Origin of the sequence: Pseudoflavonifractor sp. MSJ-37 (assembly GCF_018917965.1) — a bacterium.
Lineage (GTDB): Bacteria > Bacillota > Clostridia > Oscillospirales > Oscillospiraceae > Pseudoflavonifractor_A.
Genome location: NZ_JAHLPP010000003.1, coordinates 1 through 56,435 on the forward strand (window position 1 = coordinate 1; position 56,435 = coordinate 56,435).

Annotated in this window: 51 protein-coding genes, 1 rRNA gene, 1 pseudogene and 1 riboswitch (1 of these 54 running past the window's edge); of the genes and pseudogenes, 40 read left to right on the forward strand and 13 right to left on the reverse strand. The window is 62.5% G+C overall.

All coding sequences use genetic code 11. From position 1 onward, the window contains the following. The first annotated feature begins 26 nt into the window (after positions 1-26). Both rrf and KQI12_RS07550 read left to right on the forward strand, forming a co-directional pair. Positions 27-142 (forward strand): 5S ribosomal RNA (gene rrf / locus KQI12_RS07545). Between the two features lie 85 nt (positions 143-227). Continuing rightward, on the forward strand, positions 228-557 hold the full coding sequence (locus tag KQI12_RS07550; protein ID WP_216572370.1) for a cupin domain-containing protein: 330 nt from the start codon (positions 228-230) through the stop codon (positions 555-557). Positions 558-628: 71 nt separating this feature from the next. Here the strand turns inward: KQI12_RS07550 and KQI12_RS07555 are convergent, their stop codons facing one another. Next, complete coding sequence (locus KQI12_RS07555; RefSeq protein ID WP_216572565.1) at positions 629-1,189, reverse strand: rhomboid family intramembrane serine protease; 561 nt, start codon at positions 1,187-1,189, stop codon at positions 629-631. 180 nt (positions 1,190-1,369) lie between these two features. Between KQI12_RS07555 and KQI12_RS07560 the strand changes: the two genes are divergently transcribed. The 7 genes from KQI12_RS07560 to KQI12_RS07590 all read left to right on the forward strand — a co-directional run bounded on the left by KQI12_RS07560 (position 1,370) and on the right by KQI12_RS07590 (position 9,788). After that, positions 1,370-2,572: an ATP-binding protein gene (locus KQI12_RS07560; RefSeq protein WP_216572371.1), complete on the forward strand. Its 1,203-nt coding sequence runs from the start codon at positions 1,370-1,372 to the stop codon at positions 2,570-2,572. A gap of 458 nt (positions 2,573-3,030) precedes the next feature. Next, positions 3,031-4,155 carry an ABC transporter substrate-binding protein gene (locus KQI12_RS07565; RefSeq protein WP_216572372.1) on the forward strand — a complete coding sequence of 375 codons (1,125 nt, stop codon included), beginning with the start codon at positions 3,031-3,033 and terminating at the stop codon, positions 4,153-4,155. Between the two features lie 15 nt (positions 4,156-4,170). Next, positions 4,171-5,355: a mandelate racemase/muconate lactonizing enzyme family protein gene (locus tag KQI12_RS07570; protein WP_216572373.1), complete on the forward strand. Its 1,185-nt coding sequence runs from the start codon at positions 4,171-4,173 to the stop codon at positions 5,353-5,355. Between the two features lie 22 nt (positions 5,356-5,377). Beyond that, the gene (locus tag KQI12_RS07575) at positions 5,378-6,166 is read left to right on the forward strand and encodes an ABC transporter ATP-binding protein (protein WP_216572374.1); all 789 of its coding nucleotides are present in this window, start codon (positions 5,378-5,380) and stop codon (positions 6,164-6,166) included. Next, positions 6,163-7,062 carry an ABC transporter permease gene (locus KQI12_RS07580; RefSeq protein ID WP_216572375.1) on the forward strand — a complete coding sequence of 300 codons (900 nt, stop codon included), beginning with the start codon at positions 6,163-6,165 and terminating at the stop codon, positions 7,060-7,062. The genes KQI12_RS07575 and KQI12_RS07580 overlap by 4 nt, the downstream gene beginning before the upstream one ends. 96 nt (positions 7,063-7,158) lie before the next feature. Further along, positions 7,159-9,270 carry a molybdopterin-dependent oxidoreductase gene (locus KQI12_RS07585; protein WP_216572376.1) on the forward strand — a complete coding sequence of 704 codons (2,112 nt, stop codon included), beginning with the start codon at positions 7,159-7,161 and terminating at the stop codon, positions 9,268-9,270. Continuing rightward, a complete protein-coding gene (locus tag KQI12_RS07590) occupies positions 9,270-9,788 on the forward strand; it encodes a 4Fe-4S dicluster domain-containing protein (protein ID WP_216572377.1) in 519 nt (172 codons plus the stop codon). Before KQI12_RS07585 ends, KQI12_RS07590 begins: the two co-directional genes overlap by 1 nt. Positions 9,789-9,862: 74 nt before the next feature. Here KQI12_RS07590 and KQI12_RS07595 read toward each other — a convergent pair whose 3' ends face one another. Both KQI12_RS07595 and KQI12_RS07600 read right to left on the reverse strand, forming a co-directional pair. Continuing rightward, positions 9,863-10,657 carry a ZIP family metal transporter gene (locus KQI12_RS07595; protein WP_216572378.1) on the reverse strand — a complete coding sequence of 265 codons (795 nt, stop codon included), beginning with the start codon at positions 10,655-10,657 and terminating at the stop codon, positions 9,863-9,865. Positions 10,658-10,803: 146 nt separating this feature from the next. Continuing rightward, positions 10,804-11,181 carry a metal-dependent transcriptional regulator gene (locus KQI12_RS07600; protein ID WP_216572379.1) on the reverse strand — a complete coding sequence of 126 codons (378 nt, stop codon included), beginning with the start codon at positions 11,179-11,181 and terminating at the stop codon, positions 10,804-10,806. A 258-nt stretch (positions 11,182-11,439) separates the two neighbouring features. Here KQI12_RS07600 and KQI12_RS07605 point away from each other — a divergent pair, with 258 nt between their 5' ends. The 12 genes and pseudogenes from KQI12_RS07605 to KQI12_RS07660 all read left to right on the forward strand — a co-directional run bounded on the left by KQI12_RS07605 (position 11,440) and on the right by KQI12_RS07660 (position 24,282). Next, complete coding sequence (locus tag KQI12_RS07605; RefSeq protein ID WP_216572566.1) at positions 11,440-11,649, forward strand: FeoA family protein; 210 nt, start codon at positions 11,440-11,442, stop codon at positions 11,647-11,649. A gap of 86 nt (positions 11,650-11,735) precedes the next feature. Further along, positions 11,736-11,960: a ferrous iron transport protein A gene (locus KQI12_RS07610; protein ID WP_216572380.1), complete on the forward strand. Its 225-nt coding sequence runs from the start codon at positions 11,736-11,738 to the stop codon at positions 11,958-11,960. A 106-nt stretch (positions 11,961-12,066) separates the two neighbouring features. Further along, on the forward strand, positions 12,067-14,217 hold the full coding sequence (feoB, locus tag KQI12_RS07615; RefSeq protein ID WP_216572381.1) for a ferrous iron transport protein B: 2,151 nt from the start codon (positions 12,067-12,069) through the stop codon (positions 14,215-14,217). A gap of 41 nt (positions 14,218-14,258) precedes the next feature. Then, positions 14,259-14,426: a FeoB-associated Cys-rich membrane protein gene (locus KQI12_RS07620; protein ID WP_216572382.1), complete on the forward strand. Its 168-nt coding sequence runs from the start codon at positions 14,259-14,261 to the stop codon at positions 14,424-14,426. 441 nt (positions 14,427-14,867) lie between these two features. Continuing rightward, positions 14,868-15,068: pseudogene (locus KQI12_RS07625) on the forward strand (helix-turn-helix domain-containing protein); the annotation flags it as partial. 179 nt (positions 15,069-15,247) lie between these two features. After that, a complete protein-coding gene (locus tag KQI12_RS07630; protein ID WP_253290905.1) occupies positions 15,248-15,499 on the forward strand; it encodes a helix-turn-helix domain-containing protein in 252 nt (83 codons plus the stop codon). Between the two features lie 5 nt (positions 15,500-15,504). Further along, on the forward strand, positions 15,505-16,053 hold the full coding sequence (locus tag KQI12_RS07635; RefSeq protein ID WP_216572383.1) for an RNA polymerase sigma factor: 549 nt from the start codon (positions 15,505-15,507) through the stop codon (positions 16,051-16,053). After that, entirely contained in the window at positions 16,040-16,402 is a 363-nt protein-coding gene (locus KQI12_RS07640) for a DUF4179 domain-containing protein (protein WP_216572384.1), read from the forward strand. The genes KQI12_RS07635 and KQI12_RS07640 overlap by 14 nt, the downstream gene beginning before the upstream one ends. Further along, positions 16,389-17,015 (forward strand): histidine kinase, encoded by a 627-nt coding sequence (locus KQI12_RS07645; RefSeq protein WP_253290906.1) that lies wholly within the window; start codon positions 16,389-16,391, stop codon positions 17,013-17,015. The genes KQI12_RS07640 and KQI12_RS07645 overlap by 14 nt, the downstream gene beginning before the upstream one ends. Further along, positions 17,012-17,641, forward strand: coding sequence for a PrsW family glutamic-type intramembrane protease (locus KQI12_RS07650; protein WP_253290907.1), 630 nt, complete (start codon positions 17,012-17,014; stop codon positions 17,639-17,641). Before KQI12_RS07645 ends, KQI12_RS07650 begins: the two co-directional genes overlap by 4 nt. 159 nt (positions 17,642-17,800) lie before the next feature. Next, positions 17,801-18,154: a glycosyltransferase gene (locus KQI12_RS07655; protein WP_216572385.1), complete on the forward strand. Its 354-nt coding sequence runs from the start codon at positions 17,801-17,803 to the stop codon at positions 18,152-18,154. Further along, positions 18,151-24,282 carry an S-layer homology domain-containing protein gene (locus KQI12_RS07660; RefSeq protein ID WP_216572386.1) on the forward strand — a complete coding sequence of 2,044 codons (6,132 nt, stop codon included), beginning with the start codon at positions 18,151-18,153 and terminating at the stop codon, positions 24,280-24,282. The genes KQI12_RS07655 and KQI12_RS07660 overlap by 4 nt, the downstream gene beginning before the upstream one ends. 15 nt (positions 24,283-24,297) lie before the next feature. Here KQI12_RS07660 and KQI12_RS07665 read toward each other — a convergent pair whose 3' ends face one another. Then, entirely contained in the window at positions 24,298-24,447 is a 150-nt protein-coding gene (locus tag KQI12_RS07665) for a hypothetical protein (RefSeq protein WP_216572387.1), read from the reverse strand. Between the two features lie 74 nt (positions 24,448-24,521). Here KQI12_RS07665 and KQI12_RS07670 point away from each other — a divergent pair, with 74 nt between their 5' ends. Next, the gene (locus tag KQI12_RS07670) at positions 24,522-24,758 is read left to right on the forward strand and encodes a hypothetical protein (RefSeq protein WP_216572388.1); all 237 of its coding nucleotides are present in this window, start codon (positions 24,522-24,524) and stop codon (positions 24,756-24,758) included. A gap of 148 nt (positions 24,759-24,906) precedes the next feature. Beyond that, entirely contained in the window at positions 24,907-25,401 is a 495-nt protein-coding gene (locus tag KQI12_RS07675) for a prolyl-tRNA synthetase associated domain-containing protein (RefSeq protein ID WP_216572389.1), read from the forward strand. Positions 25,402-25,491: 90 nt separating this feature from the next. On the opposite strand, the gene KQI12_RS07680 is transcribed toward KQI12_RS07675, so the two are convergent. Further along, positions 25,492-25,926, reverse strand: a complete 435-nt coding sequence (locus KQI12_RS07680) for a metal-dependent transcriptional regulator (RefSeq protein WP_216572390.1) — start codon at positions 25,924-25,926, stop codon at positions 25,492-25,494. Between the two features lie 200 nt (positions 25,927-26,126). Here KQI12_RS07680 and KQI12_RS07685 point away from each other — a divergent pair, with 200 nt between their 5' ends. The 6 genes from KQI12_RS07685 to KQI12_RS07710 all read left to right on the forward strand — a co-directional run bounded on the left by KQI12_RS07685 (position 26,127) and on the right by KQI12_RS07710 (position 34,701). After that, the gene (locus tag KQI12_RS07685; protein ID WP_216572391.1) at positions 26,127-29,330 is read left to right on the forward strand and encodes a UvrD-helicase domain-containing protein; all 3,204 of its coding nucleotides are present in this window, start codon (positions 26,127-26,129) and stop codon (positions 29,328-29,330) included. Between the two features lie 204 nt (positions 29,331-29,534). Continuing rightward, positions 29,535-30,272, forward strand: a complete 738-nt coding sequence (locus tag KQI12_RS07690) for a GntR family transcriptional regulator (protein ID WP_216572392.1) — start codon at positions 29,535-29,537, stop codon at positions 30,270-30,272. A 27-nt stretch (positions 30,273-30,299) separates the two neighbouring features. Beyond that, on the forward strand, positions 30,300-30,779 hold the full coding sequence (locus KQI12_RS07695; protein WP_216572393.1) for a (2Fe-2S)-binding protein: 480 nt from the start codon (positions 30,300-30,302) through the stop codon (positions 30,777-30,779). Between the two features lie 23 nt (positions 30,780-30,802). Continuing rightward, positions 30,803-33,049 carry a xanthine dehydrogenase family protein molybdopterin-binding subunit gene (locus KQI12_RS07700; RefSeq protein ID WP_216572394.1) on the forward strand — a complete coding sequence of 749 codons (2,247 nt, stop codon included), beginning with the start codon at positions 30,803-30,805 and terminating at the stop codon, positions 33,047-33,049. Positions 33,050-33,154: 105 nt separating this feature from the next. Then, positions 33,155-33,775, forward strand: coding sequence for a flavodoxin family protein (locus KQI12_RS07705; RefSeq protein ID WP_216572395.1), 621 nt, complete (start codon positions 33,155-33,157; stop codon positions 33,773-33,775). 98 nt (positions 33,776-33,873) lie between these two features. Continuing rightward, positions 33,874-34,701: an alpha/beta hydrolase gene (locus KQI12_RS07710; protein ID WP_216572396.1), complete on the forward strand. Its 828-nt coding sequence runs from the start codon at positions 33,874-33,876 to the stop codon at positions 34,699-34,701. Between the two features lie 77 nt (positions 34,702-34,778). On the opposite strand, the gene KQI12_RS07715 is transcribed toward KQI12_RS07710, so the two are convergent. From KQI12_RS07715 to serC, 5 genes are all read right to left on the reverse strand, one after another. Further along, positions 34,779-35,630 carry a bifunctional 5,10-methylenetetrahydrofolate dehydrogenase/5,10-methenyltetrahydrofolate cyclohydrolase gene (locus tag KQI12_RS07715; RefSeq protein ID WP_216572397.1) on the reverse strand — a complete coding sequence of 284 codons (852 nt, stop codon included), beginning with the start codon at positions 35,628-35,630 and terminating at the stop codon, positions 34,779-34,781. A 48-nt stretch (positions 35,631-35,678) separates the two neighbouring features. Continuing rightward, positions 35,679-36,308 (reverse strand): cyclodeaminase/cyclohydrolase family protein, encoded by a 630-nt coding sequence (locus KQI12_RS07720; RefSeq protein ID WP_216572398.1) that lies wholly within the window; start codon positions 36,306-36,308, stop codon positions 35,679-35,681. A 195-nt stretch (positions 36,309-36,503) separates the two neighbouring features. Then, positions 36,504-37,784: a DUF1015 domain-containing protein gene (locus KQI12_RS07725; protein WP_216572399.1), complete on the reverse strand. Its 1,281-nt coding sequence runs from the start codon at positions 37,782-37,784 to the stop codon at positions 36,504-36,506. Positions 37,785-37,799: 15 nt separating this feature from the next. Further along, a complete protein-coding gene (locus tag KQI12_RS07730) occupies positions 37,800-38,714 on the reverse strand; it encodes an NAD(P)-dependent oxidoreductase (RefSeq protein WP_216572400.1) in 915 nt (304 codons plus the stop codon). A gap of 140 nt (positions 38,715-38,854) precedes the next feature. Beyond that, entirely contained in the window at positions 38,855-39,949 is a 1,095-nt protein-coding gene (serC, locus tag KQI12_RS07735) for a 3-phosphoserine/phosphohydroxythreonine transaminase (protein ID WP_216572401.1), read from the reverse strand. Between the two features lie 374 nt (positions 39,950-40,323). After that, positions 40,324-40,407, reverse strand: a riboswitch (glycine riboswitch). 342 nt (positions 40,408-40,749) lie between these two features. Between serC and KQI12_RS07740 the strand changes: the two genes are divergently transcribed. From KQI12_RS07740 to KQI12_RS07775, 8 genes are all read left to right on the forward strand, one after another. Continuing rightward, complete coding sequence (locus tag KQI12_RS07740) at positions 40,750-41,775, forward strand: ABC transporter substrate-binding protein (RefSeq protein WP_216572402.1); 1,026 nt, start codon at positions 40,750-40,752, stop codon at positions 41,773-41,775. A gap of 159 nt (positions 41,776-41,934) precedes the next feature. Then, entirely contained in the window at positions 41,935-42,834 is a 900-nt protein-coding gene (locus tag KQI12_RS07745) for an ABC transporter permease (protein WP_253290932.1), read from the forward strand. Then, positions 42,827-43,621: an ABC transporter ATP-binding protein gene (locus tag KQI12_RS07750; protein WP_216572404.1), complete on the forward strand. Its 795-nt coding sequence runs from the start codon at positions 42,827-42,829 to the stop codon at positions 43,619-43,621. Before KQI12_RS07745 ends, KQI12_RS07750 begins: the two co-directional genes overlap by 8 nt. 148 nt (positions 43,622-43,769) lie before the next feature. Further along, positions 43,770-44,027 (forward strand): hypothetical protein, encoded by a 258-nt coding sequence (locus KQI12_RS07755; RefSeq protein WP_216572405.1) that lies wholly within the window; start codon positions 43,770-43,772, stop codon positions 44,025-44,027. A 108-nt stretch (positions 44,028-44,135) separates the two neighbouring features. Further along, positions 44,136-44,744, forward strand: coding sequence for a single-stranded DNA-binding protein (locus tag KQI12_RS07760; RefSeq protein ID WP_216572406.1), 609 nt, complete (start codon positions 44,136-44,138; stop codon positions 44,742-44,744). A gap of 450 nt (positions 44,745-45,194) precedes the next feature. Further along, the gene (locus tag KQI12_RS07765) at positions 45,195-45,572 is read left to right on the forward strand and encodes a GntR family transcriptional regulator (RefSeq protein ID WP_216572407.1); all 378 of its coding nucleotides are present in this window, start codon (positions 45,195-45,197) and stop codon (positions 45,570-45,572) included. After that, positions 45,569-46,438: an ABC transporter ATP-binding protein gene (locus KQI12_RS07770; protein WP_216572408.1), complete on the forward strand. Its 870-nt coding sequence runs from the start codon at positions 45,569-45,571 to the stop codon at positions 46,436-46,438. Before KQI12_RS07765 ends, KQI12_RS07770 begins: the two co-directional genes overlap by 4 nt. Then, positions 46,435-47,064: an ABC-2 transporter permease gene (locus KQI12_RS07775; RefSeq protein ID WP_216572409.1), complete on the forward strand. Its 630-nt coding sequence runs from the start codon at positions 46,435-46,437 to the stop codon at positions 47,062-47,064. The genes KQI12_RS07770 and KQI12_RS07775 overlap by 4 nt, the downstream gene beginning before the upstream one ends. A 47-nt stretch (positions 47,065-47,111) precedes the next feature. On the opposite strand, the gene KQI12_RS07780 is transcribed toward KQI12_RS07775, so the two are convergent. Both KQI12_RS07780 and KQI12_RS07785 read right to left on the reverse strand, forming a co-directional pair. Continuing rightward, positions 47,112-49,028, reverse strand: a complete 1,917-nt coding sequence (locus KQI12_RS07780; protein WP_216572410.1) for a S41 family peptidase — start codon at positions 49,026-49,028, stop codon at positions 47,112-47,114. 115 nt (positions 49,029-49,143) lie between these two features. Continuing rightward, positions 49,144-50,091 carry a copper amine oxidase N-terminal domain-containing protein gene (locus KQI12_RS07785; RefSeq protein ID WP_216572411.1) on the reverse strand — a complete coding sequence of 316 codons (948 nt, stop codon included), beginning with the start codon at positions 50,089-50,091 and terminating at the stop codon, positions 49,144-49,146. Positions 50,092-50,276: 185 nt separating this feature from the next. Here KQI12_RS07785 and KQI12_RS07790 point away from each other — a divergent pair, with 185 nt between their 5' ends. The 3 genes from KQI12_RS07790 (at position 50,277) to KQI12_RS07800 (ending at position 54,909) form a co-directional block, all read left to right on the forward strand. Then, positions 50,277-51,173 carry a CPBP family intramembrane glutamic endopeptidase gene (locus KQI12_RS07790; protein ID WP_216572412.1) on the forward strand — a complete coding sequence of 299 codons (897 nt, stop codon included), beginning with the start codon at positions 50,277-50,279 and terminating at the stop codon, positions 51,171-51,173. A 348-nt stretch (positions 51,174-51,521) separates the two neighbouring features. Further along, positions 51,522-53,561 (forward strand): ATP-binding protein, encoded by a 2,040-nt coding sequence (locus KQI12_RS12705; RefSeq protein ID WP_305849798.1) that lies wholly within the window; start codon positions 51,522-51,524, stop codon positions 53,559-53,561. A 43-nt stretch (positions 53,562-53,604) separates the two neighbouring features. After that, on the forward strand, positions 53,605-54,909 hold the full coding sequence (locus KQI12_RS07800) for a hypothetical protein (RefSeq protein ID WP_216572413.1): 1,305 nt from the start codon (positions 53,605-53,607) through the stop codon (positions 54,907-54,909). A gap of 119 nt (positions 54,910-55,028) precedes the next feature. Here KQI12_RS07800 and KQI12_RS07805 read toward each other — a convergent pair whose 3' ends face one another. Next, on the reverse strand, positions 55,029-56,435 hold the 3' portion of the coding sequence (locus KQI12_RS07805) for a carbon starvation protein A (RefSeq protein ID WP_216572414.1). The gene runs 66 nt beyond the window's last position; 1,407 of the gene's 1,473 nt are visible here — the last part of the coding sequence; its start codon lies off the right edge, out of view — the gene reads right to left on this strand; its stop codon occupies positions 55,029-55,031.

Genomic DNA, 56,435 nt, shown 5'->3' on the forward strand with positions numbered 1-56,435 from the left:
AGCGAGAAAAGAGTAGAATAGAGGCAGTCGGTGTTGATTGCGGTGAGGGTCCACCTGTACCCATCCCGAACACAGAAGTTAAGCTCACCTGCGCCGAAAATACTTGCCTGGAGACGGGCCGGGAAGATAGGTAATGCCGACACAAAGGACGGACAGTTTCGACTGTCCGTTTTTTGCTTATTATATTGTCTTTCAACTGATATGACGAGAATAAGGAGGAACGACCCATGATCCTGGATTTTGCAAAGATGGAGACGAAGGAGATGGAGCACTTCAAGGGCGGCGAGAAGTTCTTGAAGGCGAAGATGCTCACGGACGATTTGAACAAGGTCATGCTCAGCACACTGGTTCCCGGTGCTTCTGTGGGACTGCATACCCACGAGGACAGCAGTGAGATCATCTATATCCTGGAAGGGACTGGAAAGGTCCTCTATGACGGCGAATGGAGCGAGCTCCATCCGGGTCTGTGCCATTACTGCCCCAAGGGCCACTCCCATAGCGTGGTCAATGACAGTGATAAGGATCTGACTTTCTTTGCTGTCGTCCCCAATCAGTGATCTTCGAAACTCTGGATGATAAAAGGCCCGGTCCGCGATTGAAAGAGCGGATCGGGCCTTTCTATATGCGGTCAGTGCTGCCTGTGTCCTGCAAGATGGCCGAAGGCCGTGCCGCAGGCCCCTCCTACCAGATGCATGAAGTGGGCCACGTCGTCCTGGATGAAGAGCGCGGAGTAGACCTCCTGCCCTAAATAGAGGATAGCCACCAAGATCAGCGTCAACGGGACGGAACCAGAGCGCATCCCGGAGAGGGAGGAGAGCATCACCAGCATGAACACGATGCCGCTGGCCCCCAGCAGTGCTGTGTGGGGGAAGAAGAGACATTGCAGGACGCCGGAGATCAGCGCTGTGGTCAGGATGCCCATCAGCAGGGCCCGACTGCCGTACTTCTCCTCCATAGGCGGACCGATCACCAGGAAGAGGACCATGTTCCCAGTGAAGTGAGCATATCCGCTGTGCCCCAGCACATGGCCGAAGAGCCGCAGAAAAAAGAGCGGGCTCAATGGACTCCGATAGACGGAGAACAGAGCGCGGGTGCTCAGGCCGTGGGTCAGTTCTCCTAAAAACAGAGAGAGCAGGGACAGGAAGAAGAAGGTCAGGACCACCGGGGAGTTGTAATGAATCTTTTTCAACAAGGTCTGCACGCTCCTTTCTTGGGAGACAGATGTCCCCCGACTCTCACAGTATAGGACAGATCCACGCCGGAGTCGAGCTTTATCGTTGACAGATCGTCTGGGAATGTCTAAAATGGAAAAATAATATCCGCCCAGTCGTCCCTACGGCCCAGCGGGAAAAGAATGGAGAGAACACCGATGGAATTGGACCTGCTGCGCGGCGCCCTGCGGGGGATCGCCGCCTATAAACATTTGATGGATGAGCCGGTGATGGCATTGACCATGTCCCTGCTGGATACCCTCCGGGAGGACAAGGGCGAGGAGGCAGTGGACCGATATACCCGCCTGTTCTATACCTTGGAGACCGAGGGGAGCGGCGGTCTGGGTGCCTGGATCCATGACGCGCTGCGCTATCAGGAGTCCCCCTATGCCCGGATGGTGGAGCGGGGCGGGAACGACCCGGTCCTCACCGCCGCCGCTAAGCAGGACATCGAGACTTTGGGCAGGCTGGCCGAGCTGGAGTGTGGGCTGGTCATCCGTAAGATCGGTACCTGTGTCCCCTCGGAGTTGACCCCTGTGCTGGAGGGCCTGCCCCGCTGGTCCTGCGCCGCTCCCTTCGATTTCGAAGAGCTCACCGAGTTCTATCGGGCTCACGGCTCCGGGCGGTTCGCCCGCTATCACGCCTTCCTGTGGGAAGAGGGCCAGCTCTGGCCTGTGGAGGACCCGGACAGCCATACCCCCGAGGAGATGCTGGGCTATGAGCGCCAGCGGGATCAGGTGATCGCCAACACCCGGGCACTACTGGAGGGGAAGCAGGTCAACAACGTGCTCCTCTATGGTGACAGCGGCACGGGCAAATCCGCCACCGTCAAGTCTCTGCTCTCTCTGCCCGGATTCGACGACCTGCGCCTGATCGAGGTGCAGAAGGAAGAAGTAGCTTCTCTGCCCGACCTGATCCGGACTCTGGGTGGCCGCCGCCGGAAGTTCATCCTTTTCATCGACGACCTGGCCTTCGATCAGGACGATCGGACCTACTCCGTCCTCAAGACCATCCTGGAGGGCGGTCTGGAGCGCCGCCCCACCAATGTGGCCATCTATGCCACCTCAAATCGCCGTCATCTGGTACGTCAGACCTTCAGCGACCGGGCCGGAGATGAAGTGGATGCCTTCGAGACCATCCAGGAAAAGACTTCTCTGGCGGAGCGCTTTGGCCTGCGGATCCCTTATCTGGCCATGAGCAAGCCGGAATATTTGGACATGGTGGACCGGATGGCCGAGCTGACCGGCATCACCATGGACAAAGAGGCCCTCCACGCCGAGGCCGTCAAGTGGGAGATGCACCATCCCGGCCGTACGCCCCGCGTGGTACATCAGTTCATCGCCAGCCTCCAGCTGTCCTGAACATCATCTGTTTGGCATTCGGAGCCGTCGGACGAGATCGTCCGACGGCTCTTTCGCTTTTTTGACCAGCTGAGACCGGCTCTGGATCCGCCCTTTTGTGCGGGAACGTACAAGAATGACAGATCTCCTGTTTTTTCTTGACAGCTGGGCTGAGAGCGGCTATAATATGAAACAACAAATAAACCTATTTGGTTTATATGTTTATCAAGATGGAGAGGAGGAGCCGGCTATGAGGAACGATCTTATCGAGATGATCCGGAGCAACTTCCGCTGTGGACGAATGTTGGATGACCGGGCTGATCGGATGGCCGGGCGCTTCCAGGCGCCTGTGGACCGCATGTGTATGTGATCCAAGCCTTCGAAGAGCCCGGAGACGTCCAAGGAAACGGCGTCCCGGGCATTTTTATACCTATCCAGACACGATATCTGCTTACGACTGAGAAATGAGGTCATCGAATATGAACAAGCTGAACAAGACTGCCGCTATCCTCTCCACCGCGCTCACCCTCTCCACGGTGCTGGCCGCCTGCGGAGACAGCGGCTCTGCGGGAGAGAGCACCGCTCCCTCTGCCAGCGCCGCCGGCGCCTCCGACGTGACCGCCGAGGAGAACACCATCCGCTTTGCCACTCAGCCCGGCCAGATCCGCACGGCCATCAACATCCTGGCCGACCAGCTGGGTTACTACGAGGAAGAGGGCGTCAATGTGGAGTTCGTCAACGCCTCCAGCACCGAGGCTCTCACCGCCATCACCACCAACAAGAAGGACGTGGACGTGCTGGGTACTGGCATCGTCCCCGACCTGACCTTCATCGCCAACGGCTCCGACCTGGTGGTCTTCGAGGGCACCGCCGCCGAGGGCGGTGCGATCATCTCCCGTCAGGATGATGTGGAAAAGTATAAGGACCTGAAAAACTATGCCGGCACCACCGCAGCCATGGTCCGCGGCTCCTCCTCCTGGGTGATCACCCGGGCCAAGCTGGTGGAGAGCGGCGTGGACGTGGACAGCATCAAACTTCTGGAGGTGGACAGCCAGGCCAATGTGGCTCAGGCGGTGGCCAAGGGCGAGGCGGACTTGGGCTTCCTCCCCATCGAGTACGCCAACTCCACTCTGGACTTGGGCACGGCGCTGGTCTATGAGGTGGGCGAGCTGGATCCCCAGTACGTCTGCTGCCGTCAGGTGACCTCCTCCCAGAAGCTCTCCGAGAAGCACGACGCCTTCGTGAAGTACACGGTGGCCAACCTGCGGGCGTGGGAGTACTACGAGGACGAGGCCAACCGCCCGGAGATCATCAAGACCCTGGCCGACTTCTCCGGCCAGACCGAGGACTATGTGGAGAACTACCTCTTCGTGAACCGGACCTTCCTGACGCTGGACCCCAACGAGAAGGGCATCGAGACCTTCTATGAGTCCCTGTCCGATTCCGGCTACTTCGACGGCGACGCGGTGGATGTGGACGAACACATCGACACCGACATCTATGCTGAGGCCCTCCAGGAGGTCCTGGACCGCGATCCGGACGACGCCTTCTTCCAGGATAAGCTGGAGGTGTTCCGCACCTACAACAACGATGTCCAGATCTGACGGAGGCGCATGGGAATGAAGATCCAAGCAGTCGATATCATCACCCTGAAGGCTCAGCCCACAGCGGGACAGACCCCTGTGCTGGCGCGGATCCGCACCGATGAGGGCGTCTACGGCTATGGTGAGGCGGGCGTATCCATCATGCACTATTCTCTGGGCTGTGTGGAGCTCCTGAAGTCCTTTTCCCAGATGATCCTGGGGATGGACGCTCTGGCCAACGACGTGGTCTACACCAAGCTGCTGAACTCCTTCTGGGCCAGAGGGAACGGCGGCGTGATCCTGGCGGCGGTGTCCGCCATCGACACCGCCCTCTGGGACATCAAGGGCAAGTACTTCGGCGTTCCGGTCTGTCAGCTCCTGGGCGGCAAGCACCGGGACAAGCTCCGCTGCTACGCCAGCCAGCTCCAGAACGGCTGGAAGTACCCCGACTTCCACGGGGCCCCCGGCGACCTCGGTTTCCTGAAGGAGGCCTGCCGCCGGGCGGTGGAGGATGACGGCTATGACTGCGTGAAGATCGACTTTCTGGCCAAGCATCCGGATAGCAGCCGTATCTCCGACTACGAGGCCCAGACCCATCTCTCCCCCGCCACGATGCGGGAGATCGACCAGAAGCTGGACGCGGTCCGGTCGGTGATTGGCCCTGACGTGGAGCTGATCTTGGAAAACCATTGCCTCACCACCGCCCAGACCGCTATCCAGTTCGGCCGCCTGGCCCGGGACTACGATCCCATGCTCCTGGAGGAGCCCGCCAATCCGCTGGACATCCACGACTACCAGCGGATCCGGGAGGCACTGGATATCCCCATCGCCACCGGCGAGCGGAGCTACACCCGGCGGGGCTTCCTGCCTCTGCTCCAGGCGGGGGTGGTGGACACAGTCCAGCCGGATCTGGGCAACTGCGGCGGTATCACCGAAGGCCGGAAGATCGCCGATCTGGCGGAGAGCTTGGGAGCCACGGTGCAGACCCATACCTGCAACACGCCGATCAGCATCGCCGCCGCCCTCCAGCTGGAGGCGGCCATCCCCAATTTCATCATCCACGAGCATCACACCAACAACACGCTGCCGTTCAACACCGGGCTGTGTGTGTATGACGACCAGCCGGTGGACGGCTGGTATACCGTCCCGGACCGCCCCGGTCTGGGCAACGAGCTGACGGAACAGGCGCTGGCCGAGGCCAGCATCCTCACCGTCCGCTGACAGAGAGGAGAGGACCCGAACCATGAGCAAGATCGACATACAGGAAGTGTCCTTCCACTATCCCGGGCAGCAGCCCCACGCGGCGCTGGAGGAGATCAGCCTCTCCATCGAAGAGGGCGAGTTCCTCTGCCTGCTGGGGCCGTCCGGATGTGGAAAGAGCACGCTCCTGAGCCTGCTGGAGGGCCTGGACCACGCTGACGGCGGCCAGATCCTGCTGGACGGGGCCCCTCTCACCGGGCCGGGGCCGGACCGGGCGGTGGTGTTCCAGCACTACTCTCTGTTCCCCTGGCTCACGGCCCGGAAGAACGTGATCTTCGGCATCCGGCAGAGCGGACAGAAGCGGTCCAAGCCGGAGCAGAAGGAGCGGGCGGACTACTACCTGTCCCGGGTTGGACTGTCCAACGTGGGGGACCGGTATCCCTCGGAGCTCTCCGGCGGCATGCAGCAGCGGGTGGCCATCGCCCGGGCGCTGGCCATGGAGACCGATGTCCTGCTGATGGACGAGCCCTTCGGCGCCATCGATCCCAAGCTCCGGCAGGAGCTCCAGGAGCTGGTGAGCCGCCTGAGCACCGAGCATCACAAGACCGTGGTGTTCGTGACCCACGACATCGATGAGGCCATCCTGCTGGCCGACCGGATCGTGGTCATGGAGCCAAAACAGATCCGGGCCGTGGAGCGGGTGGAGCTCCCCCGCCCCCGGAAGCGGGACGATCTGGTGGAACAGCCGGAATACCTCCAGCTCCGGAAGAGGCTCATGTCCCTCTTCTATGAGCAGGTGGCCAGTGAGATCGGAGACGAGGTGGTACTATGAGATATGTGCTCAACCGGGGGAACATCCTCTTCGCGGCCGCTCTGGCCGTGGCGGCCCTCCTGCCCTCCCAGCGGAAGCTGGACGCGGTGTGGCCCTATATCGTGGTGCTGTTCCTGATCGAGGCGGCATTCCTCTTCGCCTATCTCCGAAAAGGGAAGAAGAGCACGCTGGACATCGCCACGGCGGCCTTCGGCTTCCTGCTCCTGTGGGACGTGCTGAGCCGACTGGGCATGGCCCATCCGGTGTTGGCGCCTCCGCCGGAGAACGTGTTCTATGTGTTCGTCTCCCAGTGGGAGGACATGGTGGCGGGCATCTTCAGTTCCCTGCGCCTGCTGGTGCTGGGCGTGGGCCTGGCGATGATCGCCGGCGTGTTCCTTGGCCTGGCCGTGGGCTGGATCCCCCGCCTGCGGGAGGGCATCCTGCCCATCGCCAATGTGATCAGTCCCATCCCGCCCCTGGTCTACACGCCCTATGTGGTGGCGGTGATGCCCACCTTCAAGGCCGCCTCGGTGTTCGTGATCTTCTGCGCCGTGTTCTGGCCCACGTTCCAGAACATGGTGGGCCAGGTGGCCGGCATGGACCGGAAGATCATCCAGGCGGCCCAGGTGATGAACGTATCCACCCCCACGATGCTGTTCCGGGTGATCCTGCCCTACTGCAAGCCGGGCATCCTGGCCAGCCTCACCGGCACGATCCGGGCGGCCCTCCTCTGCTTGACCGGCGCGGAGCTGCTGGGCGCCAGCTCAGGCTTGGGCTACTTCGTGAAAAAGTACTCGGATTACGCCGACTATACCAAGGTCATCGCCGGCATCATCCTCATGGGCATCGTGGTCACCGCTCTGGTGGCGGGGATCCGTCTGCTCCAGCGGAAGCTGGTCAAATGGGAGAACATCTGATAAGATGAGAAAGACGATGAGGGCGTATCCGGAGTTCGGATACGCCCTGGATCGAACGACGCGTTTGGAGAAGCGTGGAGAAAGGAAGGATGCGGCATGGGAGAGCCGGAACGGAGAAAGACGGTCTGCGAGATCTGCCTGAACAACTGCGGTGTGGATGCCTGGGTCCAGGACGGGAAAGTCGTGAAGGTGGAAGGCTCCCCGGAATGTCCCGACCGGGGCCGCCTGTGTGTGAAGGGCTATGCCAGCCGGGACTATATCTACCGGGCCGACCGCATCAAGACCCCGCTGCGCCGGGTGGGCCGGCGGGGCGAGGGCAAGTTCGAGCCTATCAGCTGGGATGAGGCCTATACCGAGATCGCCCGGAAGCTCAACGGCTATAAGAAGGAGTTCGGCGCGGACAGCGTGGCCTTCTATACGGGTTATTCCAAGTGGTACCGGACCATGTTCCATCGGTTCGTCCACTCCTTCGGGACACGGAACTACGGCACCGAGTCCAGCAGCTGCTTCCAGGCCATGCGGATGGCCAACATCCTTACAGGAGGGAGCCTGAGCCGGCCGGACATCGCCCACGCGGAGCTGTTCCTGGCCTGGGCCTACGACCCCTTTTACAGCAGTGTGTTCCACTATGACATGATCGAGAAACAGCGGGAGAAGGGCATGAAGGTCATCTGCATCGACCCGAAGGTGACTCCGTTCTCCCAGCTGGCGGATATCCATCTCCGGCCCAGGGCTGGCACGGACGGGGCTCTGGCCCTCTACTTCGGCCAGTATCTGATCGCCCACGGAGCAGTGGATCAGGCGTACATCGACGCCCATGTCCACGGCTATCCAGAGTATGCCGCCTATGTGAAGGAGTTCTCCGCCGAACGCACCGCCCAGCTCACCGGCATCCCGGTGGACCAGCTGGAGGCGGCGGGAGCCCTGCTGACGGAGGACCGCCGCTTCGCCATCAGTCTGGGCGCGGCCCCGCTGACTCATCACCGGAACGGCGTGCAGAACATCCGGGCCCTTCTGGCCCTGTCCGCCATCAGCGGCAGCTATGACCGGGAGGGCGGCAATATCCCCACCGAGTTCGCCAATCCGAAGATGAACGCCGACTGCGATGTGGGGGACGAGCGCTTCATCGACGAGGTCCGGCCGGAGGGCGGCCGGCCCAAGATCGGCACCGACCGGTTCCCGGTCTGGTCCGAGCTGATCGACGAGTTCCAGGCCATGGACCTGTCCCGCCAGATCCTGGAGGGGACCCCCTATCCCATCCAGGCCGTGTTCAGCCTGGGCATGAACGCCCGGATGTTCCCCGGGGACGGAAAGCTCTTCCAGGCCCTGTCCCAAGTGGGGTTTTTCGTGGACGTGGACATCTTCCTGACCGATACCGCCAAGTACGCCGACATCGTGCTCCCCGCCTGCACCTCCTTCGAGCGGGCCCAGTTCCAGGGGGGATTCATGGGGCATTACTTCAATACGCCCACGGTCCGTTGGCTGGACCCGGTGATCGAGCCCCTCTATGAGTCCAAGTCCGACGCGGATATCCTCTGCGAGCTGGCCAACTATCTGGAGTTGGACGATCCGATTCTGCGGAAGGGCTATGAGGCATGCAGCCGGTATCTCCTGCGGCGGGTGGGTGTCACCTTCAGCGAGCTCCAGACCACGCACGCCACCACCCGGATCCCCGGAAAGGAGCCCTATCGTCCCGGCGACAACACCGCCCACGGCTACGCTACCCCCACCGGGAAGTTCGAGCTGACCTCAGAGGTCCTGCGCCGCCACGGCTTCGATCCCCTGCCCACCTACCGGCCCTCGGCGGACGAACACGATCCGGAGGAGTACCCCCTCCAGCTCACCGCAGGGGGACGCCTGCCCTATCATTTCCACTCCCGCTTCCAGAACAGCGCCCTGAAGAAGGTGTTCCGGCCGGAGTCCATGGCGGACATCAGCCCGGAGGATGCCAAGGCCCTCCGGATCCGGCAGGGGGATGCCATCGCCCTGACCACCGCCTATGGGACCATCCGGCTCAAGGCCAACGTGACCCACACGGTGGCCCCCGGCGCGGTGTTCGTCTATCAGGACTATCCGGACGCGGACGTGAACAGCATCATCGGACCGGAGCATCTGGACCCAATCTCCGGCTTTCCCGGCTACCGGAGCGTCCGGTGCCGGGTCGAGAAGGTCAAGCCTCAGAAGGAGACGGAAAGGAGGGACGCCTGATGAGAGAGCCCATGGCGCTCCATGCCCATTTCAACTTCCTGCCGGAGCTCTGCGTAGGATGCGGCGCCTGTGTGGCCGCCTGCATGGACGAGCAGGGGGACTTCGAACGGACGCCTCTGCGCCGTCTGTACCGGACGGAGCGGTTCCGGAACGGGAAGGGAAGCGTAGTCTGGTACTCCGTGGCCTGCCTCCATTGCGAGGCCCACGGCTGTCTCTCCGCCTGCCCCAAGGGGTGCTTCTCTCTGGAGGAAGAGACGGGCACCGTCCAGCTGGACAGCACCGCCTGCGTGGGGTGCGGCGCCTGCGCCAGAGCCTGCGCGCTGGGCGGCATCGTCCTGGAGGACAAGAAGGCCCGCAAGTGCGACGGCTGTATCCAGCGCCTCCGGGAGGGGCAGCTCCCCCGCTGTGTGGGCGCCTGCCCCCGCTTCGCCATCACCATCGACGACCGTCCTGCCCTCCGCAGGGCGGAGCAGGAGAAGGTGGCCCGCGCGCTGGCCTCCGGAAAGCTGAAAGAGTAAAGCATTGATGGAATGCCCGCCGGTATCCAGCAAGGGATACCGGCGGGCATTTTTCGGTCCGGGAGAGCGCTGTATCACCCGAGGGCCACGTCCAGGATCATCATCACCAGGAAGCCGCCCATGACGCCCAGCGTGCCCAAATTGGAATGCTCCCCCAGATGGGCCTCCGGGATCAGTTCCTCTACCACGACGTAGATCATCGCTCCGGCGGCGAAGGCCAGGAGCCAGGGCATCACCGACTCGATCGCCCCGGCGGCCAGGACCGTCAGAAGGCCGAAGATCGGCTCCACGATGCCAGAGAGACTGCCGCAGAGGAAGGCCTTCCAGCGTGGCATCCCCTCCTCCCGCAGAGGGATGGAGATCGCCGCGCCCTCTGGGAAGTTCTGGATGCCGATGCCCACGGCCAGGGCCATGGCGGCGGCGTAGAGGGCGGGATCCCCATCGTGCTGGGCGGCCAGCGCGAAGGAGAGGCCCACCGCCATGCCCTCCGGGATGTTGTGGAGCGTCACGGCGAACACCAGCAGAGTGGTGCGCTTGAGCTTGGTGCGGGGTCCCTCCGGGGCCTCAGCGTCCGGATGCAGGTGGGGAAGGATCATGTCCAGGAGCAGGAGGAAAGCCCCGCCCAGCAGGAAGCCTCCCGCGGCGGGAATCCAGCCGATCCATCCGGCGGCCTCGGCCTCCTCGATGGAGGGGATCAGCAGGGACCAGACCGACGCAGCGATCATGACCCCGGCGGCGAAACCCAGGAAGAGCTTCTGCATCAGGACGGAGCTCCGCCCCCGGAACAGGAAGACCACCGCCGCGCCCAGCGTGGTCATCAGGAAGGTGAAGCCGGTGCCCCCCGCGGCCCAGGATAGCGTTTCCAGCATGGGATCCGCTCCTTTCTGTCTGATTTGTGGTTAGGCAAAACTAACTCATGTGGAGAGTATACCGCAGGGAATGACAGACTGCAAGGCCCAAAAAGAAAAAAACGCCTCCCCGCACCGGGCTTGGGTGCGGGGAGGCGCGGGATGAGTCATCCCTGCGGGAGCGTCTTTTGGATGTGCTCCTTGAGCTTCTCGAAGGTCTCGGGGCTGACGGCGTGTTCCATGCGGCAGGCGTCGGCCTGTGCGGTCTCAGGCGCCACGCCCATGCTGATGAGCCAGGCCGTGATGACCCGGTGCCGCTCATAGATGGTGGCGGCGATCTCCGCGCCGGAGGGCGTCAGCTCGATGAAGCCCTCCTTGTCCATGGTGATGTATCCGTTCTCCCGGAGCAGGCTCATGGCGCGGCTGACGCTGGGCTTGGAAAAGTTCATGTGATGGACGATATCGATCGAGCGGCAGACACCGCGCTCCTCCTTGATCATCAAGATCGTCTCCAGGTAGTTTTCCGCTGATTCCTGGATCTTCATAGTGAGAATGCCTCCTGTCACTCCCAGGGGCCGGCGGTCCGATCTGCACAATTGCCTCCCTGGTATTTTCCCTCTATTTTATCACAAAAGTCGTTTTGATACAAGGGACAGAGATTTTTTTCGGAAAGGGGATTGACAAATGGAGTTAGTCGTAGTAAACTAGCGCCGTTCATGGGGGTTAGAAGCTACTAACTCTCCGCTCTGCCCTGTACGGCAGAGGAGATAGACCGACGATAGTGAGGATGGGAGTGTATGGCGATGCCGCTGACGATGGCGCAGGCCGGCGTGGAGACGACGGTCAAGAAGATCAATGGCAAGGATGAGGTGCGCCGCCATCTGGAGAGCCTCGGATTCATCGAGGGCAGTCCGGTCACGGTGATCTCTCAGATCGGCGGGAACCTGATCGTCCATGTGAAGGACACCCGTGTGGCTTTGGATGTGTCCATGGCCAACCGGATCATGATCTGATCGGAGTCGGCTCCGTCTCTCCCGGCCGGCCGGTCGGGAGAGCATGGAGACAAATGGATATGTGTGTGTTGGAAGGAGGAACCGAAATGGCTACACTGAAAGAAGTGAAGTGCGGCGAGACCGTGAAGGTCACCAAGATCGCCGGCGAGGGCGCTCTGCGCCGCCGCATCATGGACATGGGCATCACCAAGGGCACCGAGATCTACGTGCGTAAGGTGGCTCCCCTGGGCGACCCTGTGGAGGTCACGGTCCGCGGATATGAGCTCTCCATCCGGAAGGGCGACGCGGAGAATATCCAGATCGAGCACTGAGCTCAAATTTTTTTGACCAAAGGTTAGCCAGAGGCAACGAAAGTTACCGTCTGCTTCCGACTGGGTCGATATCGCGGAGCACGTCTCCGCAGAGGAGGTAAAAAGCATGTCGATCAAGATCGCGCTTGCCGGCAACCCGAACTGCGGCAAGACCACGATGTTCAACGCGCTGACCGGTACTGTCCAGTTCGTGGGCAACTGGCCCGGCGTCACCGTGGAAAAGAAAGAAGGACGGCTGAAGGGCAATAAGGACGTCATCGTGACGGATCTGCCCGGCATCTACTCTCTGTCCCCCTATACGCTGGAAGAAGTGGTGTCCCGGAACTATCTGCTCACCGAGCATCCCGACGCCATCCTGGACCTGGTGGACGGCTCCAACATCGAGCGCAACCTGTATCTGACCACGCAGCTCACCGAGATGGGCATCCCTGTGGTCATCGCCCTGAACATGATCGACGTCGTCCGCAAGAACGGCGACAAGATCGACACCAAGAAGCTGGGCGAGATGCTGGGCTGCGGCGTGGTCGAGACTGCCGCGGTCAAGGGCGAGGGTTGCCTGGAGGCCGCCGAGGCCGCCGCCAAGCTGGTCAAGAGCGGCCAGAAGACCACCCCCAAGCACGAGTTCTCCGCCAAGGTGGAGAGCGCTCTGGACCAGATCGCAGACCTGCTCCGCGGCGTGGTCCCTGCGGAGGGCATGCGCTGGTATGCCATCAAGTTCTTCGAGCGTGACGAGAAGGTCATGGAGAACTTCAAGCTGGGCGACGATGTGAAGCGCCGCCTGGAGGATGTCATCAAAGCGGTGGAGACTGATCTGGACGACGACAGCGAGTCCATCATCACCAACGAGCGCTATGAGTACATCGCCAAGGTGGTGGGCGCCTGTGTCAAGAAGAGCCGCAAGGGCATGTCCACCTCCGACAAGATCGACCAGATCGTGACCAACCGGATCCTGGCCCTGCCCATCTTTGCGGTGATCATGTGGGCGGTCTACTACATCTCCATCGGCACCATCGGCACCGCGGCCACGGAGTGGACCAACGATGTGTTCGTGGCCGAGTGGCTCCAGGGCGGCATCGGTGACTTCCTCGCCAATGTGGGCTGTGCCGACTGGCTCAGCGGCCTGATCGTGGACGGCATCGTGGGCGGCGTGGGCGCCGTGTTGGGCTTCGTGCCTCAGATGCTGGTCCTGTTCTTCCTGCTGTGCATCCTGGAGGATGTAGGCTATATGGCCCGCGTCGCCTTCATCATGGACCGGATCTTCCGCCGCTTCGGCCTGTCCGGCAAGAGCTTCATCCCCATGCTGGTGGCCACCGGCTGCGGCGTGCCCGGCATCATGGCCTCCCGTACCATCGAGCAGGACCGTGACCGGAAGCTCACCGTCATGACCACCGGCTTCATCCCCTGCGGCGCCAAGATGCCCATCATCGGCCTGTTCGCCGGCGCTCTGTTCGGCGGTTCCGGCACCGTGGCCGTGTCTGCCTACTTCATCGGCGTGGCCGCCGTCATCGTCTCCGGCATCATGCTGAAGAAGACCAAGATCTTCGCCGGCGATCCCGCTCCCTTCGTCATGGAGCTGCCGGCCTACCACGTCCCCAAGCCCATGAACATCCTGCGGGGCACTTGGGAGCGCGGCTGGTCCTTCATCAAGCGCGCCGGCACCATCATCCTGCTCTCCTCTATCATCCTGTGGTTCCTGCAGGGCTTCGGCTTCACTGCGGACGGCTTCCAGATGGTCGAGGACAACAACAACTCCCTGCTGGCCGCCATCGGCCATGTGATCGCCCCCATCTTCGCTCCGCTCGGCTTCGGCAGCTGGAAGCCCGCTGTGGCTACGATCACCGGCCTGATCGCCAAGGAGAACGTGGTCGCTACCTTCGGCGTCCTGTACGGCTTTGCTGAGGTCGCCGATGAGGGCAATGAGATCTGGGGCAACATCGCCACGGACTTCACCGCGCTCACCGCTTACAGCTATATGATCTTCAACCTGCTGTGCGCTCCCTGCTTCGCCGCGATGGGCGCCATCAAGCGTGAGATGGGCACCGCCAAGTGGACTCTGGGCGCCATCGGTTATATGTGTGTCTTCGCCTACGCCGTGTCTCTGATGGTGTATCAGTTCGGTATGCTGGCGCAGGGCCACTTCGGGATCGGCACCGTGGTCGCGGTCGTGGTCCTGGTGGGCATGCTGTACATGCTCTTCCGGAAGGGCTATCAGGGTGAGGGCAGCCGTCTGCGTGCGGTGGATGCCGCCCGCGTCTGATCCGGACGAACAGACGAAACACATCAAAGGAGGGTATTTCGATGCAGTCTATCATCGTGAATGGGATCCTGATCCTGATCATCGCCGCGCTGGTGGTGCTGGCGGTCCGCTCCCTGCGGAAGCAGAAGAAGTCCGGCGGCTGCGGATGCGGCTGTGAGGGCTGCGGCGGCTGTGGCAGTCAGTGTCATGAGAGCCATCCCTCCAAATGAGTTTCCCATAAGAACACTTTTCTCCATTCTCCAAACTCCAAACTGTGGAACGGGCGCCGGTAACGGCGCCCGTTCTGCGTCTTCTGAGGGTCGCCGCCGACGCGGCGCTGTGCTATCATAAGACCAAACGACTGCCGGAGGTGCTGTCATACTGGACAAGCAGGGCGTGATCGCCTATTTGAAAGAGGAGGGCCTGGAATTCCGGGTCATCGAATATCAGGGTGGGATAACGATACTCCCACAAAGTCAGTAAGATCAATGGTTTGCGACAGCAGACGAGCGAATATGTAACGGGAAAAGCTGGATATGGCACGGCTCAGTAGGGCGCGGATACGAAAGATCAGCGCCCTTTTCCTATACTCATCCGAAAAATGTATCGATCAGGGTGCGAAAACCTCTGTTTTTTCCTCTCAGAGCGCCGCTCAAAAGGCGGCGCCGGATATAGCAGTTTTCCGCATCGAAACGACCAGAGATCACACGGTCATGTCCAACTACCACCTGCGGGACAGGTCGCTGTTGCTGAAAGCGAAGGGACTTTTATCTCTCATGCTGTCCCTGCCGGAGAGTTGGGACTACACCATGAAGGGGCTTGCCCGTATCTGCAAGGACGGCATCGACCGCATCAGCGGCGGCCTCAAAGAGAATGATTGCCCTCTACTACGATCCGAACATGGTGTTTTGGCCAGTTTCGGAGGATTTTTTTCAAAAAGCATCGATCTTATCCGCGACTTTTCTCTGAACACTTCGCCGGATGCCTTGTGTTTCTTCGAATATTCGTATATAATATATCGTGTTGAGTATTATCCATGCGGAGGTGCGGGATGAACGGGATCAAGGGCTATATCTCCATTCGGGAGGCGTCTTACCGTTGGGGCGTGTCAGAGCGGCGGGTCAACCAGTATTGCGCCGAGGGGCGGATCCCCGGCGCGTCCCGGTTCGGGCGTTCATGGGCGATCCCGGAAAACGCGAAAAAGCCGTCCGACCCGCGCTTTCAGGAACAGCGCGCGATCCCGGCAGGACAAGCACCTGACGGATACCCCTCCGTATTGGAAGCATCCGCAAAAGGGAAGTGAACGCTATGACCTGCGACGAGGTTTTTTACCGCCAATATTTGAGTGGTGACGACGCGGGGCTGGAGGCCCTGATGAAACAATACGGCGACCCGCTGACCCTGTATATCGATGGCTATCTGCACGACGTTCACGAGGCGGAGGAGCTGATGCTGGATGTTTTCGCCTATCTGTTCACCAAAAAGCCCCGCATCCGGGACGGAGGCTTCAAGGCATATCTCTATAAGGCGGCGCGGCACATGGCGCTGCGCCATAAGAGCAAGCGGAAGCCCTTGTTCGGCCTCGATGCGCTGACCGACGAGCCGGACAGACGGCTGCTGGCGGAGGAGGTCATCCAGACGGAGGAGCGAAACCGCGTCCTGCATTTCTGCATGGGCGAAATGAACCCGGACTATCGGGAGGTTTTATATCTCACTTATTTTGAAGGCATGAGCTACGCGCAGGCGGCGGAGGTCACGGGGAAAACGGTGAAGCAGATCACCAACATGGTGTATCGCGGAAAAGAAAGCCTGCGAAGGCTCTTGGAACGGGAGGGGATCACAAATGCGGAGTCATGAGGAACGTGTTGCGGAGACGAAGCGGCGCATCGCCAAAATGGAACGGGAGGATCGGCTACGGCACAATACGATCACCATGGCTTCCGCTGTGGCGGCGTGCCTTGCACTGCTCATCGGCGCGTCCCTCGCCATGCCCGGCATTGCCGCAAACATCCAGACAGGGGATCATTCCGACTTTGAAACGGCGGCAAGCATCTTTCACAGCGGCGCTGCTTTGGGATACATCGTCATCGGGCTGCTGGCGTTTTTACTCGGCGTTTGCGTGACCGTTCTGTGCTTCCGACTGCGGCAGATGAGCCGCGAGGACGGGCAGGACAGGGAAAACGAGGATGTGCATGGAGCTGATTGAGAACCTGCTGCAATTACTGACCACGTTCGTCGGTGTGCTGCTTTCGGGTATCGCCTACCGCAAAAGCCACCGGCAGGCGTATTTTTTGCTGCTGTGCTTCTATGGCTGCTTTGCCCTCGGCGCGCTCTACTGGACGCTGTATCTGCTGCTGTTCGATACCACGCCCAGGGTCTTTTATGTGTCGGAGTTCGGCTGGGTGGCCAGCGTGGTCTTTTTACGCATTTTGCAGGCCACGCTCACCAGTCAGGACGAGCGCAGCTTTCGCTGCCGCAGGGCGTGGCTTGCGCCTGCGTTCGGCGTGCCGCTGCTGGCGTTCTACTGCACATTCGGGGACATCCTCTCCAACCTGATCTGGTGCGGCATGATGATATGGCTCTCCTTCTGCGCCATCCGGGGGCTGGTCTACGCCGATGGGCAGACGGGCGCGGCGCGGAATATGCGGCGCTTCCACATCGGCGTGCTGTGCTTTGCGTTCGCGGAGTACCTGCTCTGGACGGTGGGCTGCTTCTGGCCGGATACCTCACCGGCAAGCCCGACCTTCTGGTGCGATATGCTGCTGACACTCGCCATTCTGGGGCTGCTGCCCGCCACGAGAAAGGCGGTGGCTGCATGACCTACATCGAGAATATTTTTATCTGCATGGTGTCCCCGCTGCTGGTGGCCGCTTTGTGCATGGGCAGGCGGCAGCTCCGCTTCTTCCTGTTCTGCATTGCCGGGATGGGGGTGTGCCTGCTCTCGGCCTATATCAACACCTTCCTCGCGGCGGTATGTCAGGCGGACGCCCTTGCCGCCACGGCGGAGATCGCGCCGGTGGTGGAGGAAATGATGAAGCTGTTGCCGCTGGTGCTCTATCTTCTGGTATTCGAGCCGGAGGGGGATAAGATCAAGCCCGCCGCCATCACGGTCGCCCTCGCCTTCGCCACCTTCGAAAATGTGTGCTATCTCGTCCAGAACGGAGCGGAACGCTTCTCCTTTATCTTCTTCCGTGGCTTCGGCACGGGAGCCATGCACGTCCTCTGCGGCCTGATCGTGGGCGGTGGCCTTGCATACACATGGCATCGGACGTGGCTGAAAATCGCAGGCACCTGCGGCCTGCTGGGCGCAGCCATCACCCTCCACGCTATCTATAATCTGCTCATCGCCCACGGCGGCGCGGCGCAGTACATCGCCTACGCCCTGCCGGTGCTGCTGGTGGCGGCGGGAAAATGGTCCGCGTTCAGATTATCGCGGAGGAAATAACCGAATATCCACTCCCTGAGAGCTGCTTTTTGGCGGCTCTCAAATTTTTTTCAAAAATTTTGCGTTTTGGGTGAGAGTTTTTTCGATTTTTTGTACCTATATAAGTGAAGGGGTTTTTAAGCCGCATTTCAAAAAATCCAGAGAGGAGGTTCAAACGAAATGTACGATACCGCAAGACGGGTCGCACTCGTCAAGCAGCGGGTGCGGGAAAACACCCGCCGAAAACGGCGGCGCGGCATCTATGGGCTGAGTGCCGCGTGTATGCTGCTGTTCGCGGTGCTGATGCAGGCGGTGGGCACGGCCGTCGGGCCGGGGCAGACCGCCGCATGGGGCGTGTTCGGCGCAATGCTGCTGCGGGAGGACGCGGGCGGCTATGTGCTGGTGGGCGTTGTATCCTTTACGGCAGCGGCAGTCATCACCGCGCTGTGCTTCCGGCTCAGAAACAGGGAAAATCAGAAAAAAGGCAGGGCAGACAAGCCTGACCCGCAAGAACAGGAGGGAAAAACGACATGAAGAAACGAATCCTTAGCATCCTGCTCATGTTCTGCATGGTGATCGGCCTTTTGCCGACGACCGCCTTTGCCAACAGTGACGCCGCAAAAGCCATTCAGCTCGGTGCAAGTGGGATCAGCGGTTATGACAGCACAAACGGCAGCTATGATTATATTCATTTTGGCACATGGAATAATAGTCCCATCAAATGGCGCGTGCTGGATACAAAAACCAATATGCCCAATGCTCAGGAGGGCGACGGATTTTTCCTGCTCTCCGATGCGCTGCTTGGGACAGGGGAATATGGCGGCGTAGAATTTGACTATACGACCCCATATACCAACGACTGGAAGGGCAGCCGTGGGCAGGACTGGTGTAACGGCTTTTACAGCAGAAACTTCAGCACTACGGAGCAAAAAGCTGTTTTTGCAACCAGCAAAAGTGATGATCCATACATTGATGGGTACTTTATTGGTTCTGAAAACATCCTGAATGGCGACAAGGTGTTTTTCCTCTCGGCAGAGGAAGTGGGGAATGCAGCCTACGGATTTACCGATGACGATGCGCGTATCGCCAATTATGGTGATAGTGCGGGCGGGTGGTGGCTTCGTTCTCCTCACCGAGACTATGACGCTGCGGGCATGGTCAATGCTTCCGGTGATGTGGGCGCTTACTGGGTAAACGATACCAACGCAGCCCGTCCTGCGTTCAACTTGAAGCCGGACCCTGTCCTCCTTGTTTCCGCCGCCGTTGGCGGCAAAGGTGCTGTTGACGGAATTTTCAAAATCCCGGAATACAGCGGAAACGAATGGAAATTGACACTTTTAGACGATACCCGCACTTTTAAGGTAACGGAAACCGCCGCAGTAGGGAAACCAGGCGGTACTGTTACGCTGAATTTTTCCGGGGCGAGAACGGGACGAAATGAATACATTTCCGTGATCATCGAGGGCGAAAGCGGCGTGACCCACTATGGAAGGATCATGAAGCCCACTGCCACAGACAGGCAGCTCAGCTTTACGATACCGTATGACCTTGCTAGCGGAAATTATAATCTCTATGTGTTCTCCGAGCAGTATAACGGCGATCACAAGACTGACTACGCCAGTAGATTTCAGAAGGTAGTGTTGACGGTAGAGGAGGCGGCCAACGAGCAGTTTGCCCTTACACCCGGCGGCACCTATTACTTTGACCTCTCCGGCGCGGGCATTCCCGGCGCGGCGAACGGCAGCCTGCCGGATGCATCGCTGCACTATGTTCCCTTTACCTACACCGGGATAGTGGATGCATACACGCTCACATCGGAGATGGCGACCACCGAGGAGTATGCACGGCAGAACGAATATGCCCACAGCCTATTTGTGGCGGATCATGTCGTAACGCATACGGTAAATTGGAATGCCTTAAACGATGCGAGCCTGATTTTCGGCAAAGGCTACGCCGCCGGCGGTGTGGAATATACTCTGCGCGCACCGTCCGTGGGAAGTGATGTTACAGCAGGCTCGGATGATTTAGAATGCGGCACGCCCCAAAGCAACGAATGGGACAGGATGCTGGACAAGAACAACGGATATATCAAAAACTGGAGCGGGATGTCTTCGTGGGGACAAGATACTCCGAGCACCGAGGCATCGAGCCGTGCGGTTCGCGGGTGCGATTCGGCTCGCGGCTGGCACAATCGCATTGCTGCGACCTCCGACTCGAGCGTCGGCTTCCGCCCTGTCCTTGAAGTCCTGGACCCGGACACGCTGGGCTCCGACGGGCTGAAAGCTGTTGTCCTTGACCTTGGCGGCGGCAAGCTTGGGAATCGCTCCGAGAATATTCAAATCATTGTGAAAAGCGGCGAGAGCTTTACCGCGCCCGGCGGCGACGGTCTGACTCACCCGGACGGGAATACCGGCAGTTACTTTATGTGGCTTGGCAGCGATGGCGAGCTCTACGATTCGGGCGACAGTGTTCCAGCGGTCGTAAACAAGCTCACGGCGCGGTTTGCGCCCATAGAGCAGTTCAGCCTCGTTCCTGGCGGCACGTATTACTTTGACCTCTCCGGTACAGGCATCCGCGGCACGGCGCACAGCAGACTGCCGGACAAAACATTGCATTATGTTCCCTTTACCTATGCCGGGACAGTGGACGCCTACAAGCTCACATCAACGATGGCAACTACTGCGGCGTATGCGCAGCAGAACAAATATGCCCACAGCCTGTTTGTGGCGGATTATGCCATAACGCATACGGTAAGCTGGGAGAATCTGAATTCCGCAGGTCTGATTTTCGGAAAAGGCTACACCTCCGGCGGCGTGGAATATACGCTGCGTGCGCCGTCCGTGGGAAGTAGTGGCGTAGGCTCGAACTATTCCCAACACGGCATACCACAAAGCAACGAATGGGACAAGATGCTGGACAAGGACAACGGATATATCAAAAACTTTAGACAGATATATTCGTTTGGACAAGATACTACGAGCAGTTCGGAGTCGGGCCGTGCAAGCCGAGGGTACAATGCGCCCCGCATCTGGCACCGCACCGTTGCTACGCGTTCCAACGAGGCCCTCGGTTTCCGCCCTGTCCTTGAAGTCCTGAACCCGGACACGCTGGGTTCTGACGGGCTGAAAGTCGTTGTCCTTGACCTTGGCGGCGGCACATTGGGCAGCGGCAGATTGAGCGTCAGCTCGGATATCCAGATCATCGTAAAAAACGGCGAGAGCTTTACCGCACCTGCCTCCAATGGTCTGACCCGTCCCGACGGAAATACAGGCAGCTACTTTATGTGGCGCGGCAGCGACGGTGCGCTCTACGCACCGGGTGACAGCGTCCCGGCAAACGTGAACAAGCTGACGGCGCAGTTTGATTCCATAGAGCAGTTCACCCTCGTTCCCGGCGGCACATATTGGTTTGACCTCTCCGGTGCGGGTATTCCCGGCACAGCGAACGGCAGCCTGCCGGATGCGTCGCTGCACTATGTTCCCTTTACCTACGCCGGGACAGTGGACGCCTACGCGCTCACGTCGGAGATGGCAACCACCGATGAGTATGCAGAGAAGCACAAATATCCCCACAGCCTGTTTGTAGCGGACTTTGCCGTAACGCATACGATAAGCTGGAAGGATTTGAATTCCGCAGGTCTGATTTTTGGAAAAAACTACACTGCCGACAGCGTGGAATATACAATGCGCGTGCCGTCAGCAGGACGTTCTTATAGAGGCTCTGGCGATTCTGTACGCGGCAACCCTCAAAGCAACGAATGGGACAAGATACTGGACAAATATGACGGATATATCAGAAACTGTAATGCGACAGATTCGTGGGGACAGGATGTTGCGCACAATTGGGCGCAGGGCCGTGCAATGCGTGGGTACAGCTCGGTTCGCAATTGGAATTTCACCAATGCTTCGGACTCCGGATCGCACCTCGGTTTCCGCCCCATCCTTGAAGTTCTGAACCCTGATACACTGAATCCTAATGGGCTGAAAGCCGTTACCCTCGACCTTGGCGGCGGGAAGCTGGGTAACAGCTCCGAGGATATTCAAATCATTGTGAAAAGCGGCAAGAGCTTTACCGCACCTGCGTCCGACGGTCTGACCCGCGCGGACGGAGATACAGGCAGCTACTTTATGTGGCGTGGCAGCAACGGTAAGCTCTACGCTCCGTACGATAACGTACCGGCGGATGTGACCAAGCTGACGGCACAGTTTGCTCCCAGCAGCCATAGCGTGACCATCAACACGGACACCCTGCCCGGCGGCAAGGTGGGCGAGGCGTACAGCCAGACCCTGATTGCCACCGGCATCGAGCCTATCACATGGAGCATTATCAGTGGCGAGCTGCCCAAGGACCTGACGCTGAAAGAAACCACCGGCGAGATCAGCGGCACGCCTACCACAGCGGGAACCTCCACCTTCACCGTCAAGGCTACCAACAGCGCGGGCAGCAATACGAAGGAGCTGTCTATTACGATAGCTAAAGCCGCGCCCACCGAGCATACCGTCACCGTGACCACAGAGGGCGGCGGAACGGCTTCCGCCGATCCCTCCACCGCTACCGCCGGTACGACGATCACCCTGACCCCAACGCCCGACGAGGGATACCACTTCAAGAAGTGGCAGGTCATGCGCGGCAATGTGACTATCAAGGACGATAAGTTCACCATGCCGGACAGCGAGGTGGAGATCAAGGCAATCTTCGAGGAGGACGCGCCTTCCGCAGAGGATCTGGTAGACCCTGTGATCCGGATCATTCCGAGCAAGCACGGCGGCTATCCTACGCAGGGCGGCATACGGACGGCGGCGGATTTCTTCAAGCCGGGGGAGGCGCCCAAGGGTGCAAAGATCACGGCCATCACACCGCCCGCGTCTCCATCCATTCTGGACAGCATCAGCGTAGATGATGACGGGCTTCTGAGCTATGCTAAAAAAAATGAGGCGGATGCCGAGCGGCTGAAAACAGACGTCTACACCGTCACCATCACCAGCGATGACTACGCGCCCATTACCGCTCCGCTGACCGTGCGCCAGTATCTCTTTGCAGGCTTTAGAGCAGCACTCGATGTACGCGACTGGGTCTACGGAGATACCCGCACTTACAAGTGGAAGGCGATAAATCCCGGCGAAAACGGCACCTGGTCGGCGATCATGCAAGAGCAGGGGATCTTTGAAATTTACGAGGAAACCGTCGATACGACCAGCGAGCCGGGAGTGTCCCACTATACGACGAAGGTCAGGGCGATCAAGGCGGGCCAGACCTTTATCGATATTCTCTATGTATCCGATACCACGGCGTCGTGGTCGCCATGGACCCATAGCACTGTTTTCGCCGGTGGCAAGGTCGTTGTGCGAGGTCTCACCGTGACGGCAGGCAGTGCGACCATCACCAAGGGCGATGCGCTGCCAACAGACCTTGTGAGTTGTACCGGCCTGCTGGATAGCGAAGGACGCACGGATGACCGAGATACAGTGCTGGACAACGCCCTTTCCTATCGGATGCTTAACGTAAACAACGAGGAAATCACGGCGGAAGCGGCACGCAATACCCCCGGAACCTACACCGTTGTTCCCGCTGCCACCCTCAAATCCGGCTGGGACGAGCGGTATTCGCTCAACAGGGTCAACGGTACGCTAACGGTGGAGGATAAGGTCATTGAGCAGTTTACCATCACCTATAATCTGGCCGGCGGCACTGCGGAGGGCAATCCCGGCACCTACACCATCGAGACAGGGGCTTTCACCCTCATGAATCCTACCAAATCCGGCTATACCTTCACCGGCTGGAGCGGCACGGGTCTGACGGGTGAGAACAACCTGACCGTCACCATCCCAACGGGCAGCACTGGCAACCGAATCTATACGGCACACTGGCGTTATAATGGCAGCGGCCATTCTTACAGTTACTACACCATCAAGGCAACTGCCGGGACTGGCGGCTCCATTTCTCCCTCCGGCAATGTCAGCGTCCGCGAGGGCCGGGATCAGACCTTCACCATCACCCCGGATAAGGGCTATGCTGTCGCCAACGTCAAGATCGACAGCAAGAGCATCGGCGCGGTGAAGTCCTACACCTTTGAGAATGTCCGCAGGACCCATACCATCGAGGTCATCTTTATGAAAGCCAACGGCGCCCCCCAGACCGGCGTGTTTGTGGATGTGGCGACCGGCAGTTATTATGAGGACGCTGTGGATTGGGCGGTGGAAAACGGTATCACCATGGGAACGGATGATACCCACTTCTCCCCAGACGGCATCTGCACCCGCGCGCAGGCCGTGACCTTCCTGTGGCGTGCCGCTGGCAGTCCCGAACCCGAAACCCGCGCCATGCCCTTCGCCGACGTCCCAGTGGGCAGCTACTACTACGATGCTGTGCTGTGGGCGGTAGAAAACGGCATCACCAAGGGCACCAGCGACACCACGTTCAGCCCGAACGCCACCTGCTCCCGCGCCCAGATCGTCGTGTTCCTGTGGCGTTCCGAGAAGTCCCCGGCAGCGGGTACCGCCAATCCCTTTGCCGATGTGAAGTCCACCGCCTACTATGCTGATGCGGTACTGTGGGCGGTCAGGGAGGATATCACCATGGGGACCACCAGCACGACATTCAGCCCCGACGCGGATTGCACCAGAGCGCAGATCGTGACCTTCCTCTGGCGCTGCAAGAAGTGACCGGCTGACATATGGTCAAGCAGCAACGCCGCTGACATGACCACATAAGCGAACATCGGACAGCGCAATGGCCAGGCTTTTCGCCTTGACGTTGCGCTGTCCTCTTTTCGCCGCAGGAAACAAATCGATGACATTTTGAACTGCGCCGCTATCCCAGCGCGGCAAGGAGACAGCATTATGAAAAGGATCACAAAAATCATTCGTCCGATCATCTCTGCATGGCCGTCCTTCTCTTTGCCATGACCACGACAGTCATGGGTTGCTATCAGAAGGAGACGGAGCCTATCGACATTCCCGGCAGAACGCCTTCCGGCACATCTGCGCCTCAGCCGTCAGCGGCTTCCGCGGGCGAAGTCATCCCCTCGGTGGACAGGCAGAGTTGGCGGAAGCAGAAGAAGTCCGGCGGCTGCGGATGCGGCTGTGAGGGCTGCGGCGGCTGTGGCAGTCAGTGTCATGAGAGCCATCCCTCCAAATGAGTTTCCCATAAGAACACGTTTCTCCATTCTCCAAACTCCAAACTGTGGAACGGGCGCCGGCGACGGCGCCCGTTCTGCATCCTCTGAGGGTTGCCGCCGACGCGGCGCTGTGCTATCATAAGACCAAACGACTGCCGGAGGTGCTGTCATGCTGGACAAGCAGGGCGTGATCGCCTATTTGAAAGAGGAGGGCCTGGAATTCCGGGTCATCGAACATACCGCCATGTATACCATGGAGGAGCTGGACGCCAGCGGGCTCTTCCCCAAGGGCCTGATCGCCAAGAACCTGTTCCTGCGCAACGCCCAGGGCAACCGCCATTTCCTGGTGGTGCTGGAGGGGAGCAAGCAGGTGGACCTGAAGGCCCTGCGGACGGCTCTGGGGACCTCCCGGCTGTCCTTCGCCTCAGCGGAGCGGCTGTGGGAGCATCTGGCCCTGAAGCCGGGCTCTGTAGGCCCCTTCGGCGTCCTCAACAACGAGGCCAAAGATGTGGAGGTCTGGTTCGACCGGGACCTGGCGGGCCGGGACGTGGGCTTCCATCCCAACGACAATACGGCCACCGTGGTCCTGCCCTGCGAGAAGGCGGCGGAGCTGGTACGGAAGCATGGCAACCCCTTCTCTTATCTGGACTTGCCTCAGATGTGAGCCGGCCGCCCATGCAGGAAAAAAGAACGACCCCCCATCTGCGGACGGTTCCACAGGTGGGGGATCGTTTTCGTCATTCGGTATCGGGATTCAGGGCCGGGGACCGGGGCAGTCCAGACGGTCCCGGCGGGCCCGGGCGGCCTGGTCCCGCGTCCGCTCCCGGAGGGCGGGGAGGATCTCCTTGAGCCGCTGGAAGCTCTCGGCGCTGATCACGTGTTCGATCTCGCAGGCGTCCTGAGCGGCGGTCTCCGGAGAGATCCCCAGGAGCTGGAGCATCTCCCGCAGGACACAGTGGCGGTCATAAACGTCCTTGGCGACATCCAGACCCAGGTCGGTGAGATGGAGGCCCTTCTCCGGATCCACCCGAAGGAAGCCTCCCTTTTGCAGAAGAGCCACCGCAGAGCTGACGCTGGCGCGGGAATAGCCGAAATGGTCGGCCACGTCCACCGAGCGGACATGGCCCTTCTCCCGGGAGAGGACCAGGATGGCCTCCAGATAATCCTCACCGGATTTGTGCAGAGTCAAGGGGCTTCGCCTCCTGTTCGGACCAGCCGGACGGCTTCGGTCCTCTAAAATAGTTAGCTCGAACTAACCTACACGATGGTATCAGAAAACCAGGCGGTTGTCAAGTGCTAACTGAAAGAAAAAGGGAGCTTCCAGTCCTTGCGCGGGAGGGGAAAAGAGGATATCATGATAGAGATAGGAACGAGGAAGGGGAGATATCCATGCTGATCGCGGACCTGCACATCCATTCCCGATATTCCAGGGCCACCAGTCCGGACTGTGTTCCGGCGGCTCTGGACTTCTGGGCCCGCCGGAAGGGCATCCAGATCGTAGGCACCGGCGACTTCACCCATCCGGCCTGGCGGGCCGAGCTGGCGGAGAGTCTGGTCCCGGCGGAGGAGGGGCTCTATACCCTGCGGGAGGACCTGATCCGGCCCGGCGCCATCATCCGGGGAGAGGCGCCCCGCTTCGTGGTCAGCGGAGAGATCAGCTCCATCTATAAGAAAAACGGGAAGGTGCGGAAGGTCCATAACCTGATCGTCCTGCCCGGTCTGGAGGCGGCAGAGGTACTGTCCCGGCGGCTGGAGGCCATCGGGAACATCCACTCCGACGGCCGGCCGATCCTGGGCCTGGACTGCCGGGACCTGCTGGAGATCACCTTGGAGGCCGCTCCGGACGCGATCTTCATCCCAGCCCATATCTGGACGCCCCACTTCTCCCTGTTCGGGGCCTTCTCCGGCTTCGATACGATCGAGGAGTGCTTCGAGGACCTGACGCCCCACATCTATGCCCTGGAGACCGGCCTCTCCTCGGACCCGCCCATGAACTGGCGGGTGTCCGCACTGGACCGGTATCATCTGGTGTCCCATTCGGACGCCCACTCCCCGGCCAAGCTGGGCCGGGAGGCAGACCTTCTGGATATCCCCCTGTCCTATCCGGCGCTGGAGAAGGCCCTGCGCACCGGACGGGGCCTGAAGGGCACGGTGGAGTTCTTCCCGGAGGAGGGCAAGTACCACTACGACGGCCACCGGAACTGTCATCAGACCCTCTCGCCCCAGGAGGCGGAGGCGCTGGGCGGTCTCTGTCCTGTCTGCGGAAAGCGGCTGACCACCGGCGTGCTCCACCGGGTGGAACAACTGGCGGACCGGCCGGAGGGCTATGTGCGGCCCCGTGCCCCCAAGTTCGAGCGGCTGGCGCCCTTGCCGGAGGTCCTCTCCGCCACACTGGGCGGCGGACCGGACTGCAAGAAGAACCAGCGGCGCTATGAGGAGCTGCTGGAAAAGCTGGGGCCGGAGTTCTACATCCTGCGGGAGGCACCGATCGAGGACATCTCCGCGGCGGCAGGTCCCTGCGTGGCTGAGGGCATCCGCCGGCTCCGGGCGGGGAAGGCCCAGTGGCATCCGGGCAGCGACGGGGCCTATGGTGAGATGACTCTCCTGACGCCCCAGGAGAAGGAGGCGTACAGCGGGCAGGTGAGCCTCTTCGGCTGTGACGCCCCCAAGGTCCGGAAGAAAACATCCACACGGGCGGTCCGTCCGGTGGAGAAGCTCCAAAAGACAGAGGAGGCGGCCGGCCTCCTGTCCCCGCCGGAGCTGGACCCGGACCAGACCGCCGCTGTCCGGAACGGGGATCGGGCTGTGGCGGTGATCGCGGGACCGGGCACTGGAAAGACCCGGACGCTGGTGGCCCGGATCCTGTGGCTCCTGGAGCAGGGGGAGCGTCCTTCGGAGATCGCGGCGGTGACCTTCACCAACAAGGCGGCGGAGGAGCTCCGGGAGCGGCTGGAGGCCAGTCTGGGAGACCGGCGGGCCATGAGCGGCATGACCATCGGCACCTTCCACTCCATCGCCCTGCGGCTCCTGAGCCGGGAGCGTCCCGTCCGGCTGGTGGGCGACTATGAGGCACTGGAGCTGGCGGGGCAGGTCCTGCGGGCGCTGGGCATGACCGGTACGCCTCAGAGGCTCCTCCAGGCGGTGTCCCGGCGGAAGAACGGCCTCCCGGTGGAAGACCCGGAGCTGGAGGCGGCCTGTGCCTTCTATGACAGCCGCCTGGCCGAGCGGGGCATGGCAGACTACGACGACCTGCTGGTGGACTGTCTGGCCCAGTGGGAGGGCAGGAGCCGGCCGGATGCCCGGAAGTTCCGCCATCTGCTGGTGGATGAGTTCCAGGACTGCGACCCCATGCAGTACCGGCTGGTGCTGGCCTGGAACCGCCTGGGCCGGAGCCTCTTCGTGATCGGAGATCCGGACCAGTCCATCTATGCCTTCCGTGGGGCGGACGCCGCCTGCTTCCGGCGGCTGGAGGCGGACTTCCCGGACCTGCGGACGGTCCGGCTCCGACAGGACTACCGGTCCACGCCGGAGATCGTGGGCTGCGCGCTGGCGTCCATCGGCCACAACGGGGGCGGGCCTCGGGAGCTCCACGCGGTGCGGCGGAGCGGGGCCAAAGTCCGGGTCCTCCATGCGGAGAGCGATAAGTCCGAAGCCATCTTCACAGCGAAGGAGATCGCCCGTATGGTGGGCGGCGTGGATATGTTAGAGGCCCAGAAGCGGGGGACGGAGCAGAGGCTCTGGAGTTTCTCGGAGATCGCGGTGTGTACCCGTACCCGGCATCAGCTCCAGGTGCTGGAGCGGTGTCTCCGGCGGGAGGGCATCCCCTGTGTGGTGGCCGGCCGGGATGACTTTTTGAACGACGATATGGTCCGGGGAGCCCTGTGCTTCTTCCGGCTCCTGCTGGACCCGGAGGACATACTGTCTCTGGAGGTTTGCCTGCGGCTGGTGTGGTCAGTGCCGGCGGACCTGATCCGGGCAGTGGCCGGGACCTGGGGGCTGGCGGAGGGCGACGCGGCCCAGCGGGTGAAGGCGGTGGAGACCGCCTATGCCCAGATCGCCGTCCTGCGGCCCTGGCTGGAGCTGGCGGGCTTCTTCTGCCAGCAGGTGGACTGGGAGCGCCCCTGGCGGCTTTTGGAGCGCTGGGCGGAGTCGGCGGGCTGTACGGCCTCCGAGCCGCTGGAGCACCTGCGGGGACTGGCGGCCTTCTATAGGACCATGCCGGATCTGCTGGAGGGCGTGGTCTTGGGCAGTGAGGGGGATATCCGGCGGAAGTCCGGGGACTATGAGTCCGGCGCTGTGACCCTGATGACCCTCCACGCGGCCAAGGGGCTGGAGTTCCCGGTGGTGTTCCTCTGCGGGATCCGGAAGGGCGTCCTGCCGCTGGAGTCGGAGCGCCATCCTGTGGACGAGGCGGAGGAGCGGCGGCTTTTCTATGTGGGCATGACCCGGGCCCGGGACGAGCTGCTCCTCCTCTGGTCCGGACAGGAGCCGTCCCCCTTCCTGGCGGAACTACCCGACCTGCTGGTGGAACGGGGAGAGGCCGGTCTCCGTCGGAAGGAGCGCCCCAGCGCCCAGCTCAGTCTCTTTTCCTGAATGAAATACAGGGGACCCGGCGTGCCGATGAGATCCGGCAGCCGGGCCCTGTTTTTTTGCACAAAAAAGAGCGTTGCTATTGCACAAAAGGGAAAAATCAGCGAAAGGCCCTCCAATGCCCTTGCGTTTGTCGTACTAATGGGATATAATGATGACACTGTCTTATAAGGACAGCAAAGTACTTATAAAGAATCGGGGGATACCGTGGCGCACACCAACCTGAGTTCTTATCTGGCGGTCAAAAACCGCCTTCTGGAGATCTTCCGGACAGAGGAATTTCCCAACCACAAGCTCCCACCGGAGGACCAGCTTGCCAAACGTCTGGGCATCAGCCTGGTGACCTTGCGGGAGGCGCTGATGATGCTGGCTCTGGAGGGGTATCTCACCAAACGGCACGGGGTCGGGAACTTCATCCATCCCAGCGCCCTGGACCCAAAGGACCGGGTGGACCAGGGCTTTTCCTTCGCCGACGCCTTCCAGCGTAACGGACGGCGGCCCGGGATGCAGATGCTCTTCCTGGGCGTGGAGGCGGCGGACGCTGTCCTGGCGGAGCGGCTGCGCATCCGGGAGGGGGACCTGCTCCAGCGGAACGAGACCCTCTATACCGCCGATGGGGAGCCCGGGGTCTTTACCGTCAGCCGACTGCCCGCGGCTCTGGTGAAGCGGCCCTTCCGTCTGGAGGAGAACAACTGGTATGTCCACGAGTGCATCTGGGACCACTGCGGCAGGAAGCTGGCCCACTCCCTGAACGACTACCGGGCCGTGGGGGCGGATGAAAAGGTGGCGGAGCTCTTCCGTCTGCATCAGGGGACCCCCCTCCTCTACTGCGAACAGCTCTTTTACGACGTGCAGGACCAGCCGGTGCTGCTCAACATCCACTATTTTCATCCGGAACACTACGGCATGCGTATCCTCCAGAACTGGGACGTGGGTACGGCGTAGCGGCAGAACGGGAAAGGAGAACATAACATGCGAGCCATTACACTCCATATCAACGGAACGGACCATCACCTGGAGATCGAGGACAACTGGACGCTGCTGTATGTGCTGCGGGAGGTGCTCGATCTGACGGGCACCAAATACGGCTGCGGCACCAACGACTGCGGCGCGTGCAAGGTGCTGGTGAACGGCGAGCCCAAGAACTCCTGCGTCCTTCTGGCCCGGAACCTGGAGGGAGCCGACATCCTGACCATCGAGGGCGTCAGCCATGACGGCCATCTCCATCCGGTGCAGCAGGCCTTTGTGGACGCGGGGGCCATTCAGTGCGGTTACTGCACGCCGGGCATGGTGATGACCTCTCTGGCCCTGCTGGATCAGGACCCGGACCCCACCGAGGAGGAGATCCTGAAGGCCCTGGAGGGCAACCTGTGCCGGTGCACCGGATATGAGAAGATCGTGGAGGCAGTCCAGCTCACCGCCCGCCGCATGCGGGAAAACGCCGAGTCCTGATCGGAGAAGGAGGAAAAAAGAGCATGAAGTACATCGGACAGCCCACCCCCATTCTGGACGCAGTGGAAAAGGTGACGGGAGAGGCGCTCTATACCGACGACCTGCGTTTTCCCGGGATGCTCCACGGAAAGGTCCTCACCAGCCCTGTGGCCCATGCCCGCATCCGCTCCATCGACACCAGCAAGGCCGAGGCTCTGCCCGGTGTGCGTGCGGTCATCACCTGGAAGGACGCCCCTGAGACCCGCTTCAACCGCATCATGCGCTGGGCCAAGGACGGTCTGCCCGCCACCGAGCGGGTGCTGGACAACGTGGTGCGCTTCGTAGGGGACGAGGTGGCCGCCGTGGCGGCTGATACCGAGGCCATCGCCCGGCGGGCGGCGAAGCTCATCGAGGTGGAGTATGAGGAACTTCCCGCCGTCTTTGATCCGGAGGAGGCCCTGAAAGAAGGGGCCCCCAAGGTCTATCCGGAGGGCAACCTGCTCAAAGCGCAGCGGGCCGAGTGCGGCGATGTGGACGCCGCTCTGGCAAATGCCGAGGTGGTGGTGGAGAATGCCCTGTCCACCGCTATGATCCACCATGGCGCCATCGAGCCCCACCAGTGCATCGCCCGCTGGGGCCGGGGGGACGAGCTGGAGATCTGGGAGCCCCAACAGGGCGTCCACCGGGTGCAGATCATGCTGGGCAAGATCTTTGACCTGCCCTATACCAAGATCAAACTTCACGGCGAGCGCATCGGCGGCACCTTCGGCGGAAAGGACGGAGTCCTGCTGGAGCCCATCGCCCTGCTCCTCTCCAAAAAGGCGGGGGGCAAGGTGGTCAAGATCCGCTATGACCGCACCGAGTCCATGATATCTACTTATACCCGGCACGCCATCAAGCTCTATGGAAAGATGGCACTCCGGCGGGACGGGACCATGACCGGCTTCGAGATCCGGTCCTTTATGAACTCCGGCCCCTACTGCGGCGGCAGCATCAACGTCCAGTCCGCCATGTGCGGCAAGATGTTCAAGGTCTATCAGGCCGAGAGCCAGCGCTTTGACGGCAAGGCGGTCTATACCAATACGCCGGTGGGCGGCGCCATGCGGGGCTTCGGCTCCCCCAAGGTCTTTACCACGCTGGAGCTTCTGGTGAACAAAGCCGCCGCCGCGGTGGACATGGACCCGGTGGACTTCCGGGCCAAAAACCTGGTGGAGCCCCACGGCTGGGACCCCGGGGCCAAAGATACGCTGGGCAACGCCCGGGTGCGGGACTGTCTGCTCCAGGGCGCGGAGCGCTTCCGCTGGAAGGAACGGTGGGCGAAGCGCAAGGAAATGGAGACCGACCGCTATGCCTACGGCTACGGCGTGGCCACCGCCCTTCACGGAAACGGCGTGGCCCCCTTTGCCCCTGATATCACGGTGGCCGAGCTGATGGTCCATGAGGACGGATCGGTGCTGCTGCGCACCGGCCTTACCGACCACGGCGCGGGGACCTATACCCTCATGAAGCAGATCGTGGCCGAGACGTTGGATATCCCCTTTGAAGAGATCGAGATGACCCACTCGGATACCCACAGCTGTCCCTACGACATGGGCTCCGGCGCCAGCCGGAACACCTGGTCGGGCGGCGCAGCGGTGGAGACGGTCTCCCGGCAGATGGCCGCCACCCTTCTGGAAGTGGCCGGAGAGGCCCTGGGCTGTCCGCCGGATCAGGTCCGTCGGGACGAAGAGGGCCGCTACTGTGCGCCGGACGGAACGGCCGCCCTCAGCCGGGGAGATCTGGCCTGCTATGCCTACGAGCACCAGAAGAGAAAGCTTTTGGAGACGGTCTCCTACTGCTCGGATCACAATGCGGGCTCCTACGGGGCTCACTTCGCCGAGGTCCGGGTGGACAAGGAGAGCGGCGAGGTAAAGGTCACCGACTACCTGGCGGTGTGCGATGTGGGCACCGCCCTCAATCCCATGCTGCTGGAGGGACAGATCCAGGGCGCCATCCTCATGGGCATGGGCATGGCTCTCTTCGAGGGGCTGAAACTGGACGAGAAGGGTCGGCCGGTAAATGCCAACCTGAAAAAATACCGTCTGCCCCGGTCCACCGACCTGCCCCCCATCGACATCCAGTTCGTGGAGGCATTTGAAGAGGGCGGACCCTACGGCGGCAAGAGTATCGGCGAGGCCTCCATCGTGCCGGTGGTGCCCGCCATCGTGGGCGCGGTGAACGACGCCCTCGACGCGGATCTGCATATCCTTCCCCTGACGCCGGAACGGGTGAGAGAAGCCATCAAAAAGTAGGGCTGGGTACAAAAATAAGATCGACAAAGTAGTGCAAAAAGAGTATACTTTATCCGTGCGATATGTGCATATCATCCAAAATAGAGAAAAGGAGCGTGTGTAGTGATGGTGAAGATCTTGGGCATTTGCGGAAGCCCCCGGAAGAAGTCTGCCTATACGGCCCTGAAAGCGGCGCTGGATGCGGCGGAGGCCACCGGCGACGTGGAGGTGGAGCTGATTGAGCTGAGGGGCAGGAAGCTCAATTTCTGCATCCACTGCAATCAGTGTACGAAACAGGGAGTCACCTATTGCCCGGTGTATAAGAACGATGATATGACTGAGCTCTATGAAAAGGTCTATCAGGCGGACGGCTACATCATCGCCACGCCGGTCTATGAGATGAACATCACCGCTCAGCTGGCCACCTTCTTCAACCGATTCCGTCCGACCTGGACGATCCTGAAGGACGACCCTGATTTCTTCGCGCGGAAGGTGGGCGGCGCGATCGCGGTGGGCGGCACCCGCAACGGCGGTCAGGAACAGGCCATCAACGGCATCTTGGGCTTCTATCACACCCAGGGCATCACCGTCTGCAACGGCGGCGTGTGTGTCTACGCGGGCGCCAGCCTGTGGAACCCCGGCGACGGCTCCGGCACCATGGACGATCCGGACGGCATCGCCCGGGCGGAAGGGATCGGCCGCAAGGTGGCCAAGCTCACAAAATTGCTCGCGCCGAAGAACGAGTGACGCAGCGGGGGATGATAGGCCGCTGTCCGGCAGGGGGCATTTCCTCCTTGATCTTGAGCTTTGACATGGCGCGAGACGCAAAATAAGGAGGACCGACCATGCGCTATCGTACCCACCCTCTCCCGGCGTGGCCGGGGGGACCGGAAGGGGAGCTGGAGCTCTTCCTCTGGGACAATGCCCCCACAATCGAGGATGGACGGCTCCGGCCTATGGTGGTGGTCTGCCCCGGCGGGAGTTATGCCAAGCTGGCCGAGCGGGAGGGGGAGGCCGTGGCCCTGCGCTTCCTGGCCATGGGATGCCACACGGCGGTCCTGCGCTACTCCGTGGCCCCGGTGCGCTATCCCGCCGCCCTGTGCCAGCTGGCCCGGGCAGTAGAGCTGATCCGGGATCATGCGGCGGAGTGGTACGTGGACCCGGAGCAGATCCTGATCCAAGGCTCCTCGGCAGGCGGGCATCTGGCGGCCTGTCTGGGGGCCTTTTGGGACCGGGGCTTCCCTGGGACAGAGCTCCGGATGGATCCGGAGCGGATCCGTCCGGACGGCCTGATCCTCAGCTACCCGGTGATCGACATGACAGGTCCGCTGGCCCATCTCAGGAGCGTCCAAGGTCTGCTGGGAGATCGGACGGAAGCGCTGGCGGAGGCCCTCTCCATCGAGGGGCAGGTGACAGCTGAGATGCCGCCGGTGTTCCTCTGGCACACCTATACCGATGAGAAGGTGCCGGTGGAGCATTCTCTCCGCTTCGTCCAGGCCCTTCGGGCGGCCGGGGTGTCCACGGAGTTCCATATGTATGCGGTGGGAGAGCACGGTCTGGGCACCGCCGGGCCCCTCACCGCCAAAGCCGATGGGAGCCGGGTCCAGCCTGAGTGCGCCGGCTGGCTGGAGCTGGCGGGGCATTGGATCTGGAGTCCGGCCCGCAGACGATGATGGATGAAGGAAAAAGGCTCCGTATGACGTCAAGAAAGCGTCATACGGAGCCTTTTCTATGGAAGGAAGCGGTGTGGTCAGCGGGAGGCGCGCTCTGCGGCGGTGACGACGTGCTCCACCAGCACACAGGTGGTCACGGAGCCCACGCCGCCGGGGACGGGGGTGATGGCGCCCACCACGGGCTCCACCTGATCGAAGGCCACATCGCCGCAGAGCTTGCCCTCTGCGTTGACGTTGATGCCCACGTCCACCACCACCTGACCGGGGGAGACATAGGAGGCATCCACCACGCCGGCCCGGCCAGCGGCGACTACCAGCACGTCCGCCTCTTTACAGCGTGCGGGCATATCCACGGTGCGGGTGTGGCAGATGGTGACGGTAGCGTTCTGCTTCAGGAGCATCATGGCCACGGGCTTGCCGATCACCAGACTGCGGCCCATGACGACGGCCCGCTTGCCCTTCAGGTCATAGCCGTAGTGGGCCAGGATCTCCATGCAGGCCTGGGCCGTGCAGGGGGGGAAGCCGTGCTCAGTACCGGCGAACACGCCGGCCAGAGAGCCGTCGGTGATGCCGTCCACGTCCTTCTCCGGGGCCAGCGCCTGACGGATGACCTCGTCGTCGATCTGCTTGGGCAGAGGACGGAACAGGAGACAGCCGTGGATGCCGGCATCCTCGTTCACCTGACGGATGGTGTCCAGGAGGGCCTCCTGGGTGGTATCGGCGGGGAGAAGGAACTGACGCACGGCCACGCCGATCTTCTCACAGCGCTTCATGGCGCCGCGCTCATAGCTCAGATCGTCCTCGCGCTCACCCACCCGGACGATGGCGAGAGTGGGGGAGACGCCCTTGGCCTTCAGGGCCTCAGTGCGCTGGACCAGCGCGTCGGTGAGAGCGGCGGCGACTTCTTTGCCGGACAGGATAGATGCCATTTCAGATCAACCTTTCTTTCGTCGAGTCACATTGGAACGGAGCCGGCCTCAGCGCAGACGGCCCACCACCTGGGCATAGATCGTATCGGCCAGGGCGCAATACTGGTCCAGCATGGCGTCGGCCTCCTGCTCCAGACGCTGGGCCTTCTCCCGGTCCGTCATGGACTTGGTGTTGATGAACACGTTCAGGCTGGCGCCCTGGAGGGCGGCCTTGCAGAACACCACGCCCACGCCAACGTCGGAGATGGCGATGGCGGAGCCCATCCGGGCATAGTCCTGATGGAGCTCGATCGCCTCGCAGACTGCCCGCATGATGTCCATGGGCACGGAGCAGGCGGCGTCCAGGGCTTTGGCCATGACCTGGGCCTTATAGGCCTTCTGCTCCTCCGTCTCCTTGGGCAGACCGTAGGCCTTGGAGAGAGGCTCGAAGACCTCCGCGTCCGCGGCCACCAGATCCACCAGACGGGCCCGCAGAGCCTCCGCCTTCTGATCCAGGGCGATGATGTCGGCCTCCACATCGGAGTATTTCTTCTTGCCTACGGTGAGACTGCCCACCATATTGCCCAGGGCGATGCCCACCGCGCCCACCAGGGCGGAAGCACCTCCACCGCCGGGCACCGGGGCCTTGGAGGCCAGGACATCCAGAAAACCAGTACAAGTCTGTGTCGTGAGATCCATGATCGTTCCCTCCGTTTTATCGAGATATCCGACTGTTGGAGTCGATAGAAACTTACCTGTCTATAATGATAACCGAAGAGTTTAGAAAATGCAAGAGCCAGCGATGGAGAAAAACGATCCCCGTCCAGATCGACCGTCGAAAGACGGGACCGGACGGGGATCGTATCGTATGCAGTCAGAGACGGTCAGACCGGATCAGCGGATCTTGCGGGCCTCCACATAGTAGCGCTTGTCCTGGGCATGGCCCATGGAGAAGGTCTTGCGGGGAAGCACGCCGTCGGCCATGACGGTCTTGAAGAGCTGCTCCTTGCCCATGGCGGGCAGGAGGAAGCCCATGTTGCCCTCCTTGCTGCCCAGCTCGCGGGTCACGTCGTCGCCGTGGATATAATCCACCTCGCCGCCGTTCTCCTTCAGATACTGGTCCAGGAAGGACTGGAGGGTGCCCACGGCCAGCTGCATCTTGGGGTCGGGGACGGTGATGAAGCCGTCGTGGCCGGGCCACACGACCTCGATGGTCTGGCCCTCGCCCTTGCCCTCATGGGCGTTGGGATAGGCGGCCTGGAAGGCGGCCATGACCTTGGCGGGGTCCACACCGAAGAGGACCCGGTGGATGGGCTCGAAGCCCAGCGCGTCATCATGGTTGTTGACGACCTCCACCAGCGCGTACCGGGCGGGCAGAGAGGCCCACTCGCTCTCGGGAGTGACCTTCTTCAGGTTCTCATAGCACTGCTTGGCGGTGGCGAGGGAGTGGTTGCCGTCGCCCACGGCGAAGAGCAGGGGAGCGGCGTCGGCCATGCCGTACTTTTTCTCCATGGCGGCGGGGCTAATCAGACCGGCCAGAGCGTCGGCCACAGCGTCCATCTGGCCCTCGGACAGCTTCCAGCCCTTCAGATGGCCGCCGCCCTGCTGGAGATCGAAGTCATAGAGGGACTCCATGGAGCCGCTCTGCGCGGTCAGAGGCTCGATGACGGTGCCGTCGGGGTCGTCGATCAGGAGCATCACGTGGGGCAGCTCGATGGGAGCGTCCTCGCGGACCTTCACGCGGGGCGGGATGCGGGAGAGGACGGTGCCCTCGGTGGCGCGGATCAGAGCGCCGGAGCCGGGGGTGAAGTCGTACTGCTCCAGGTCCACCATGCCGATCAGGCCGTGGCGGATCTTGCCGTCGGACTGGGTGCGCTCCATGTAGATCAGGGAGCCGGGCAGGGTCTGGAAGACGCCCCGGTCCAGATAGTCCTTCATGGAGGCGTTGATGGCCTTGATGTCCTTGTCCACGTCGGGGCCGTTGAGCTTGGCCTCAGGCAGGATCAGGCGCAGCGTGGAGGGGGCATCGCCCACGGTCTTCTCCACGGCCTCCCAGTACTCGGGCTGAGAGGTGAACTGATCGCAGGCCACCACGGCCCACTTGGTCATGTCCGCGTCCTTGGGGAGCAGGATGTCAGCGGGGTAGAACCCCAGCTTCTCGAATTTTTCCTTCATATCGTCTCCTGCTCCTTACGCCTGGAAGTGCTCCACGATATCCACCAGCTCGGCGCCGATGCGCTTCTGGGCCTCCTTGGTGCCGGCGCCCACATGGGGGGTGCAGGACACGGAGGGATGCTGAGCCAGAGCCCAGTTGGGATCCTTCTCGCTCATCCAGACGTCCAGGCCGGCGGCCTTGACCTTGCCGCTGTTCAGGGCGTCCAGCAGGGCGGCCTCGTCCACGTTGGAGCCGCGGGAGACGTTGATGATGACCACGCCGTCCTTCATCTTGGCGATGGACTCAGCGTCCACGATGGCCTTGTCGCCGCCGGGGGCACACAGGCAGATCACATCGGACTTGCTCAGCAGCTCGTCCATGGAGACGAAGTGCATGGTGTCGCACTCACAGCCCTCGGGCTTGTTGCGATGGACCACGGACAGCACGTCCATGCCCAGAGCCTGGGCCTTCTGGCCCACCATCTGGCCGATGCGGCCGTAGCCGACCACGCCGATGGTCTTGCCGGAGAGCTCGAAGCCCTTGGAGTAGGCCTTCTTCTCCCACTTGTTCTCACGCATGGTGTGACCGGCGATGGAGATGTTCCGGGCGCAGGAGAACAGCAGGGCGATGGCCAGCTCGGCCACGGCGTTGGAGGAGGCGCGGGGGGTGTTCTTGACCTGGATGCCGGCGGCCTCAGCGTACTTCACGGCGATGTTGTCCACGCCCACGCCGGCGCGGATGATCAGCTTCAGGCGGCTGCCCTTGGCAGCGTCGATCTGGGGCTCCTTGATCTTCGTAGCGGAGCGGATGATGACCGCGTCGAAGTCCCGCAGGGCGGTGCCCAGCTGGTCGGGCTCATAGAACTGCTCCACGACCTCGAAACCGTCCTTGCGCAGCTGCTCCATAGCGCCGGCGTCCATACCGTCAGTGACCAAGACTCTCATAGACATAGCGATTACCCCTTTTCGTGATTTGATATTGCGATATCGGGTGATATCCATGCGGCACGTCTGCCCGCCGCCTCAGCGGAGACGGCGGGCAGGCCCCGCGAAGCGTTCGTTCAAAAACTCGTCCGGAGACGGGCACACGCTCAGGCGTGCTCCTCCTCGTACTTGCGCAGGAAGTCCACCAGAGCCTCCACGCCGTCCTTGGGCATGGCGTTGTAGATGGAGGCGCGCAGGCCGCCCACGCTCTTGTGGCCCTTCAGGTTGTCGAAGCCGGCGGCCTTGGAGGCGGCGACCACGGCGGCGTCCTCATCCTTGCTGGGGGAGACGAAGGGCACGTTCATCAGGGAGCGGTCCTTCTTGACCACGGCGCCCTTGAAGTACTTGCTGTTGTCCAGGAAGTCATACAGGATGGCGGCCTTCTCCTCGTTGCGCTTGTTCATGGCCTCCAGACCGCCGTTGTCCAGCAGGTACTTGAAGACCTTGCCGCAGCAGTAGATAGCCCAGCAGTTGGGGGTGTTGTACAGGGAATCGTTGTCCGCGTGGGTCTTGTAGCTCAGGTAGGTGGGGACGAACTTGGGCAGATCATCGCGGATCAGGTCCTCACGGATGATGACCACGGCCATGCCAGCGGGGCCCACGTTCTTCTGCACGCCGGCCCAGATCAGGCCGTACTTGCTCACGTCGCAGGGACGGGACAGGAACATGGAGGACTGGTCGGCCACCAGCACCTTGCCCTTGGTGTTGGGCAGCTCATAGTAGGTGGTGCCGTTGATGGTCTCGTTCTCGCAGATGTAGACATAGTCCGCGTCGTCGGGGATGTCCAGATCGGAGCAGTCGGGGATGTAGGAGAAGTTCTTGTCGGCGGAGGAGGCGACGATCTTGACCTCGCCGTACTTCTGGGCCTCCTTGATAGCCTTCTTGGACCAGGCGCCAGTCTCCACATAGCAGGCCTTGCCGCCCTCGTTCTTCATCAGGTTCATGGCGACCATGGCGAACTGCACGGTGCCGCCGCCCTGGACGAACAGGACCTTATAGTTGTCGGGGATGCCCATCAGCTTGCGCAGGTCGGCCTCGGCCTCGTCGCGGATCTGCTGGAAGACCTTGGAACGATGGCTCATCTCCATGACGCACATGCCGCTACCGCGGTAGTTCATCATCTCGGACTGGATCTCCTCCAGAACAGGCTCAGGCATCATGGCGGGACCGGCGGAGAAGTTATAAGTACGACCGTATTTCATCTTGCATTACCTCTGGACGATAAAGTAGTAGTGATTTACGTCCCTCTCCAAGGACGGCGCGGACGCGGCAGGTACAAGTGTGGTTCCATGTCCCGGACGAGGCGGGCTCGTCCCGTCAGGCATCAACTCCTCGATGTCGTTTTTCGGTCCCGGAGACCGGGGCCGATGGCCTGCATGATCGGTCCATATCGCTCACAGCCGGCGGACGGACCTCCGGCTGGTGGCGCCTGGGGCGGTGGGGCGCGTCCCTTTTTTGGACAGCAAAAAAGAGGCGCAAAGTCCCCGTAGGACTTCGTGCCTCCGTCATCTGCCTGAGAGATTCCCTCATCGGTTGCCCCTTTGGCGTGCGGCCCCCGCCGCACTTTCCGAAGTATCGTCACAGCCCGGCCCTTTTACCTGAGAGTTTCTGCATACCCCTTCGGTGCCGCGCCGAACGCGGTCTCTCCCGGGCTGATCATCCGATGATATTCAGTTCCACGCTCTCTGAGCGGAAAACATCATATGTCATACGGCCCCGTCAAAAACAGGGCAGGACAGTACCACCTATTTTTTACAAACTACCATGATCAGACTTGGATGTCAAGTTTTTTTCACCTGTGGACAGGAGATCGATGGACCTTGCGTGTGGGATGGACATTTTGTCTGCCGGAGGGGTTGACAAAGGGCGGGAGGGACACTATAATGGACCACGATATAGGGCCCAGGGGCCGCTTTTTTGCGCCTTGTTTCTTCAATGCTTAAAAGTGTAAAAGCGGAAAGCGCTGAAGTGGGCAAAGGGTATTTTTTAGGAGGAACATGAAATGAAGCATCTCAAGAAGATCTCCGCCGTGGCGCTCACCATGGCGATGGCCGCTTCTCTGGCCGCCTGCGGCGGTTCCGGCTCCGGCTCCGCTCCTGCCGCCAGCACCGCTCCCGAGGCCAGCGCCCCGGCCGGCGGCGACGCGGACAAGACCTACACCGTGGGCGTGGTCCAGCAGATGCAGCACGTGGCGCTGGACGCCGCGACTCAGGGCTTCCAGGACGCCCTGAAGGAGAAGCTGGGCGATAAGGTGGACATCCAGGTCCAGAACGCCTCCGGTGACTCCAACAACTGCAACACCATCGTGAGCAGCTTCCTGTCCAACGGCGTGGACCTGATGATGGCCAACGGCACTACCGCCCTCCAGGCCGCCGCCGCCGCCACCGAGGAGGTCCCCATCCTGGGCACCTCCATCACCGAGTACGGTGTGGCGCTGGACCTGACCGACTTCGACGGCACCACCGGATTCAACGTCTCCGGCACCTCCGACCTGGCCCCGCTGGACCAGCAGGCCGAGATGATCCACGAGTGGTTCCCCGACGCCAAGACTGTGGGTCTGCTGTCCTGCTCCGCCGAGCCCAACTCCGCCTATCAGGTGAATACCGTCCAGGGCTATCTGGAGGACATGGGCTATACCTGCACCAGCTACACCTTCTCTGATTCCAATGACCTGGCCGCCGTGGCCGAGTCCGCCTGCGCCAACTCCGACGTGATGTACATCCCCACCGACAACACCGCCGCCCAGAATGCCGAGCTGATCGGCAACATCGCCGTGGCCGCCAAGACCCCCATCATCGCCGGCGAGGAGGGCATCTGCTCCGGCTGCGGCGTGGCCACCCTGACCATCAGCTACTATGACATCGGCTATGCCACTGGCGAGATGGCCTATGAGATCCTGGTGAACGGCGCGGATCCCGCCACGATGCCCATCCAGTACGCCCCCCAGTTCACCAAGGAGTACAACCCCACCATCTGTGAGGAGCTGGGTCTGACTCCTCCCGAGGGCTATCAGGCCATCGGCGAGTAAACGCATGGGAACGGCCTCAGCAAAGCCATGCGGCACTAGGCTGAGGAGAGATAAAACAGAAGCAGCGGAAGAGGTGGATGCCCTTTCCGCTGCTTTTGGACGTTCTAAATAAAACGAAATGGAAGGACGAGGACCGTGGATATCACAGCTTTGCTCAACATGATGCCCGGCGCCGCGGCACAGGGGCTCATCTGGGGCGTCATGGCGATCGGCGTCTACATCACCTACAAGATCCTGGACGTGGCCGACCTGACGGTGGACGGTACCATGTGTACCGGCGGCGCCGTATTCATCATGCTCACCGTGCATGGAGCGCCCATGGCAGCGGCCCTGCTGGGGGCGTTCATCGCCGGTATGCTGGCGGGACTGGCCACCGGCCTGTTCCACACCTTCTGCGGGATCCCGGCGATCCTGGCCGGCATCCTGACCCAACTGGCCCTGTACTCCGTGAACCTGCGCATCATGGGCCAGGCCAACCAGCCCATCAGCTTCCGGAACTACGCCCTGCTGGTGTCCTCCCGGAACGTGAAGGCCATGACGCTGGAGAACCCCATCCTGATCGGCGCCATCTTCTGTGCGGCGATCGTGGCGGTGCTGTACTGGTTCTTCGGCACGGAGTTGGGCAGTTCCCTCCGGGCCACCGGCGCTAACCCCAACATGGCCCGGGCCCAGGGCATCGACACCAACTTCACCAAGGTGCTGGGCCTGATGCTCTCCAACGGGCTGGTGGCCCTGTCCTCCGCCCTGCTGGCCCAGTATCAGGGATTCGCGGACGTGAACATGGGCCGCGGCGCCATCGTCATCGGCCTGGCCGCGGTCATCATCGGCGAGGTCCTGCTGAGCAAGGTCTTCCGCAACTTCGCTCTCCTGCTGGTCAGCGTGATCGTGGGCTCCATCCTCTACTATGTGGTGTACAACGTGGTCATCTGGCTGGGCCTGAACACCGACGACATGAAGCTGATCACGGCACTGATCGTGGCGGTGTTCCTGAGCATCCCCTATTGGAAGGGCAAGTATTTCGACCGACCGGGCAAGAAAGGAGCTGGCACGCATGCTTGAGATCAAAGGGGTCTGCAAGACCTTCAATGCTGGCACCGTGAACGAGAAGCGGGCCCTGAACGGCCTGTCCCTCACGCTGGCGGACGGGGATTTCGTCACCGTCATCGGCGGCAACGGCGCGGGCAAGTCCACCATGCTCAACGCGGTGGCCGGCGTGTTCCCCGTGGATGAGGGCAGCATCGTCATCGACGGTGTGGACGTGACCCGTCTGCCTGAGCATAAGCGTGCGCCCTATATCGGCCGGGTGTTCCAGGACCCCATGATGGGCACCGCCGCCACCATGCAGATCGAGGAGAACATGGCGCTGGCCGCCCGCCGGGGCCGCCCCCGTACCCTCCGTCCCGGTATCACCAAGAAGGAGCGGGAGGAGTACCGGGAGATGCTGAAGATCCTGGACTTGGGCCTGGAGGACCGGCTGACCTCCAAGGTGGGCCTCCTGTCCGGCGGCCAGCGGCAGGCTCTGACCCTGCTCATGGCCAGTCTGGTGAAGCCCAAGCTCCTCCTGCTGGACGAGCACACCGCCGCTCTGGACCCCAAGACCGCCGCCAAGGTCCTGGAGACCACAGAGAAGATCGTGGAGCGGGACCACCTGACCACCCTGATGATCACACACAACATGAAGGACGCCATCGCCCATGGTGACCGGCTGGTGATGCTGTATGACGGCCGCATCGTGCTGGACATCGCCGGGGAGGAGAAGAAGCGCCTGACCGTGGAGGATCTGCTGGAGCAGTTCACTAAGGTCAGCGGCGCGGAGTTCTCCAGCGACCGCGCCCTCCTGTCCTGAGCGGGCCCCATCTCGATATCTGGATCATGCCCCGCGCGTCAGACGGTACTCATGCCGCCTGACGCGCGGGGCATATGTGCTGTTGGGAGGTTTTGCACCGATATTTCCAGCCGGCCCGGGCCATACTGGTCCCGGGAGGTGGAACGCGATGAGCGAGGTGAACGCGGACGGGGTCCTGCTGGACCCGGCGGAAGCGCTGCTCCGGGAGGCTCAGCATCTGGGGAGCGGCCTGATGGCGGAGCGTCCCGGAGGTCTGGAGGACTTCCAGAGCCGTCAGGAGGCAGTGGTGTCCGCTGACGGCATCCCGGCTGGGACCGTGGGCGGACAGCATATGCCGCCGAACCTGGAGGCCCGCCACAAGGGACTGACCTGGCCTGCCTGCCGGGACCGGCACAGGACGCGCTGAATGAAAAAGCATGGCCCGTGCCGAGCGTCCTCGTGACATAGGCACGGGCCTGTCTGCATATCATCGTTCCAGCGAAGGACCTATCTTATACACAGGAGTGTGGCAGATATGGAAACGAACTGGAACGAGAACCAGGCCGTCCTGCGGGGGACGGTCCTGCTGGACCCGGTCCTCTCCCATGAGAACCACGGCGTGTGGTATGAGGCGTTCCCGTTGAACGTCCGGCGCCTGTCCGGGACGGAGGACCGGGTGAACGTGATCGCCTCTCAGTCCCTGCTGGCCCAGCACCCGGTACAGGCGGGGCAGGAGGTGGAGATCGAGGGGGAGGTCCGCTCCTTCAACAACAAAAGCGGCCGGGGGAGCCGGCTGGTCATCACCCTCTATGCCAAGTCCATCCGCCCGGCAGAGGGGGAGCACGGCAATGAGCTGATCCTGGCGGGGGCCCTGTGCAAGCCGCCGGTCTACCGCCGGACCCCTATGGGCCGGGAGATCTGCGATCTCCTGCTGGCGGTGAACCGGCGGTACGGGCGGGCGGACTATCTGCCCTGCATCGCCTGGGGAGCGCTGGCCCGCCGGTGCGCGGATCTGGAGGTGGGGGACGCGGTGCGGCTCGCGGGCCGGTTCCAGAGCCGGACATACACCAAGGTGGAGAACGGAGAGAGCACCCAGCGGACCGCCTATGAGATCTCGATCATGCAGATGGACCAGCTTGCGTGAATGATGTGAGGGACAGCCTTCGGGCTGTCCCAGCGTGTCGAACCAGTTCGACACGCTTCTCAGAAATGGCAAAGCCATTTCTTCGAGAGGATGCAGGCCGCCGCGCGCACTCGCTTTGCTCGCACACTAGCGGCCTGAGAAGAGTTTTTTCTGAGGCGCATGTCCTCAGAAAAAACGCCTTACATCTGATTCCGTCACCTGCGGGTGACGGAACTCTGCGAGGCTCCTGCATCGCTCAACGTGAGGGATCACTTTTTGACCGTCTGTTTGGGACAGCCTTCGGGCTGTCCCTATTTTGTCCGCTCAACGGGCATGGAAAAGGATGCCGGCGGCTGTGTGAGAGCACGCGGCACTGCCTCCTGTGGGGACGGCCGATCTTCCCCTTGACAATAGTGTCTCAAGCATATATACTGTATATATCGAGTATACACGATATAACAGAGGTGTACCATGGACATCATCATCCGCAACACGGGAGAGGTCCCCATCTATGAGCAGATCGGCCGGCAGATCAAAGGGCTGATCCTCAGCGGGGAGCTGAAGGAGGGGGAGGCCCTGCCCTCCATGCGGGTGCTGGCCAGGGATCTGCGGATCTCGGTCATCACCACCAAGCGGGCCTATGAAGAGCTGGAACGGGAGGGCTTTCTGACCACCGTGCCGGGAAAGGGGTGCTTCGTGGCCCCCCGGGACCTGGAGCTGGAGCGGGAGGACGCCCTCCGGCGGGCCGAGGAGCATCTGGCACAGGCGGTGGACATCGCCCGGACCGGCGGGATCTGTCTGGAGGAGCTCCGCCAGACGCTGGATATCTTGTATGGGGAGGACATATGAGCAGTTATGACGATGCGGTCTCGGTCAGCCATCTGACCAAGGACTATGGCGTATTCCGCCTGGAGGACGTGAGCATGACGGTGCCCAAGGGGACCGTCATGGGCCTGATCGGTGAGAACGGAGCGGGAAAATCCACCTTCCTCCGGTGCCTGCTGGGGCTGGCCCATCCCGACGCCGGGGAGATCCGGATCCTGGGCATGGATGCCGCCGGCCAGCGGAGGGAGGTGCTGGCCCGGACCGCTGTGGTGCTGGACGAGTGCCCCTTCCACGAGCGCATGACGCCGAGGATGGTGGGCGTGGTGCTGGGCGGGGCCTGCCCCGGCTGGGATGAGACGGAGTTCCGGACCCTGCTGGAGGAGTTGGAGCTCCCGGCGGACAAGACGGTGAAGGAGTTTTCCCGGGGCATGAAGATGAAGCTGTCCATGGCGGCGGCCCTGGCCCGGCACCCCCAGGTCCTCCTGCTGGATGAGGCCACCAGCGGCCTGGACCCGGTGGTACGGGACCATCTGCTGGACAAGCTCCGGGACTTCATATCCGACGGGGAGCGGGCGGTGATCCTCTCCAGCCACATCACCAGCGACCTGGAGAAGCTGGCGGACTATGTGACCTATCTCCACCGGGGGAGGGTCACGGCCCAGGGCGCCAAGGACGAGCTACTGGAGTCCTATGGGCGGCTGGCCTGTACCAGAGCGGAGCTGGCGGAGGTGGATCCCGCCCTGCTGGCGGGGACCCGGATCGGGCAGTTCCAGTGTGAGGCGCTGGTCCGGGACAAGGCGGCCTTCCGGCGGCGGTATCCCGGCCTTCCGGTGGATCCCGCCAGCCTGGAGGATATCATGGTGTTCACTGCGGGGAGGGACGAGCGATGACCGGATTGTGTAAGAAAGAGCTGTATCTCCAGAAGCGCCAGCTCACGTCCTATGCCTGGATCCTGATCGTATACAGCATCCTGACCGGCGCGGGCGTGTGGGGACCTTATATCCTCACGGGCATGGTGGTGCTGGTGGGGCTCATGTGCCCCCTGAACGCCTTCGCGCTGGACCAGACCTGCCGGTGGGAGGCCTATGTCTGCACACTGCCGGAGGGCGGACGGAACGCCGTCCGGGCCCGGTACGGCGTCGTGGTGCTGATGACGTTGGGGAGCATGGCCGTCGTGGCGGCCGATCTGATGCTCATGCGGGCCCTGGGTGTGATCCAGGAAGAGGCGGGAGCGCTCCTGATGGGCACGCTGGCCAGCGGCGGCATATGTCTCCTGCTGACGGCGGTGATCCTGCCGTTGTGCTACCGGTTCGGGATCGAGAAGGGCCGGGTGCTGATGATCGCGGTGGCGGCCGGCGCGGTGGGGACCCTGACCGCCGTGGGGTGGCTGACGGCCAGAGGCATGGGCAAGGTCTGCCTGCCCCCGCTGGCAGCGCTGCTGACGGCGGCGCTCCTGCTCCTCTTCTGGGGCTCTTGCCGCCTGTCCCAGCGGATCTTCCTGGCGAAAGAGCGTTGAAAAAAGCCCTCTCCGTCCCCGTGAAGGGAGCGGAGAGGGCTTTTCATTCATACGGGGAGCTCGTCGGCGGCCTCCAGCACCTGATAAAGCAGGTAGGCAGCCTCGCCTCGGGTGGCGGAGGCGGCGGGCTGGATGGCATCCGTCTCGTCCCAGAGGAGGCTGATCGTGTTGCCGAAGAAGCCGGTCTGGCTCTCGGTCAGGAGCCACAGGTCGCTCCGGACCCAGCCGGGCCAGGCGGACAGGGCGGCGTCGGACAGGGCGTCCGCCGGGATCTGGCGGGCTTTGTCGTAGAAGTCCATGTTCAGCATCCGGGCCATCCGGGCCAGGATGGAGCAGAGCTCCTGGTGGGTCACGGGATCGTCGGGGTGGAAAGCGCCCTTCCCGTCACCGGAGACCAGCCCCAGTTTAGCCAGTGCGTTGACGGCGGGACCGTACCAGCTGTCCATGGACACATCGGAGAAGGCGCTGTCTCCAGAGGGGACATTGCAGTTCAGGGCCACCGCCAGCAGGACAGAGAGCTCCGCCCGGCTGAGGCCCTCTTCTGGCCGATAGGACACGCCGTCCACGCCGGAGAGGATGCCGTAGGAGGCCAGCAGATCGATCGCCTGGGCGTAGGGACTGTCCGCCGTGTCATCGAAGGAGCGGTCCTCATAGGAGACGCCGCACTCCTGGGCGGCGGTGCGGGGGGAGATGGACTTCCAGCCGTCATTGCCCTTGCCGGTGCCCTCCCACAGCTTGGCAGTGGGGGGCAGGGCGGAGAGGAGCTCGGCAAAGGCCGTCTGATAGGCCGGATCGGAAGCGGTCTCCTTGGAGATGTACCACCGCCACTTCAGGTCCAGCCGGTAGTATCCGGTGTTCGCCGCGCCGGGAGTCCCGCCGCAGAGGAGATAGGCCACGTTCTCCGTCTGGCGGTCATCCACCAGCAGGTGGGGGATCACGCCGATCGTGTCGGTGGTGGAGCCGGAGGAGGTGAAGAACCGGTGAGTGGTGATCTTCAGGGCATCCCCGTCGGGGAAGCAGTCGGGCTCGGTACGCTGGTCGAAGAGCGTCTGGGCCACGCCCTTGCCGTAGGTCCGGCCGCCGATGACGATGCCGGCGTTCCGGTCCCGGATGGCGGCGGAGAAGAGCTCGGAGGAGCTGGCCGTGTGCTCGTCCACCAGCACGATCACCGGCTCGATGGTCAAGGTGTCTGTGGAGGCCCGGAAGGCGGTATACTGGTCGGCGCTGTCCCGGAGGTAGCCGATGGTGCCGCTTCCGGTGAAGGCGCTGGCGGCCTTGACCGCCGCGTCGGTGAGGCCGCCGCCGTTGCCCCGCAGGTCCATGATCCAGTGGTCCACCGAGGGCTTGTAGGCGGCGATGCCCTCCTGGATGTGGCCGTAGGTGTCATCGCCGAAGGTGGTACAGTCCAGATAGCCGATGTGGCCGTCCACCAGCGTCGTGGAGGTGGAGGGGACCACCACCTTGGTTCGGGTCAACACCGCCGAGCGGACATGGCCGTCCCGAAGCCAGCGGAGCTCCACCTGAGTGCCCTCCTCGCCCTGGATCAGAGCCACGGCGGCCTCGGGCGCCATGCCCACTACGGACTGGCCGTCCACATGGGTGAGGACGTCCCCGGCCTGGAGCCCGGCAGCCAGAGCGGGGCTGCCGTCCAGCACCCGGCTGACCACCAGGCCCTCCTCGGTGGACTGGGAGACCACACCGATGCCCACCAGCTCCTCATCCTCCATAGAGGCCAGGAACTGGGCGTACTCCTCGGCGGTGAAGTATTGGGTATAGCGGTCGCCCAGAGCCTCCAGCAGAGCGTCGAGGGTGGGCTGGTCCAGGACATCCTGATGGATGGAGTCGATGTAGTTCTCCTCCAGGAGGACCTTGGCCTGATCTAGGGTCAGTGCCTGGGCCGGGAAGGCCAGGAACGAGCAGATGAGGATGCCCGACAGGAGGCGGGCGGGACGGCGGTGATGCATCAGGAAGGTCCTCCTTCATCGAAGATGGATGTGTCTTATGTCAACGAAAACTGATCTCATTCTACAACAAATGCCGGGCGGGCACAATGGTCCCGCCCGGCATTTTTGAAAAAATTCAGGTGTGATGGGAGAAATATGTCCCGGTCAGGCTCAGGATCCGGTCCAGAGGCAGGAAGGTGACACCGTCGGAGGCATAAGCGCCCCATTCCTCCTCGCCCAGCGGGATGCGGAAGGCCATGTCACCTTCCAGGACCACTGTGACCTCTCTAGGGCGGTCCGGATGCCAAAAGACCTGATCGCCCATGGCCTCCAGCACGGGGCGCAGGGGGAGCATCAGAGCGCCGTCCCGGATCTGAGGGAGGGACTGCGGCGTCAGCTCCAACGCGGTGCCGTCCACGAGGACGGAGCCGGTATCGGCGGCGATCCAGCCCCGATCTCCACCGGGGAGGATGGCTAGCTTCTCCGGCGCGGCTTGGGCCGGGATGGACTTGGTGGAGGAGGGATACCAAGCGGCCACATAGTCCCCGGGCTGGAGCTGCTCCAGTGTCCGGCGGCCCAGAAGCTCTGTGGAGGAGGAGACGTGGTAGGTCATACGTTCCGTATAGACGGTGAGGGCATCCGGCTCCCGGTCCACGGCGGTGACCCGCTCTGCCGCGGGAGCGGCGGCGTCTGCGGGGATCTGGGCCACGATGAGGGCGGCGCCGGCCTGGGCCGGCAGGCTCAGCATGACCATGGGCGGGCCGTACACATAGACCCCGTCCCCAGGCTGGAGCTGATCCAGCGTCAGGACTTCCCCGGAGAAGGAGAGGATCAGGCTGTCCTCTGAGAGGTGATAAAGGGTGTCGCCATCCTCTTCGGATACCAGTACGGAGGAGCCCTCCACGCTGGACACGGAGCCGTAGGAGCAGGACCAGTCCTCCTGCTCCGGAAGAGAGAAGGCGGCGGTCTGGATCGCCGACGGCACAGCGGAAGCGGAAGAGGAGGGCTCCGCCGCCTGACAGGCGGCAGCCAGTACGGCACAGCTGAGGGCGGCCCCGGCGAGGACACGGATGTTCGGTTTCATGGTACGGTCTCCTTTCTGATGTCGTTCATCTGTTCAGACGAGCGGGAGCGGGAAAAGTTCCACCGGCGGTGGAAAAAAGCGGCCTGGACTGGTATGATGATAGGACACGGCCCGGACGGCCGCCGCCCGTGTTCCGCGGGCCGCCGCTCCGGGGACACGACGATCGGGGAACGGGAGGAGAAGCGATGACACAGGGGGGACGGCGGGCTTTCCGCCCGGAGGGACCGGAGGAGCGGATACGGGAGCAGGCCTTCTCACGGATCGGATGGGGGCTGTTGGCCTTCCGGCTGTCGGCGGTCCTGCTGGGCGGGCTGTTGAGGACACTGACGGCGGGCCGGGCCGTCGGGCCGGTGCTGAGGCTGGCCGCAGAGCTGGTCTGGTATGGGGTCGGCCTGGGATCGGCTTGGCGGCTCATGGCTCCGCTGGAGCGGCAGCCGTTCGAGGCGCGGCCGGTCCGCCCTGGGCGGCTGGCGGAACTCTGGTGCATGGCCTTCAGCGGGGCGGTGGTCTGCTCCAGACTGACGGGCCTGCTGGAGGAGCTTTTGGAGCGGAACACCGGTCTGGTGAGCCGGGACCCGACGGAGGCCTTGCTCGCCATGCCGTGGCCGATCCTGCTGGTCCAGACCTGCGTCCTGGCTCCCGTCGTGGAAGAGGTCCTGTTCCGCCGGATCGTCCTGGAGCGGCTCCGGCCCTGGGGGGACGCCTTCGCGGTGGGGCTGTCGGCCCTGCTCTTCGCCCTGCTCCACGGAGATCTGGCTCAGATGCTCTATGCCTGGGTGGGCGGCCTGGCACTGGGCTGGGCGGCGGTGGAGACCGGGCGGCTGAGGACCAGCATCCTGCTCCACGCCCTGTTGAACGGAGCCACGGTGGTCCAGGCCCTTCTGACCGGCCGGGCAGCGCTTTGGTACACAGTCGTGCTGATGCTGGCGGCGGCGGTGGGGATGGTGCTCTGGCTGTTCCGGAGGGAGACCGTCCTGCGTCCCTGGGAACGGTCCTTCCGGCCGACAGAGCTCTTCTGCTGCCCGGGGATGCTGGCCTTCCTGCTGTGGACGGCGCTGTCATGCGTCAGCTATCTGGAGTGACCGGTTTCGATACGAGTGAGCGGCTCCGTCCATGAGATAGAGGAGGCTGAAAAACAGGACGGAGAGGAACGACAGTACCCCCGGCGCGTATATCACATGTCGCTTCCCCGGCGGAGGGCATAGGATCCCCATCCCCTCGGCCAAGTCGGAACGGCCCATCCGTCCGGGATAGGCCCAGCATACCGCGTTTTCCCTCCAGTGGATAGGGAAGATCGGGGGACGACCAGTTTTGGCGGTACGCCGGGCTCCGCCGCTTTCCAAATTTTAAGGATCTTTTGAAGAAAAATGCTCGAGACCATGCTATGATAACAGTGACGATCTGTGAGATCTGTGACAGGAGGTGTGTCCATGAAGCGATTGGCGGCCCTTGGGGCCTTCCGGCTGTCCCTCTATCTCGAGCCACGGGTCAGCGATGACTTTTTCCGGACGTACAGCAAGCTGATCTCTCCGGACGTGACGGAGGAGGAGATCGAGTCCTATCCGACGGAGCCGGAGGAGCTGTTCTTCGACAAGCCTGTGACCGCCGCTCGCTGGCAGGGCCTTCTGGAGCGGGTCGGCGGGGATCCCATCGCGGTCACGGCGGTCCAGCTCTATCTGCTGGCCCTGATGGAGGAGCGGACGGTGGACCTGCTCCGGGAGGGATTGGGCCTGGCCGACGGGCTCACCATCGAGGCCGCCGGCCGGGTGGCCTGCCGGGAGGAGGAGAGCATCGACCTGGCGCCCCGGCTCCGGGCGGCCTATGACAAGGTGGAGCTGCTCCTCCAGGCCGAGCCGGACCGGGACTGGTGGAAAGCGCCCTTCCGGCTGGACGGGCGGCTGGCCGCGTGGCTGGCGGGGGATGACACGCCGGACCGGGCCCTCATGCCCGCCTGTACGGTGTTCCGGCCGAATGAGCCGCTGGCCTCCGCCGTCCTGACCGGCGGCCGGATCCGGCAGACGGCCGAAACGCTGGCCGAGCGGACCGGCTTCTCTGTGGTCCATATCTCCGGCGATCCGGGGAGCGGCCGGCGGCACTTCGCCTGCCATGCGGCCCGAGATCTGGGGCGGGAACTGCTGATCGTCCCATTCGATGCCATAGCGCGGGATGGCGCCCTGCTGGACGGCCCTTGGCGGCGGGTCCTGCGGGAACTGCTCCTCTCCGAGCGTCTGCTCTGCCTGAGCGATGTGGACTGCCCGGCCGAGAAGCGGACGGGGCGCCTGCCGCCGCTCCTGCGGCGGATGGAGGGAGATCTGACGCCCTTCGGCCGGCCGGTGTTCATGACGACGCCGCAGGCGGTGAAGGTGGTGCCCTTCCTGACCGCCCCGGTGGATGCCGTCCAGATCCCGCCGCCCACCATCCCCCAGAGCGCGGAGCTCTGGCGGGAGCTGACCACCGCCCTCCTGCCGGACGGCGGGGAGGGGTTCCCGGCGGAGGGACTGGCGGCCAAGATGACGCTCACCGCCGGACAGATGGAGCGCATCGTCCATCTGCTCCGGTACCGCAGGCCCAGAGGGCCCTGGCAGGAGCGGGACATCTTCCAGCTCTGCTATCAGGTGCTGGATGACGGCCGCTATGAGAACATCCGTTTCGTGGACAGCGCCTACGGCTGGGACGACCTCCGACTGGAGCCGCCCCTCAAGCGGACGCTGGAGGCGGTCTGCGCTCAGGTGGAGCACCAGGGCACCGTGCTGGACGAGTGGGGCCTGCGGCGGCGGTATCCCTATGGGCGCTGTGTGTCCGTGCTGATGTCCGGCCCTCCGGGCACCGGCAAGACGATGACCGCTCAGGTACTGGCCTCCCGGCTGGGGCTGGAGCTCTACAAAGTGGACCTCTCTCAGATCGTGGACAAGTACATCGGCGAGACGGAGAAGCGTCTGCGGCAGGTGTTCGACCAGGCGGAGAAGAGCGGCCTCATCCTCTTCTTCGACGAGGCCGACGCCCTGCTGGGCAAACGCAGTGAGGTCAAGGACGCCAAGGACAAGTACGCCAACACCGAAGTGGCCTATCTCCTCCAGCGGATGGAGGAGTACCAGGGCATCGTGCTCATGGCCACCAATCAGGCTGGGAGCATCGACGCGGCTTTCGTCCGCCGCTTCCGCTATCATCTGGTGTTCACGCTCCCGGATGAGGACATGCGCCGGTCCATCTGGACGGACGCCCTGCGGGGGATCCCTGCGGCGGCGCTCCAGATCGACTATCTGGCCCGACAGTTCCAGCTCTCCGGCGCGCAGATCAAGAACGTGGTGCTCAACGGCGCGTACCGGGCCGCGGCGGACGGTGGTGTCCTGCGGATGGACCATCTGGTCCGTGCCATCTTCCAGGAGCTCCAAAAGGAGGGCAAGGTCCTGCTTGCCGGTGATTTCGGGGAGTACGGAGCCCTGCTGAGCGATTTTTTGTCAGGAGGCTGAGCCATGGGGAAACGACTGCATTTGGATCCGTCGGCAGAGAGGGATGATCCGCCAGCAGATGGACGGCGTCCTCGCAGTGAACGGAGATCCCGCCCAGTCCCCTGAGCTCCTGCGTGCCAAGATCGCGTGGGGAGCGCAGGCGGAGCGGGCGAAGGCCTATCACGATATGGCCGCCCTGCTGAAGATGGGGAGCAAGGCCCGGGTGAAAGCCCTGAAAGAGGCGGAGGAGGAACTGCTGAAGGCCGACCGGCTCCGGAAGGAGTACAAGGTAGCCTGTATGCCGGAGGGGAAGGAAAAGGAGCGGGAGGCCGCTACGATCGTCCGCCACGGGAGATATGACCAGCTCAAGAGCATCTTCCGCACGCCCACCGAGTATTCCCGGGAGGAATCCGAGATCACCATCAAGAGTGAGAACGGACAGGAGCTCCGCCTGATCAACGAGGGCCGGGCCACTATGGGCGGGACCAAGGCCATGTACCGTTTCCGGGACCTGGATCGGAACGGGGAGCTCGGCGGCCAGAGCTGGCTGTTCAAGGAGGCCACCAATTGCATCGGCATGGCCAAGCCGGAGGGTGCCGTCGTCACAGAGGAGGCCTCCCGGCTCCAGCAGGAGCTGCGGGGCGCGCTCTCCATCCCTGCCTACTGCATCCGGGATGAGAAAGGCAAGGTCATCGGCTCCATCCAAAAGGAACTCAAAAAGGTGGAGGGCGGCACGGATCTTTTCAAGTGGCAGGCCCAGAAGGACCTGGCGGTGGACGCGCCGGAGCAGGAGACCCTGAACGACCTGATGAGCGAGCATACGCTGGACTGGGTGCTCTGCAACTTCGACACGAAGGGCGAGAACTTCATCAACCAGGCGGGAGGACATGTGGTCTCCTTCGACAAGGAGGCCTCCCTCAACAAGCTCTTCGACCCGGAGGCTCAGGCGATGTCCTATACCTATAAGCCCCACGCCAACGATACGATCTACAACACCATGTTCAAGGCCTATGTGGAGGGCAAGGTCCGTCTGGACCTCAACGCTAATTTCAAGACGATACAGTACATCGAGGAGAAGCAGGAACAGGATCCGGACTACTTCGTGAAGATGTTCAAGAACACGCTGGACACCAAGTACGGCACGAAGGGCGAGGACCGGGACAAGGCGGAACAGCTCCTGAGGGAACGGTTCCAGGACCTGCGGGAGACCTACCGCGCGTTCTACACGCAGCTCATCGACGGACGGATGAGCAAGTTCCAGGGCGACTCGGAAGATGATCTCTGGGAGCTGGAGATGCTGTCCCGGCTCCAGGACAAGCATGGGCGATACCGTTTCCCGGACGAGAACAACAACGGAGTCCGGGAATAAAACCAGGATAGAAAACGGGACCCGGTGCCAGTTCGGCACCGGGTCCCGTTTTTGCGGGGAGCGATGGGAGAGGAGCGGCTCCCCGCGGGGATAAGAAAGAGGAAAGAGAGGAAGCGGACTTACTTGGCCAGCTCGTGATCCACGTCGTCCTTATGGACGAGGAAGGTGCGCCACCAGAAGATGGCGAAGAACACCACGGCGGTGAGGATGCCCACGGGATAGGCGATGGAAGTGGACAGATGCAGGCACTCAGGCGCCTGGAAGAAGTAGGTCACGGACACCGCGGACATGAAAGCGGCGGGGAGGGCGGCCATCAGGCAGGCGATAGGCGGATAGCCGTACTTGTGCAGGAACACGGCGCCGGTCCACAGGACCATCATGGCCAGCGTCTGGTTGGACCAGGAGAAGTATCTCCAGAGGACGCTCCAGGGGAACGCCAGCGCGATCACCGCGCCCACGCCCAGCAGGGGCACGGACAGGGCGGCGCGGGGCCCGACCTTGGACTGGTCGATGTGGAACCAGTCGGCGATGGTCAGACGGGCGGAGCGGTAAGCGGTATCGCCGGAGGTGATGGGGCAGGCGATGACGCCGATCATGGCCAGCACACCGCCCACGGGGCCCAGCAGGGTGGTGGAGATCTCATACACCACGTCGCCGGCGCCGCCGGCATTCAGGGCGGCATTCAGGTTGGTCATGCCGTCCAGCAGGGAGCCGTGGTGGGTGTAGAAGGTGACGCCGGCGGCGGCCCAGATCAGAGCGATGATGCCCTCGGCCACCATGGCGCCGTAGAACACGGTGCGGCCCTCTTTCTCACTCTTGATGCAGCGGGCCATCATGGGGGACTGGGTGGCATGGAAGCCGGAGATCGCGCCGCAGGCCACGGTGATGAACATCATGGACCACTTGGGCAGACCGGCGGGATGAGCGGTAGTCAGGGCGCTCAGGGTCAGCTCCGGCATATCGCCGCCCATCTGGACGAGGATACCGCCGCCGATGCCCAGCGCCATGACGATCAGGCACAGGCCGAACAGGGGATAGATCTTGCCGATGATCTTGTCGATGGGGAGGAAGGTGGCCAGCAGGTAGTAGATCATGATCACCACCAGCCAGAACATCTTGTCCAGCGTGTCAGGGGTGAGCTTGGCCAGCAGGCCCGCGGGGCCCACGGAGAAGTTGACGCCCACCATGATCAGCAGGACCACGGAGAAGATCCGCATGATGAAGGAGATCACACGGCCCATGTGGCGGCCTACCACCTCGGAGATGGAGGCGCCGTCCTCACGCTCGCTCATCATGCCGGAGAGGAAGTCGTGGACGCCGCCGCCCAGGATGGTGCCGAAGACGATCCACAGGTAGACGGAAGGGCCCCAACAGGCGCCGGAGAGCGCGCCGTAGATCGGGCCGAGCCCGGCGATGTTGAGGAGCTGGATCAGGAAGATGCGCCAGGTCTTCATGGGGATATAGTCCACGCCATCGGGATGGGCGACGGCGGGCGTCTGGCGGTCGTCGATGTGGAAGACCTTCTC

What these genes read in the sequence shown, in the direction of transcription:
- KQI12_RS07550 (WP_216572370.1), top strand. Translation starts at nt 228, where the DNA reads ATGATCCTGGATTTTGCAAAGATGGAGACGAAGGAGATGGAGCACTTC.
- KQI12_RS07560 (WP_216572371.1), top strand. Translation starts at nt 1,370, where the DNA reads ATGGAATTGGACCTGCTGCGCGGCGCCCTGCGGGGGATCGCCGCCTAT.
- KQI12_RS07565 (WP_216572372.1), top strand. Translation starts at nt 3,031, where the DNA reads ATGAACAAGCTGAACAAGACTGCCGCTATCCTCTCCACCGCGCTCACC.
- KQI12_RS07570 (WP_216572373.1), top strand. Translation starts at nt 4,171, where the DNA reads ATGAAGATCCAAGCAGTCGATATCATCACCCTGAAGGCTCAGCCCACA.
- KQI12_RS07575 (WP_216572374.1), top strand. Translation starts at nt 5,378, where the DNA reads ATGAGCAAGATCGACATACAGGAAGTGTCCTTCCACTATCCCGGGCAG.
- KQI12_RS07580 (WP_216572375.1), top strand. Translation starts at nt 6,163, where the DNA reads ATGAGATATGTGCTCAACCGGGGGAACATCCTCTTCGCGGCCGCTCTG.
- KQI12_RS07585 (WP_216572376.1), top strand. Translation starts at nt 7,159, where the DNA reads ATGGGAGAGCCGGAACGGAGAAAGACGGTCTGCGAGATCTGCCTGAAC.
- KQI12_RS07590 (WP_216572377.1), top strand. Translation starts at nt 9,270, where the DNA reads ATGAGAGAGCCCATGGCGCTCCATGCCCATTTCAACTTCCTGCCGGAG.
- KQI12_RS07595 (WP_216572378.1), bottom strand. Translation starts at nt 10,657, where the DNA reads ATGCTGGAAACGCTATCCTGGGCCGCGGGGGGCACCGGCTTCACCTTC.
- KQI12_RS07600 (WP_216572379.1), bottom strand. Translation starts at nt 11,181, where the DNA reads ATGAAGATCCAGGAATCAGCGGAAAACTACCTGGAGACGATCTTGATG.
- KQI12_RS07605 (WP_216572566.1), top strand. Translation starts at nt 11,440, where the DNA reads ATGCCGCTGACGATGGCGCAGGCCGGCGTGGAGACGACGGTCAAGAAG.
- KQI12_RS07610 (WP_216572380.1), top strand. Translation starts at nt 11,736, where the DNA reads ATGGCTACACTGAAAGAAGTGAAGTGCGGCGAGACCGTGAAGGTCACC.
- feoB (WP_216572381.1), top strand. Translation starts at nt 12,067, where the DNA reads ATGTCGATCAAGATCGCGCTTGCCGGCAACCCGAACTGCGGCAAGACC.
- KQI12_RS07620 (WP_216572382.1), top strand. Translation starts at nt 14,259, where the DNA reads ATGCAGTCTATCATCGTGAATGGGATCCTGATCCTGATCATCGCCGCG.
- KQI12_RS07630 (WP_253290905.1), top strand. Translation starts at nt 15,248, where the DNA reads ATGAACGGGATCAAGGGCTATATCTCCATTCGGGAGGCGTCTTACCGT.
- KQI12_RS07635 (WP_216572383.1), top strand. Translation starts at nt 15,505, where the DNA reads ATGACCTGCGACGAGGTTTTTTACCGCCAATATTTGAGTGGTGACGAC.
- KQI12_RS07640 (WP_216572384.1), top strand. Translation starts at nt 16,040, where the DNA reads ATGCGGAGTCATGAGGAACGTGTTGCGGAGACGAAGCGGCGCATCGCC.
- KQI12_RS07645 (WP_253290906.1), top strand. Translation starts at nt 16,389, where the DNA reads ATGGAGCTGATTGAGAACCTGCTGCAATTACTGACCACGTTCGTCGGT.
- KQI12_RS07650 (WP_253290907.1), top strand. Translation starts at nt 17,012, where the DNA reads ATGACCTACATCGAGAATATTTTTATCTGCATGGTGTCCCCGCTGCTG.
- KQI12_RS07655 (WP_216572385.1), top strand. Translation starts at nt 17,801, where the DNA reads ATGTACGATACCGCAAGACGGGTCGCACTCGTCAAGCAGCGGGTGCGG.
- KQI12_RS07660 (WP_216572386.1), top strand. Translation starts at nt 18,151, where the DNA reads ATGAAGAAACGAATCCTTAGCATCCTGCTCATGTTCTGCATGGTGATC.
- KQI12_RS07670 (WP_216572388.1), top strand. Translation starts at nt 24,522, where the DNA reads ATGACCACGACAGTCATGGGTTGCTATCAGAAGGAGACGGAGCCTATC.
- KQI12_RS07675 (WP_216572389.1), top strand. Translation starts at nt 24,907, where the DNA reads ATGCTGGACAAGCAGGGCGTGATCGCCTATTTGAAAGAGGAGGGCCTG.
- KQI12_RS07685 (WP_216572391.1), top strand. Translation starts at nt 26,127, where the DNA reads ATGCTGATCGCGGACCTGCACATCCATTCCCGATATTCCAGGGCCACC.
- KQI12_RS07695 (WP_216572393.1), top strand. Translation starts at nt 30,300, where the DNA reads ATGCGAGCCATTACACTCCATATCAACGGAACGGACCATCACCTGGAG.
- KQI12_RS07700 (WP_216572394.1), top strand. Translation starts at nt 30,803, where the DNA reads ATGAAGTACATCGGACAGCCCACCCCCATTCTGGACGCAGTGGAAAAG.
- KQI12_RS07705 (WP_216572395.1), top strand. Translation starts at nt 33,155, where the DNA reads ATGGTGAAGATCTTGGGCATTTGCGGAAGCCCCCGGAAGAAGTCTGCC.
- KQI12_RS07710 (WP_216572396.1), top strand. Translation starts at nt 33,874, where the DNA reads ATGCGCTATCGTACCCACCCTCTCCCGGCGTGGCCGGGGGGACCGGAA.
- KQI12_RS07715 (WP_216572397.1), bottom strand. Translation starts at nt 35,630, where the DNA reads ATGGCATCTATCCTGTCCGGCAAAGAAGTCGCCGCCGCTCTCACCGAC.
- KQI12_RS07720 (WP_216572398.1), bottom strand. Translation starts at nt 36,308, where the DNA reads ATGGATCTCACGACACAGACTTGTACTGGTTTTCTGGATGTCCTGGCC.
- KQI12_RS07725 (WP_216572399.1), bottom strand. Translation starts at nt 37,784, where the DNA reads ATGAAGGAAAAATTCGAGAAGCTGGGGTTCTACCCCGCTGACATCCTG.
- KQI12_RS07730 (WP_216572400.1), bottom strand. Translation starts at nt 38,714, where the DNA reads ATGTCTATGAGAGTCTTGGTCACTGACGGTATGGACGCCGGCGCTATG.
- serC (WP_216572401.1), bottom strand. Translation starts at nt 39,949, where the DNA reads ATGAAATACGGTCGTACTTATAACTTCTCCGCCGGTCCCGCCATGATG.
- KQI12_RS07740 (WP_216572402.1), top strand. Translation starts at nt 40,750, where the DNA reads ATGAAGCATCTCAAGAAGATCTCCGCCGTGGCGCTCACCATGGCGATG.
- KQI12_RS07745 (WP_253290932.1), top strand. Translation starts at nt 41,935, where the DNA reads ATGATGCCCGGCGCCGCGGCACAGGGGCTCATCTGGGGCGTCATGGCG.
- KQI12_RS07750 (WP_216572404.1), top strand. Translation starts at nt 42,827, where the DNA reads ATGCTTGAGATCAAAGGGGTCTGCAAGACCTTCAATGCTGGCACCGTG.
- KQI12_RS07755 (WP_216572405.1), top strand. Translation starts at nt 43,770, where the DNA reads ATGAGCGAGGTGAACGCGGACGGGGTCCTGCTGGACCCGGCGGAAGCG.
- KQI12_RS07760 (WP_216572406.1), top strand. Translation starts at nt 44,136, where the DNA reads ATGGAAACGAACTGGAACGAGAACCAGGCCGTCCTGCGGGGGACGGTC.
- KQI12_RS07765 (WP_216572407.1), top strand. Translation starts at nt 45,195, where the DNA reads ATGGACATCATCATCCGCAACACGGGAGAGGTCCCCATCTATGAGCAG.
- KQI12_RS07770 (WP_216572408.1), top strand. Translation starts at nt 45,569, where the DNA reads ATGAGCAGTTATGACGATGCGGTCTCGGTCAGCCATCTGACCAAGGAC.
- KQI12_RS07775 (WP_216572409.1), top strand. Translation starts at nt 46,435, where the DNA reads ATGACCGGATTGTGTAAGAAAGAGCTGTATCTCCAGAAGCGCCAGCTC.
- KQI12_RS07780 (WP_216572410.1), bottom strand. Translation starts at nt 49,028, where the DNA reads ATGCATCACCGCCGTCCCGCCCGCCTCCTGTCGGGCATCCTCATCTGC.
- KQI12_RS07785 (WP_216572411.1), bottom strand. Translation starts at nt 50,091, where the DNA reads ATGAAACCGAACATCCGTGTCCTCGCCGGGGCCGCCCTCAGCTGTGCC.
- KQI12_RS07790 (WP_216572412.1), top strand. Translation starts at nt 50,277, where the DNA reads ATGACACAGGGGGGACGGCGGGCTTTCCGCCCGGAGGGACCGGAGGAG.
- KQI12_RS12705 (WP_305849798.1), top strand. Translation starts at nt 51,522, where the DNA reads ATGAAGCGATTGGCGGCCCTTGGGGCCTTCCGGCTGTCCCTCTATCTC.
- KQI12_RS07800 (WP_216572413.1), top strand. Translation starts at nt 53,605, where the DNA reads ATGATCCGCCAGCAGATGGACGGCGTCCTCGCAGTGAACGGAGATCCC.